The sequence below is a fragment of the Saccharopolyspora elongata genome, assembly GCF_004348985.1.
GTDB classification, from domain to species: domain Bacteria; phylum Actinomycetota; class Actinomycetes; order Mycobacteriales; family Pseudonocardiaceae; genus Saccharopolyspora; species Saccharopolyspora elongata.
In genome coordinates this window covers 1-57671 of the sequence record NZ_SMKW01000048.1, presented here as the reverse complement: position 1 = coordinate 57671, position 57671 = coordinate 1, and the positions used below count along the sequence as shown (strand labels likewise).

Here is a 57671-nt window from a genome sequence, read left to right as displayed (position 1 = left end):
TTCCGTGCGCACCGACGGCGCGGTCTGGTCCGAGCCGACTAGTTCCGTGGCGCGTCGTTCGATGGCGGCGAACTCGCTTCTCGCGTTCGCGACCCGCGTGCGGACCATGTCGTCCAGCGATCGACCGAAGAGCCGGTCGCCCTGGGCCCTGATGTCGGGCGACGTACTGAGCAACTCGTCGTTGGTCATGTCCGCCACGGCACGGCCGAGGTCAAGCAACGCCGCGATGGTCGGCACTCGGCTGCGAACACTCACATCGACAGCCGCGGCCACGCAGGTGTTCAGGAAGTACTGCGCCTCATGGCCGGCGGCCGCGAAGAGTGACTCGGTGAGCGCCGCCGGGTTCTTCAGCAGCGCGGTGAACAGCGGCCCGGCGAGCACAGCCGCCCTGCTCTCAGTGCCGAGATTCACGAGTCCGAGCATGGCCAAACGCACCGGCAACGCCGCGCCCGCCGGGATCGCCAGACCGTACAACGGCGAAGAGGACAGCGTAAATGGATCACCGCCAGCAGCGACGATGCTGCGCATCTCGTCGAGCAATTGGGTGAGCCGGGCCGGCGAGATCGGCTGGATCACCCGACGATCCGCCTCGACGCCAAACCTGAGACTTTTCGAGCCCCTCGTCGGAACCAGGCTCACGGCCAGCAACGCCTCGGTGGCGAACGTGCGCACTCGCTGCTTGATGGCCTGGTCATAGCGCCCGGCAAGCACGTCGTTCAACGCCACGAACTGCGTGCGCGTAGCCGATGGAATCGCCCGGTGTTCAAGCGTGCCACCATCGGCCAGCGCGGCATACTGCGCCACCTTCGCCCGCACCGCTGACTCAGGCAGCTCCAGCTCGGGCAGCCCATGCGCGACCTGGTCGTAGCTGGCGAACGACCGATCCGCCACAGACGGTTGCGGCGCCTCGGACAGGCCAGCACCTGCCGACTCGATCCGATAGGCATCTACTGTGGACGATTTGAGATCGCGCGGGTCGATGCGCCCAGGCCATGCACCGGAGGTGTCCGCATCAGCGGGAGAGGTGGGACTGTCCGGACCGGACACCATCGAGAAAGCAGACCGCGAGCCGGGATCAGCGGTCGTGATCAAACCATCCTCCGACAACCGTGCATTGTCCTCCACCCGTGGCTCGGCCCGCTGGAATAAACCCCGAACACGGTTCCAGAAATTCGTGATCCACATCAGTTCACCGGCACCGCCGAGCCGGTTCATCAACACCGGATCGGTCGGCCTGGCCCTGCCCTGGCCGGGAAAACCTGCACCCACCCGAACCGAACCGCGCACGACCGGCACGGCGTCCACATCAGACGGTGCTACCGACTTGGCGCCGGCCACATCCGCCAACGGACCAGGAACACCCGACGTCTGCTCGACAGCGGCGGGCTCGGCAGACTGCTCGCCGACGGCCAGCGGCCAGGCCGCACCGACCTGCTCGCCACGGTCGTTCGCCAACGACACCGCAGCGACCTCACGGGTGTTCAGGGTCTCGGGCTCCCGCGAATCCCGCGGCGTGACTGAACTCTCCGGCTCCTCCGCGATCGTGGGTAGCGTCTGCCGCGTTCCGCCAGTGTCCTGCGGCACGGCGGCGTGATCGAAGGGAGCGGCTTCGGACTTCTTGACGTCGAAGTCGACCCTCCGGCCGGCCAGCGCCTCGTCGCCCTCCAGGCGGCCACGTTCGGTCCACTCCGATGCGAAGTGCCGCTTTGAGCTGATGACGACGTCGTACCGCGGAATCGCGCCGTAGCGGCGCCACGTGAGGTTCCTGGACCTGGCGATGTGTTCCAGCTGGGTGGCGTTGGACATGCCCTCGGAGCGGGAGTGGCTGCGCCCGCTTCCGAGTTCGGGGCCTCCGTACGTGGCGGCGGTGCTGCCAAACACCGCAAAGCCCATCCCGGCGTTGCCGCTTCTGTCGTGGGTGTCGGCGTTGCTTTCGGAGTGGGCCTCGCCGTGCTTGGTCCTGTGCTCCGCCTCTACCCACTCGTACTTGAAGCCCGGGTCGACCAGCCGCGGACGCAACTGGATCCGCCAGGACTCCGCCAAGGCCTTGTCCTGGATCCGGAATTCGGTGCTGTAGCCCTCCTCGGCGAGGAACTGCTTCTCGTTGCCGAGGTTCGGGACCACCATCGACGGCGAGAACAGCGCGTCGAGCTTGGACCGATGCGGGGTGCCGGGGCCGAACCAACGGCGGATGAGGTCGGCATGGCCCGAGGATTTGGCCATGCGCTCCACCACCTTCTCGGCGAGCTGGTCGTCCTCGAGCGCCTTGGCGAGCTGGAACGACGACGCACGGCGCGCTTCCTCGGTGATGTCGCTCTGCACTCCGCCGGTCTCGGTGCCCTGGCGGTCGTGCAGCAGGAATTCCGGCGCGGACAGGTCCACGGTGCCCCGCACAGTCTTCAGCTCGTCGCGCGACAGCTCGACTTTCCGCCGCTTCTCGTGCTTGTAGCTGGACGGGCCGGCCCTGCCCTCGGTGATGGTCGAGAGCAGCAGCGGCGGTGCCTTGAACTTGTGGACCGTGAACTCCACCTCTACCGGCGCCCGCACTGCCGCCTGATCGTCGGTCCCCACGCGGTCCTGCCGGAAGCCGTCGACCCCGGTGGACTGGTCGCTGCCGCTCTCGGCGGACCTCCCCAGCGGCGCGCCCGGCAGCAGCGTAGTGCTGTCCGGCAGAGCCGTGAGCTCGCCCGGCGTCTCCACGCTCAGGCCGAAGCCCAGGCCCCCGCTGACACCGCGGGAACTGCTCTCGCCGAGCCCTCGCATGCCCTTGACCTCCGAGTAACCGGAAGTCTTCCCGTCTCCCTGGAAAATGCGCTCGGCGCCGCCCGTCACCGGCTTGGCGCGTGCGGTGAACGTGTAGTAGTTCGTGCCGAACCACTGGGAGCGGAACAGGGTCCGCTCCCACTTGCCGTTGAGCAGCTGGCGAACGCCCGCCTCCTCGTCGAGCTGTCGCAGCGCCTGCGTCGCGTCGAACAGTGGTGCCGGCGTGCCCGAATCGGGATCCCACTTGGGGAACAACTCTGGGGCGGCGTGCGCGAACGCCCGGATCGCCCGCTCCGACAGCTTCTCCGGGCCCGGCGTCCGGCCCTGGTCCACGGTGAACTTGGTGACCGTGACGCCCTTGTCGATCCCCTGCCCCAGATCGCGCAGCAACGGCAGGTCATCGGGCAACGACACGCCCAGCGGCGTTTCCCCGCCCGGGACGCCCGCCACGGATTCGGGCTTGACGTAGAGCAGCCCGCCCGGGATGACCACATCCACGGTCTCGGTGCTCGCACCGGTGGGGAAGGGGCTGATCGGGTCCCACTTGCGGTTGGGCTGGCCGAACAGCTCCTGCCAGGCATCCGCCCGCACCTTGAGCACCAGGTCGCCGGTGAACAGCTCCAAACGCGTCTTGCGGGCGGAACTCGTCTTCGTCGTGCCGGTCAGGGACTCCTCGTGGCCCCCGGAGGCGCGCACCCCGAAACCGGCCGTCGCGTCACCGACACCCCAGATGAACTGGGCCGATGCCTCGGCGGCGACGCCCTTGCTGTGCTCGTGCGAGACCGACAGCTCGGACCTGGTGACGTTCTCCCACTGCGCGCCGCCCGCCACCGGCCCGAGCGACCGCTCGTTGTGCACCTGTAGCTCGACGCCACCACGCTGCATCCGGTCGAACAACAGCCCTCGACGGCCGCCCTCGTCGCGCACCTGCGTGCCGTGGAACATCCCCGCCAGCCGGGTCTGCCACCAACCCCGGTCGAGGTCCATCACGTGCTGCGGGCCGTGGTCGCGCGCTTCCCGCTGCTGAGGCTGCGCGGCCTCGCTCTCCCGGCCCGTGGCCTCCCGCCACTTCGCCTGGACCTTGTCACCGGCGCGGTGGTAGAAGTCGACGACCGCCGCGCTCGCCGTGTCCCACGATTCGGCCAGCCGCAACCGCGCCCGCTCGTACTTACCGTCCTTCGCCGCCCGCGCCGCCGCGATCTGCGTGTCCCGGAACGCCTGGTTGGCCCTGTTGTAGAGGTCGTCGACCAACACGACCGCCGCATCGCGCATGTCGACCCGGGTGGCTTCCGTGCGCTTACCCACCTGGTCTGCAGCGGTGCGGACCCGATCGGCGTCCAGCAGGAACCGGGCGACCCGGTAGTCCACCTCCGCCGGAACCGTGAAGTGCGTCTGCTCGCTGCCTTCCAGCGTGCTCCGCAGGCCCCAGGCCCGCTGCCGTTGCCGGGTTTCGTGGACGCTCATGCGGAGGTCGACCGCACGGGAGACCCGGTCGGCCTTGCCGGTGTACTTCACCCGCAGTTCCGATTCCGCGCTGCTGCCGTGTCCGCCGCCGACTCCCCGGTCTCCCTTGCCTCCCGCGCCGACGACCCCGCCCAGGTAGGTGGAAGCACCGTAGGCGTCGGGGCGGACCGTCGTGCGGGCCCAGACGCTGAAGAACGCGCCCCAGCCGAACGAGCCCTTCACCTTGGTCTGCCAGCCCGCGCCCCGCGAACGGGTCGCGCTGAAGTTCGCATCCTCTGCCAGCCTGCGACGGCCGGTGACCTCGCCGACATCGCCCGTGACATCGAACGTGAACTTCCGGCCCTGAACGGTGACCTCGACGCGGTGCGGGCGGGCGCTCTCGCCGGTGATGCCGTCGAACTTGGCCAGCAGCTTGTGCGGCCCAAGCCCGCCCAGCTGCTTCGACACGCCCGCCCACTGCGCATCGCTGAGCTCCACCCCGTCCGCGGCCAAGCGTTGCTTTATGTGCTGCATGGCAGCCGCACGGAGCCGACCGCCGTCGCGCAACGTGACCGGATCCTTGAACATGCCGTCGCCGTCGAGAACAGCGCGGACCCGCTCACGCTCCATCAAGCCGGAGAGGCCGGTGTCCCTCGGTCCACTCGAAACCGGTGCCCCGGCACGCGGGTTCAGCGCGTGGTTGAGCACACCCTCGAACTCGGCCACGTCATCCGCGCGGACCCACACATACACAGAACCCGGACTGTCGTCGACCGCCGTCGGCGCAGGCGCACCCCTCCCACCCGGGCGCGCCGTGAACTGCCCACCGAGGGACAGGTCGATGCGGTACCGCTGCATGCCGTCCCGCTCGATGGACTTGTCCTTGGACTTGCCGCCCGCCCTGCCCGTGTAGGACTCCTGGCGCGTGGACGACACCGACATCTGCGCCAGCGGTCCGATCCGCAACGGGCTCCGGTGCCCATCCACCTCGACCTTGCCCAGCTGCGGAAGAATACGTAGCCGCAGCCCGCCCTCGCCGGTGGAGCGCACGCTCTTGGCCAGCTGGCCGTCCTTCATACGCCGCCAGATCTCGCCGCTGCCGACGTCCTTGCGGAGCCCGCCGATCCGCTCGAAGCCCACCAGCTTCGGCTCGATCTGCACGTTGACCTCGGGATGCTTCGACCAGTCCCGGGATGGCCGCGACAGCGCCTTCGGATAGACCTCGCGGTGGGTGATGTCCACGCCATGGACCAGGCCCTCGGCCGTTTCCTCCACCAGCAGCGCGGAATCGAGGCTCGCGGAAACGTTGTTGTTCAGCGTGGCATCCCGGCGCACCCAGTCCGGCAGCCCGGCCATGACGTTGCGGTGCAGACCGCCGATGTTGGCATAGGTATCGATGTGCGCGATCAACTGCTGCAATTCCGGCGGCATCGCGGCTGCATGCCGCGGCGCGGCATTCAGCGCCGGCTCCCCCGCGCCCCGGGAGATGATCGGGGCAAAGTCTGTTGTAGACGGTGAATTCTCCAGCATCGAGTCCGGATACACCAGCCGAACCGTCGGGTCGAAGCGGTCGTCGCCCGGCGACTGTCCGTCGATCTCCCAGTGCAAGTTGAAGTTCACGTCGAAGATCCGGCGGAATGCTCCCAGCTTCGCCGTGCGTTCTCGCACCGTCCACTGCTTCCCCGACGTCGTGCGCGAGCGGTCCCCGCCCCAGCTGACAAACGGCAGTATCCGCAGGTTCACCGTCGTCGACACCGCATCGACCGCCGCGTCGAAAAAGCCCACCACAGGCGTGGACTTCAGCCGGCGGGAAATGGTGCTGCTGGCGCTCAGCTTCGGGGCCGTCTCCTGCTTGCTCCGCTGCACCGGGAGGCCTTGGAAGGTGTCCGCGGACAGGTTCGCCGGCCGGATCGCGTACCGGTCCAGTCGCAGGAACACGTCCTTGGGCCTGTTATCGATCGTGATCCGGAACGTCCTGCCCCCGGAAAGCGTCTGCAGCAGGCCAGCCTCACCACGCAGGCTCGCGTAGTCGGTCAGCTGCTGCCGCAGCTCGCCCCGCTGCCCATCGTTCAGCGGCATCTTGTCGACGATGTTGCTGACAAGGCTTTCATCGACGCCGACGTCGGCGCCCGCCCACACACCTTCACTGGGCAACAGGCGGGACGCCTGCGAGATCACCCCGCCCCGCAACAACTCCGATGGAAGCAGAACGCGGCCGGTCTCGGCCAAGTCCTCGGCAACCGTCGCGGGGTCGCGAGTCTGGTCTTCACGACCCTCGGCTTCCGTCGAGTGCCTCGGCGATCCTGCGTTGTCCGACCAGACTCCGGAGTTCTGCGCCGTGTCGCCTTGGGTGGGCTCGGCGGGCTCAAGCCGAATCTCCACCTCAGTCGGTCCTTCGGAGCGCACGTAGTGCGGTGGCGGCGACGTCTCGGGGTCAAGGCCGAATGCGCCCCTGCCGAACCGCTGGTGGTCTCGAGTCGACGACTGGGCCAGCCTGATCAGGTCGGCGATTTCGTCGGCCATGGCGGCGAAGTCGCTGCCCGCCCGGCGGGAGCCGACGTCGCCGAGCACTCGGTACCGCACTTTCGGCGACTCACCGGACTCGTGCGCCGACAGCGTCTCCCGCACGAACTTGTACAGCTTGTTGCGTTCCGTCAGCGGAAGCCGGTCGGCGGCGGTGGGGAACACCACCCGCACGGCAGGTTCGGCTCCCGACAGGCCCGGGTCCTGTCGCGCATGCGCCAGTTCCCGCTCGTAGACCCGCTTCGCCTGCCACCACTTCGACGCCGCTACGTGCTCGGCCTCGGTGGCGTTGCGGAAGGCGAACTCCTCCTCCATCCGCGAACCGCCCAGGTCGGCGTCCCGGTCGCCCAGGCCGAACGGGTCGGCGGCGCGTCGGCGGCCACGAGCGGCAGACCATTCCGCGTCCCGCGCGGCGAAGTCCCTAGCCGCGTCGACCAGCGGCTCGGGCAACCGGTCGGACCGGTCCGAGCGGCGGACCACATATCCGTCTCCCGGCCCGAAGTCCACATCCGTCACGACAGTGCCCTTCAGGCTGACCCGGGAGGTCGGCTCGATGACGAACCGGAACCCGGCGCCGTGAGACCACGTGCTGGTGACCCCGTCCGTGTTGGACTTCTTGCCTGCCTCCGGCAGTTCGGGCCCGCCGGACTCGTTGCCGGCGTGGTGCTCCTGCTCGGCCTCCTGGGAGCCGAGCGGCTCCATCGGCAGTACCCAGTCGCCCGCTGAGCCGAACGGCTGCCGGTTCGGGTAGTGGGCGTGTTCCGGGTTCTGCGGGACACCCCCGGCCATGTAGGGCAGCGCGGCCAGGGTGTTGCCACTGCCCGAGGTGACCTCGGTCACCTTACTGCCGGCCGTTGTCTTCGACCCGCCCATCCGAATTCGTGTGCTCACGCCCTCGAGTTCGCCGTGGCCGGTGAGCTTGGAGTGCGCGGTCACCTTCAGCCCGAGGCCCGGCGGCAACTCCAGCGTCGCCCCCTCCGAGCCGGGCGCGTTCGACATAGCGGCCACCCTGCTCCGGGTGAGCTCGGCGCGAAGCATCCGGCTGGTGTGCGGATCGACCGTGCCGCCCGCGTCCCTGATGCCCTGCTCCACCTGGCGGACCAAATCCGCGACGTCGCCCCTGAAGTCGATCACCCGAAACTTGGCCGGGTCGTCCGGCAGCGTCTTCGTGGTCTCCGAGGCACGCCACTTCGCGAGCGCCTGCTCAGCCGCCTCCTCTGTGGACCGCTTGGTGGCGTGCCCCTCGCCGGTACCCCCCCGGGTGCCGACGACCGTGGTGTCCTCGATCGGGGTGATCGTGATGACCTCGCGGGTGTCCGGCGCCGCCGCGATGCGCTCGCCGTGTCGCTCGATGCGCACGTCGAAAAGCATCTCGGTGCGGTGCTGGGCGAGCGCGCCCTGCACCGTCTCGGTGTGCACGTGCTCGGCCGTCCGCTTGCCCGTGGTCTCCCGGGTCTGCTTGAGCCACTCGAAGATGTGCCCCAGCCCGAAGCCGAAGTTGCCGTAGGGTGCGCCGTGCTTGCCGGGCGTCGTCTCGGCGTGCGCGGCGCCGGAGTCGTTCTGGAACATGGCGGCCGGCGCGAGGAGGGTGAACGCCTCGGCCATCACCCTGGAGAACTTGCTGGCGGTGCTGGCGGTCCGCGTGGTCCTGGAGACCTTCGCCATCTCGGCGTGCTTGATGCCCTCCGGCTTCGGGCCGCCCAGTTTCTCCGCGCTGACCCGCAGTTCGTAGGTCTCGCCGGTCAACCGGTCCTGCAACCGCAGCGGGGTACTGGTGCCGCCACCCTCCAGGTCGCCCAGCGATGCCTGGAACTGCGACAGGTAGCGCTCTGCCTCGCGGTAGTTGTCGTGCGTGCTGTGCTCGGTCCCCAACGGCGAGGGTGGTAGCAGCCGGTTAGCCCGCTCCTCGCCGAGGCGCTGCACCAGCTGTTCCCGCAGCTGCGCGACGCGGTTGGTGAGGTCGATCGGCTCGATGACGGCGTCGGCCCACTTCGGGGCGCCGATGTCGTGCCCCTCCGGCACCGGGCTGAGCGCATCGGCATCGTGCGCGAATTCCGCCTCGGACACAGCAGGCGGTACTTCTCCGCCGGCCTCGCCCGCGCGCCGCGCGTCCTCTTCCGCTTGCCTACTCCGGATCTCGTCCAGCTGCTCGGGTGTGACCAAGACCTTCGCCGCGCGCGGCAGTTCGAAGCGCTCGGCGGCCCGGTTGACCTCCTCCGGCTTGAACACGTTCCAGCGGTCCAGCTTGCCCCGGCTCCACGTCTCCCCCGCCACCGTGGCCTCCACCGAGGCGGAGATCAAATACATCTTGCGGGGCTCGGGGGCCAACGAGACGGTGTTGGAAACGGCGGTGCTGTGCCCCTTCTTGTGCCCCCAGCTGCTCACCCAGAGGCTCAACTCGTGCAGGAGCAGCCCCAACCCGTGGGTGACCGTGCCCGGGGTGTGAATCTCGTTGGCGCTGGTCGGCAGGTACGCCGGTTCGATAGCGTTGGCCCAGGTCCAGGTCGCGCCCTTCTCCGTACTGGTAGTGCTGCCGCCGATGATCGACTGCTCCGGCTGCTGCCAGACGGTCTGGAGAATCTCCGGGTTGCGCAGCATGTAGGACACCGCGCCCTCGGCGTGCGCGTCGGCCCGCCTGCGTTGCCAGAAGAGCCCACTCATCCGGGTCGGGCGGTTGAACGCACGCGGGTCACCGGACAGCGCTTCCTGCGAGATCGCGCGGTCGATCAGCCCGGAATTCTTCCCGTCCTCGAACTTCCAGATCGGATCGCCGGATGCCCGCACCAGCACCCGCCGCATCGCCTCCCGCACGTGCTCCAGCCCGTGGAACGACACGACTTGCGCCCAGTCGAGCTTGCGGGACGCGCCGCGGTGGAGCTCATCGCCGCGGTTGATCGAGACGTCTGCCAGCTCGGTGCGGTTGACCGGCTGCACGTCCGGGCGCAGCTCTCCGTGCGAGGCGGGCAGTTCGAGGATCACGTCCACGGTGACGGTTCCCGGCTCGCGCCCCTCGGCGGCAGCCGCGGAGTCCACGATGTCCAGCGAAGACCGCCCCGGCGCGTGCTTGCCGGGCTTGCCGGCGCTGATGCCGCGGACCAGCTCGTTATGCCGGTTCCAGTGGTGCCCGGACACGGTGAGCTTGATCGTCGCCCGGTACCGCCGCATCGGCTCGGGCCGGACATTGCCATCGGCGTCCAGTTTCGATCCGCGCACGCCGCCGCCGGAGAGCTTGGTGTCGTGCCCCATCCCGGACGACTGTGACCGGTTGTAGGTGAACTTGCTGGAGGCGGTCAGCAAGCCCGTGCCGTGCAGGGCCGCGTACACGCGGGCGACGAACCCGCCGCCGAGCGTCCAGTTCCGCCCTTTGACGGACGTGCCGCCCTCCGACTCGGAGATCTTCTCACCCGTGACGGGGCTCTCCGCCGGTCCGAGGTTGACCAGCCCGCCCTCCAGGCTCGCCGTCACCTCGAACGAGGCATGGTAGTTGTGGCCCCGCCCGGGTTCCGGTTCGACGTCCAGCACCAGCGGCCGGTCGGTGAGCATGTCCGGCGCGCGGCGGGCCAGCTCCGCGGGAGAAATCCCGCCGCGGATCTCCTCGCCCCGGGCCAGCTTCCGCTCGTCCTTAGCGGAAATGCCCTTGTCCAGGGACGGATCGTCGAACTCGGTGACGAACCTGGCGTCCCGCCACTTCCACCGCTTGTGGCCGGGCAGCTCCGCCACCGAGTCTTCCATGATCTTCGCCAGCCGCCCGCTCGCCTCGCTGAGCTGCATCGCCGCGCGGACCGCAGTGTCCTCCACCGCCCCTCGGGCGGGTGCGCCGTCCGCCGCCGCCGCGGCGTCGATGCCGTGCCGCGAAGCCTCGGCCGCCTCCGCCAGGTGGTAGCCGTGCACCGCTGCGCGGAAAATGATCGGTGGATGCCCCGGCTTGCGGATCTCCAGGTCACCAACGGTGTGGAAGCGCGTCGCCCGGCCAGTGTGGGTTCGGGTCGTCTCTGTCCCGGTGCCACGCTCGTAGTCCTGTTCGTGGCTGGTCCCGTACCCACCACCCGCGGAAAGGCCGCCACCGGCCGCGAGCATGCCGACGTCGAAACCGGGCCCGCCGGCGAGCGAACCATCCCCGCTGACGCTCGTCGAGTTGGAGTCGCTTGCGGTGGCCGTGTCCGAAGTGGTCTTCTCGAACGTCGCGCCGTCGATGGTCTGGTCGTAGGCGACCTGCCGGACGACGACGCGCATCTGCAGCCGCTGGCCCCTGCTGCGCACGATCCGCTTGATCGGGTTGCCACCCGGCAGCAACGCGTCCGAGGACACCCAGCCCAGGCCCGCTGCGGCCTGGTCCGGGGTCACCGTCATCTCCGGCAGATGCCGCTTGATGTTGCCTGGGCTGACGAACTTCCGGATGGTGGCCTGGGCGTACTCGCTCAGCTTGCCGACGTAGGTGGCGACCTGGTCGAAGATGGTGTTCCGCCGGATACCGCCCGGCCGCTTGCTCCACGGCAGCACGCGGCGGCTGGGTACCGGCAGCGGCTTGTTCTTGTACCGGCCCTGCACGTCGGTCCGGACGTCGGCGTGCTCCGGTGCCCAGTGGGGCAACTGCGCGGGCACCGGCACCCGGCGTCCCGCCCCTGCCATGCCGACGGGCACACCAAGTTCGACCGTGACCGGAGTCTGGTCGCCAAAGGCCCGGCCGACTCGCGCCTCCGGCAAAGTCGGGTTCCCCTCGCTGTCAAGCCGCGAGATGAAGAAGGTGGCCGGCGCGCGTACCGCGCGCATTCCCCGGTAGCCGGCCTCGCTGTCGGTGCTGTCCGGAAGCGCGACCCGGTTCTGCTCGCTGTGCACGTGCTTCCGACCGCTGCTGCGAGACGTCGCAGCGGCGGTCGGCGCATTGACTCCGCCCATCAGGAACAGACCCGGAACCGCCGGGACGAAGAAGAACCACCGCGACATCGGGGTACGACTGCTGGACGTGGCGGCACCGTCGCCGCTCGCGTACGCGGTCGCCCCGGAGGGCGCCGAGATGTCCGCCTCGATGGGGGTGGACTTCGCCCAGTTCAGCTCGGCTCTGACCAGGAGGGGTTTCCCGCCCACGTTCAGCTCCCGGCCGTCGCCGAGAAACGACTCGAACTCGTTCGCCACAGCATGCCGCAGGTCGTGAATGTCCTTAGCGGATGGTGTCTTGGTCAGCAGGCTCTGGGCGGCGGAAACAATCCGGTCGGCGCCCTGGGTGACGGTGAGCTGCCTCCCGGCACCGAGCCCGCGGTTGCCGAGCAAGTAGCCCGGCAGAGCCCGCCACCGGCGCCGGGCGAGAGCCTCGTTCCCGGCCTGGCCAGGGGTTTCGGGGTGCTCGGTCACCTCCGTGCCGGCGCCGTTGTCCAGGGACTCACCGTCGAGGTCCCCGTCCCGTTCGGCTCCGTCACCGTCATGCACCGCCGCGATAGACCCGCTCCGCTCGGCGGTTTCCTCCGGGGTGGTATCCGGCCGCGACGCGCCGAACCGTTCATCAGGGGTTCGCTCGGCGGGCCCTTCGGTGACCGGCTCGCCGGACCGGGTAGCGGCGCCCCCCATCTCCATCGAGTCGGTCAGCGCCGCCGACCTGTCAACTTCGGACTTCGCTGGGGCCTGCAGATCGCCCTCGCCAGGTGTCGCGGGGTTGTCCCCAGTGCGCAGCTCCGCCGGTTTCACGACCTCCGCGATCACTTCCCGGTGCCCATCGGGGGCCACGGTGAGCAGCTCACGCACGGGCTCGGGCTTGTGCACCTCGTGGTACTCGCCGTCCCGCCAGACGGTGTCGGTCAGCGTGCGGACCAGCCCGGCCAGCTCAGGACGCGAGACAAGGAACCGGATCGCGGCCGTCAGCACGACGTCAGGGTCAGCGTGCCGTGCGAGCGCCGGGGCAATTGCTGTGAGGTGCAGGTCCCCGTCATGGTTGTGGAGGTCGCGCACCAGCGTCTGCACGACCTTCCGGGTGAGTTCAGCGGTCGCAGCCGGATCACTGATCAGCCCCGCTCCGCTGGTCGGTTCGCCCAGCCACGTGGCCGCGGACATCGGGGCCACCGCGGGCACCATCGGCAGGTCGCCCCAATTCCGGTATCCGAGTGCGGTCAGCAACTCGGCCAACATGTCCGGTCCCGTCCGCCACATCAGCGAGTTGCGGCGAGCACGCATCATCGGCCAGTCGAACTGCTCCTTGGGAACGTCTTTGAGCCGGGTGAGCAGCTTCTCCTGCGGCAGGGCGAACTTGTTGCCCATGAGCTGCAGCAAGACATCCGCCACGGGGTGATTGCGCGGCATCGCGTACGCCGAATTGCCGAGCTTGCGCATGCTCGTTGTCAACATCGCCCACGCTTCCCGCGTGTGGACGACCTCCTGCGCGAGTGACGTGCTGCGGACGAAGTTGTCCCCATCCGTGTAAGTACCGCCGAACGCGCGAAGGATCTCAATCCGGGCGATGCCGCTGGCACCCGCCCATCCCGGCCCGGACAACTTCAGCAGCTGGCTCCGGAAGTACGGGGACAGCCGCATGGGGGATTCGGCGTGGAAGATCTCATTGATGTCGACCAGGCGCACTTGGTTCTTGCGGGCCCACTCGATCATCTCGCGCACCCCGGCGTGGGGATCCGGAGAACCGTCGGTGGGCGCGGCGGAGGCCCGGGCGGCGCGGAACTCCGTGCGCGGGATGTTGGTCCACAGCACTGAAGTGCCAGCGTGCTTCGACGCGGCCTCGCCGAAGTTCTCCCAGACTTCCGCTGATTTCCCCGAGGACACGACCGGGCTGCCGAACCAGATCGTGTGCAGCAGCGAGGGCATTTCCAGGTCGGCGTCCAGCGGCTTGACATCGCCCGGCGCCCACTCCGAGCGCGTCTCCTCGGGGCGGTGGACGTTGATCACCGGAGTGGATGCGAGATCATCGGGCTTGATCACAGCAGGAACGTCGTGGGTGAGGTCGACCGCGTCGAACAGCGCGTCCAACTTGTCGGTTCCCAGCTGGGCGAGATCCACTTCGGCCAGCAGATCCGGCCGGACCGATGGGCCCAGCAGGCCGAAGTAATCCTCGCCGAGCAACGGGGCCGGCTCGGACCGCTCCGAGCGCACGGACTCCTCGACGTCCCGCAGCACCCGGTCCGCTGCGGCGTTGACCTCGTTCTTCCGCGTCGTCGGGTCGGCCGTTAGCAGCTCGGTACTTCGCCCGGCTTGGTCCTCCGCCAGGAGTTCCTCGCCGTCCGGCCAGCGCGTGTCGTCGTCAACGGGCCCTTCGAGGACCGACCTGTCGCTGTCCGACGAATACGACTCGGGATCGGTCGTCGCCAACTGGCCGGACGCGGGCACCTCCACCCGCTGCACGGTGCCGGACCGGCGGGCGTCGTCGAAGTCCGGCCCCAGGCGGTTCTCGGCGTCCCACAACGCCATTTCGAATTCCCGCAGGGCCACTTCGAAGGCCGGCATGTGCGACATGACCCGAGCGGCGTCGTGAATGTCCCGCAGCGCCCGAAGAACGTTCCCCATCTCGCCGAGCCGGGAACGGAGGCCTTCCGTTCCTTCGGGCAACACCACTTGCCCGATCTTGTCGATCTCCTCCATCGAGGACATGGCGGAGTTGGAGAACAACCGCCAGGCCCTGTCCGTCAGGCTCTCGTCCAGTCTGGTGACATTGTCGTAAACGTTGGAAAGGTCCTGCCACACGCTGTTGAGCCGGTCAGTGATTTCGACAGCGTGCGCCGCCGGCGAGTTGGTCGGCCGTACGGGCACCAGGGAACCGTTGCGCTGCGCGGCCCTCCTGTACTCCTCGGCTATGGCGTGGAACGCCCTCCCGTTCAACGGCAGGTCAGTCGGGCGGTAAGGAGCGCCGCGGACCTCGAACAGGATCAACCTGTTCACCTCGTCCACACCCATCGCGCCCATGCCGTAGTCGACGTCCAGGTTGCCGCTGTGCAGCGGGTAACCCGAGGGAGGCGACAGCAGGTCCTTCTTGAACGCTCCCTCGTTCCGGCCTTTCACGATCGAACCCAGCCAGTCGACAATCCGCGGCCCGGCCGATTTCGTATTCTCCTCCTCGGTGTCGTACGGCTTTGCGAAGACCAGATCCGATGCCCGGCGGCCCAGTGCCGCCATGAAATCCGGAACATCCTGATCCGGCTCCGCAAGGAGCAGCCTGCGCACCTGCTCCCGGTCGGCGTCGGTGAGCAACTTCTCGTAGATGGACACGAAGTCGCTTCGGCTGTTCAACCGGAATCTGAATTTTACATCGCCGTTACCGAACGTTTCCGCTCCGGCACGTTCGAGGTACATGGCAAGCAGCTCCACGAACCCACGGGAATCCTCCGACAGTGAGTCAGGGGATTTCTGCTCGTAGAGCCGCCGGATCCGGTCCGCGGACTGATGAATCGTCGTCGCTTGTCTGGTCGTCAAGAGTTCGTCGATGACCTCGTGGAGGTCTTTCAGACCGATGCCGTAGGTCGCCTGCATACGGGCTTGGAACCGGATGTCCTCGACGATGACGGGTGTGTCCCTGCGGAGATGCGCCTCTCGCGCAGATCCACTCGCCACCTGCGATAGTGAGAACGGCTGGCCGGCCAACGCGAGTTCTCGCATCGCGCCGATCACGCCCGCGATATCCCGGATCGCATCCTCGATCTCGCGCATGCTCGACATGGGGGACAACACGAACTCGAGATCGGAACGATCGGAACCCGCGACATCGTCGGTTTCCAGTCGCCACCCGACACCCTCGAGCAGAACCTCACCCCGGGAAGAGAACGGGACCCTTACACCCGGCAGCTCCAGTTCGAACCCCACCTCGGCGATTACAGACGGAGAGAGTGGGGGCTCGGAGGAGGCGAGCGCCGAAGCGTCCTGCGGTGCAACGGCCCGCTCTTCGGGCCGATTCGGCTCGGAATCGGCCGCCGCCGCCCGGTCGGACGCGGGCATGTCCACCCGCTCGGACGGACGCGAATCCGCCTGCGCGACTTCGCGGAGGTTCTCGGAGTCCGCGTCGGCAGCCGAGTTGTCTCGCGGCTCCAGCTGCTGCACAGCCTCCTGATAACCGTCCTCGCCGAGCACCATGCGCAGGACCGTGTCCAGCGTGTCCCCGGCGTTCGCCAGGAACGCCGCCCGCACCTCTTGGACCGCCGCAGGGTCCCCGCGCAGTGCCGCCAGCTCGTTCAGCACCGCGTCCTTGTTGACCGAATCCCGCGACAACAAGTGATCCAGCGTCCGCGCCCAGCGCTCCGGGCCCGGCACCGCCACGTCCGGGCGCAGCCCCTGCGAGATCGCAATCTCCTCGATCCGCCACAGGTGGCGTGGCAGGAACGTCCGCTGGTGGGTGCCCATCAGCCCGTCATCGTCGATGTAGGAGTTCTGCGGGCGATGCGGCCGGCCTGTCGTGGTGTCGGTGGGCATCGGCGGGTCGGCCCGGTTGAACACCAGCCGGTCGTCGGCCTTCGGGCGCGCCTGGATGTTGCGGGCCTGGTGTTGGCGCAGCGTCTGGAGGAAGTCGGGTTCCAACCCGAGGTGGCGACCAACCGCGTCGGCGAGGTTGAACGCGCCAGTCCGGGTATCCCAGGCCCTCGGCCCGCCGGGCGCCTTCTCCATGAGATCGACGCGGAAATGCGAGTCCGACGAGATGTCGGTGAATTGCAGGTTGACGAAGAACCCCGAATCCGGGTGCATCCGCTCGGGATCGAACAACTCCGAGGCCGTGCTGGTCGCGCGTTCCTTCAGCTCATCAATCTCCCGCTCGGCCTCCGCGAGCCGCTGTTGCGACTCGACCGCCTTCGTCCGCAACGCCTGCGCCTCGTCCTGCAGCCTCGCATCATGCGGTTCGCGCCCAGCTTCCGCCTCCGCTTCGACGGCCCACCGCTCGTGGGTGCGCGCTTCTTCTCGCAGTGGGGCCAGGCGCGAATCGGTGTTCAGGTGCATCCTGACCGTGTACTCCGGCAGCCACACACCGTCCGCGGCCTGCCGCCGGCCCAGCTGGTAGGTACCCAACTGGCGGTACTCGTCGGGAAGGCCGAGCCAGTGTCCAAGCTCGTGGGCAAACTCGAAGTCGTCGGCGGTGTACGGGTTCCAGCTGAGCTGGTCTGAACGCGCACCCGGATCTGTGTGGAGATGGATCGATTGATGCGCCTGCGTCGGGTCATCGACGAACTCGAGCCGAATGTGGAACTGGTCGCCGGAACGCGGCATCCGGTAGCCCTGGTTGAACACCTCGTCCACCGCACCGGCGGCACGCCGCTTGACATCGTCGACCAGCTGCCGCCGCTGATCCAGCTCCACGCTAGCCGCGTTGGCCTTCTCCCGCTGCTCATCGGCCCGGCGCCGAGCAGCATCGACGTCGGCATGTGCGCGGGCCAGCGCGTCGGCGTTATCAGGCGACGAATCCAGTTGCAGTTGGAGACGCCGGACCGCGACGGTGGCATCGGCGACGGCGGCATCGGCGTCGGTCTCCTCGGCGAGCCGCAGCTCACGCTCCGCGCTCTCCCGCCACGGCGCCAGGAATTCCTCCTCCTCCAGGTGCGCCTTGAACGTGAACTCCTGAACCCCGCGCCCGTCGACCTCGAAACGCCGCCAGTCGTAGTTGCCCAAGACGGCGCGGCCCACGACCTCTCTGGGGTGGCTGGACATCTTGGCACCGCTGATCGCGAAGTCCGCCGAGCCATCCGGGATCGCGTTCCGCAGGTGCTCCCAGTCGGTGGACTTCAGCGGGTTGGTCAGCGGGGTGAACCAGGACGCCCGCCGCATCGGGGTACGCCGCCAGCCAAGGCCCTCGGAACTCGGTGGCCGCAGCCCCATCTTGCGCAGACCGGCCTCGTCGGTGTGCACGAAGACCTTGTCCCTGGCGTGCAGCGGCTCGTCCCAGCCCGCAGGCGCTCCCGCCCGGTGACGGGGCTCGATCGTCCAGTTCACCATGGCGCTCACCAGGTAGGTCTCGCCGCTGGACTTCTGCTCCGGTTTGGTGTCCTTGAACTTCGGCTTCGCGGTCGAAGTCTGCTGCCAGGAGTATTCCGGTGCACCGATCGTGGCCTGCGCGATCTGCCGGAACCGGGCACTGGGCTTGAAGACCGGCCCGTCCTTGTGCTTCTCCTTGATGCTGGATGTCGTGGAGCCCTTGGTCGTCAGGCCTGCCGAGTCCGCCGTCGGTGTGACGTGCACATCGTCCAGGTAGGCATGGAAGACGAGGGACTCCAGCGGGTTCCGCGTGAGGTCGGCGGCGTGGCTGTCGTGGTCGAGGCCTTCGAGGGGGTAGCCGCCTTCACGCATGGCCTCCTGCAGGTGTGCCGATAGCGCGCTCGAGGTGGTGCCGGTCAGGATGGCGTGCCGGGTCCATGTCGCGCCCAGCGGCACCGGCGGCGCGGTGTCTGCGGTCTGCTCTGCCTGCTCGGCCGGAGGGGCGAGGAACCGCTGAAGGGCCTTCTGCACCTCGTCCGAGTTCGCCTCCGCGTGGCTCATCTCGGGCAGCGTGTCGATCCACTGCGGCTGGTGCTCAGTGGGCGCGAGCTCTCCGATGGGTACGCGGGAACGCACCACGCCAGGCAACGACGGCAGCGGGATCGTCGTGCTGGTGCTCGCCGGGGTCGCCAGATCAGCGAGGCCCAGGGTCAGGGCTTGCGGGGCGCGATTGGCGTGCGCGGTCTTGGTCACCGTGAGTGCGAGGTCCAAGTCATGCTCGAAGATGACGAAGTCGCTCTCGAACGAGTAAGTCCGGGTGCTTTCCGCACTGGCGGACTCGACGAGCTTGGCAGCCGACTTCTTGGTGACTGCGCCCTGCTCGATGAACGCCACCGATTGCCGCGAACCATCCCCCGACTGCTCTACGCCGAACATCGGCTGGATACGGCGCTGTTGACCGCTCTTCGTGGTGACGGCGTCCTCGGAGGTCGTCTTGATCTCGTGCTTCTCGCTCCACCCGGACTCGACCCCGTCGAACCGGCCGGGGCCTTGTCGGCCCGTCAGGGTCAGCGTGACGTCGATCGTGCCGAGCGGCCCCGACATCGTGGTAGACCACCGCTTGCCTGGTCCGCGTAAGTCCTTCAACAGCGCCTGCAAGCCGCGCGGGGCGATGTCGCGGACGCTCTGCCTCCACAGGTCCCGGCTGGCGCGTAGCTCAGCCGTTCCGAGCGCGAACTCGGTCAGGTAATCGGTGAACTGCTGGCCGGCGGTGCGCGGCACGACCTCCTGCGGGACGTTGCCGAGGAGCTCCTTGATGCCGTTGACCAGGTATCCGGTGACTTCCGGCCGGACAGTCGCCGTGGCGTGCCCGCCGTCGACGAACGCGGTCGGCTCCCAGCCCGAACCGTCGCCCGTGGCCGGGGTCGTCCTCGCGTCCGGCCCCAGCCCGAGCCGGGCGATCTCGCCGGCCGGCACCCAGAGCTGGACCGAGCCCTCCTTGTGGGCTTCGAGGTGCCGCGTGTTCCCGGCGGTATCACCCAACGGGTTCGCGCCGTGTTCGGCCTCGCTGCCGCTGTACAGCGTGCTGCTGTCGTAGGTGACCAGATAGGCGAGGCCCTTGTAAGTCGTCGTCGTGGTGTGCTCGAACTCCTGGCTGAACGACCGCCCCTTCGATGCCGACGGCGTGGCCGAGTGGCTGCCCATCAGGATACTTTTTGCGCCGATGTCGTTGCTCTGCCCGCCGTACCGGACGCGCTGGGTCCAGCCGCCGCCGCTGAACTCGGTGGTGCCGTGCCCGGTGGCGCCGCTGACCGTGCTGATGAAGTTCAGCTCGACGTTCTGCGGTGGCCCGTTCAGGCGCGCGTTGCTCAGCACCGTGTGCTGCTTGATGTCGGCGAGCCGCTCCTCAGCGGACAGGAACTTGGCCTTGGCGTAGCGGTGCACCACGCCCTCGTAGGTGCCGGTGATGATGCTGTCGAAGTGGGTGGCGACCGCTTCCGGACCAGCGAAGGAATGCACCTGGTGCGCGGCGATGACGTTGTTGTCGCCGAAGTCGCCGAGCAGCCGCCTGGTGAGCTCGTGGCCGCTGGCAGCGGGCAGGTCCAGGCCGTGCACCACGTAGTAGTCGGGCAGCGCGGCCGACGTCCAGCCCTCCGGCCGACGCGGTGTGTCGTGCTCGACCTCGTGCAGAACGGAAGCGTCGCCCCCGTCGGCGGCGTTGGCGCCCGCACCGTTGGCGTCCGCGGCCCGGTCGCCGGTGGGGAGTGCCCCACCGACGAAGGTGGTCGCCAGGCCGCCTCGGACCCTCCGCTGCCCGAGCACGCCATCGTTGTCCAGCACGGTGATCAGGTAGTCGACCTGCTTCGGGTGCGCGCCGACGTCGGAGGACTTCCAGCCCTGCCCGCGCCCGACTCCACCCGAGATGTCCAACGTGGACTCCGCGGTGTTGTACTTGTCCGCGCGTTGGATGTTGAGAGCCAACTGCCCCCACGCTTCGACGCGCCCGCGTAGGCCGGCACCGCCTCCGAGGGTGAGGCCAGTCTTGACCGAGCTGCTGTGCTCCACCTTCGTGCTACCGGTCAGCTCGCCCTTCAGCCCGGCGCCCGGCACAAGCCCGACCTCGGCCTCGGCCTCGGCCAGATCGGAGTCGAAGGTGCCGTACCCTCCGCGCGGTGAAAGGCCACGCGGAACGGCCTGGATCACCACGCCGATGAGCTCGTCCGGGCGGGACGTGTCGGCGTAGGTGGCCTTGGTGAACACCAACGACAGACCCGGCCCGTTGAGATCTGGGGAATGGCTGCTGAATCCGCGGTCCGACACGAAGTCGTTCAGCATCACCTCGTTGTCGGCCATGTGCGCTTCGGCGGTCCCGCCCTCGGGCTGCAGCACCCCCGCAGGCAGCATCTCGCGCAGTGCCGCGTTGACCGCGGCAACGTTGGCGAATCGGGTTTCGGCGGTGCCGAGGACCTTCTGCGGCGGGAACGGCTCCCCATCGAACTGCGTCGGCGAGGTCGCGTCCGAGTCCGTGCGTGCCGGGGCGAGCGCGCGCCACTTGGTGGCGCCGTCCGCCATGTCGTGCGAGGTGTCCCACACCCGGCCGTCGTCGAACTTGACCCGCAGGTCGTAGGTCAGGTCCGCGCTGACACCGCGCAATTCACCCTGGTGCTCCCACTGGAGATCGGTGCGCAGGTCGTCGCCGAGTGTCTCGCTGTGCTCTTCCTGCGAGGTCAGCTTGCCCTGCGCCGAGATGCGCACGTCGAGGCTGTTGGCGCCGTCGTCGTAGACGCTCTTGACAAGACGCAACCGGCCGCCGATACCAACCGGCTGTTCCACTGTGGCCTGCATCTTGCGGCCGCCCTTGCGGCCGAACTTGGTGTTGAACTTCGTGTCACCCGCCAGGACTTCCTCGTCGGTGAGTAAGGCGTGCGACTGCCCCTGGCGGACCTTGAGCTCGAAGGTCGCGGTGCGGGTCTGCCCGGTCGCGTCCCGGATCTCCAGCTTCTCGGTAATGGTGCCGCCGGACAGCAGTTCCGGCCCGCGTTGGCTGAGATTGGCGCTGCCGACCATGCTCCGCAGGGTGTTGCGCAACGACGAGCCGATCTCGTCGGCCTTGCCAGCCCAGTCATCGTGCCGGTGCACGAGAGCCTTGGCGCTGTTGAACAACGCCGGGCTGCCGCACAGGTAGACCGACTCGCCGGGCCACACGGACGCATGCTCGGTGTCCAGCCAGGCTTCGGCCCCGGTAGCCTGCCCGCTGCCGAGCTCCGCGGTGTCCACGCGCCGCAGGCCGTGCAGAACATTCGGCGTGCTCACGGTCGCCGCACCGGCGCGCTGCCCGCTGAGTTGAACGGGTTCCTGGCCGCTGCGGCGCACGGTGACGGCGTGCGTCAGGTCGTGCGAACTCGTGGTGCGGGCGCCCAGCGGCTTGAACGACGAGCCGTGCCGGAGTTCCGAGCTGCCGGTGGCCTTCCAAGACGATTGCGGGGTGAGCCCCTTGAGGCTGGTCGCGATCTGCACAGAGGCCCCGGGCACGGGGATGCTGGCGCGGTAGCCGTACCCGTGGTCCCAGCCTCCTGGGGAAGACACCTCGTGCTTGACCTCGCCGTAGCCGCCCGAAGCGTTCTCGATCTTGTTCTCTTTGGACTTCTTGCCGCCCTTCCCCGGCTTTCCAGGCTTGCCGGGCTTTTGAGCCGCCGTCTCCGGCGCCCCTCCGGAAACCGTGTCGTCGGTGAGCCGCGCATGCACAGTGATCTCCACTGCTTCCGCGCCGAGGCCCACGCTCACGGTCAGCCCCTCGCCGTTGAGGACGGTGAAATCGGCCTGCAACGCCGCGTCGGACAGCCCGTGCAACACCTGCTCGATCCGTTGCTCGGTCACCCCGGCCCGTTCCAGCACCTCCTGCGCGGTCTGCCGAATCCCCTGGCCGTCGATGTTCTCCGCCCGGACGGCGTTGTGCGGCAGCAATACCCGGACCTGGTGCGTCCGCTCGGTAACCGGCCCGGCGTCCGGCGCATCTCCTCGCGGACGCGGGGCCCGTGGCAACGTCGAACCGTCACGCAACGACGGAGTGATCACGCTGTCCGCGGGCGGGCGTGCGTCCGCAGTCGCCGACGCTTCCGGCGCGGGCGCACCCGTGACCGGATCGAACGCAGCCACCGGGTTCGGTTCCATCGGCACTTCACCGATGAACAGCGACAGCACCTGACCGTACCGGGCGGGCGTGCGGATGCCCGACATAGCAACTCGGGTGCCGTCCTCCGTCACGGTCAGGTGCCGCCCCATGACGGTGCCGTGGACGTCCAGCTGGCCAGGCACGTCGGAGTATTCCTCGACGAGGCCGATCATGTGGCCGTACTCGTGCGCGAACTGCACGGCGAACTGCCCGAACTGCCAATGGTTCTGGTTGATCACCGAATTCGGGTCAAAACTCATCTCGACGGTGTGGTGCAGCACCGTCTCCGGTGTCTTGCGCATGATCCGGAAGCGCAGCAAGTCACCGTTGTACGCGCGCAGGTTCGGCCTGTTGAAGTAGTAGTCGACGGCCAGCTGCGCGTCCTGCATCACCCAATGTCGGAGATCGTCCCTGTCCCGCTGGCTGAATTCGATGTCGATGTGCACCGTGATCTCGGTGACGGGCTCGACGCCGTCCTCGATGACCTCCCAGGCCCGCCGGACCTCGAACGCAGACCGCACGGCCTCCGGACGACCCGGCACCACGCGAATGCGACCACGCTGGTGCGGCACGGCATTCGCGAGGTTCTCCCTCGGATAGCCGTGCGGCGACGGGAAGACGAACGGCAGCGACACACCCGGGAGATCGTTCATGACCGGAACTTCAGGCAGCCCGCCCCCGATACCGGCGGTCCAGTCGATGGCAGGGAGGGCGCCTGCCGAGCTGTAGGCCCGGACGAACTCGTCGAGGACGGCCGCATCCACCCCCTGGGCCAGGCTCGTCGGGGCGGAGTATCCCGATGCGGCTGCCGTCGCGGTCCAGGCTATGGCCTCCTGAGTGACCCGCTGCCAGTCGACCTCCGTCGCGGGTTCTGTCGGGGTGCCCGCCACCTCGGGCACCGGGATGGGCACGTTGAGCGTGTTCCGGATCTCGGCTTCGCGACCGGGGAGCAGGCCCGTCAGGAGCGGAATGGCGAACGGGTTGCGGTCGAGTACACCTCGCGCACCGAGTGGCTCGCGCTGCACGATGCCGGCAAGCGACGAGAGCACGGCGTCGGCGTCGACCTCCCCATCGAGCCTCGCGCGCACGACCACGTCCGCCAGCGCGCGGTCCGCCCGCCGGCCAGCGGCGATCAACGTCTGATGTGCGAGTTCGTCCAGCCCCGTCCGCGAGAAGAACTCATCGGTGGAGGCGAACGTGCCCGCGAAGCTTCTGATGAAGTCGGCGTGGGTGTAGACCCACGGCTCGGTGATCGCCACGACCGCGTAGTCCGACGGCATGCTCCCCATCCATGCTTCCGGCTCCGCAAGCCGCATCTCGGAGAACATCCGGCTGATGTACGCGGCCGTGCCCTCGAAGTTGCGGGTCGTGGTGACGTCGAGGTTCATGTGGGAGAGCCAGCCCTCGACACTCATGACGAAATCGGTCGGGAGCGACGGATCGAACACCGCCCACCACGGGCCGTCCCTGCCCTCGACCCGGATGGCCGGTGCGACGTGGTAGTCCCAGCGCACGGGCAGCGGCAGGTCTTCACTGGCGCCCTGCGCGGTCTCAGACATAACCTCGAGCTTGGGGTTCGTCCGCACCACGAAGATCTTGTGCGGTTGCGCCCCGAGCTGCTGCAACGCGACCGCCATCAGATGCGCCCGCATGTAACAACCATCCTCAGGATGATCGAACGGCACCCGCAACCGCCCCGCCTCAGGATGATCGAAGGTCAGCTCCTGCATCCGCAGATACCACTCACGCGCCTGGTTCGACGAGACCGGCAGCGCGATCGAGTGGCTCAACAGGTAGTCGACATAAGGCGATTCGTCCGTCCGCATCGCCCGCAGATCGGCCGCGAGCTCCCCGCCGAACATCTCCTGATACGCCTTCGACGTCGCCCACACCACCTGCGGGTCACGGTTCATCCCCCCGACCAGCGTCATCGCACCGTCGAAATCACCACCACGAACCCGGCCCCCGATCGCCTGCGCCAACTGCCGCACCGACGGCAGGTCAGCACGCCGAACCGGCGGCCGCACCGCTGTCGAACCCACGGTGACCTCCGCCGACGGGTCAACCATGAACGTCGACATCCGCCCCGTGATCTGCAGCGCATGCTCAAAATCAGCCTGCCGCAGCCGGCCCTCCTCCACCGCCGCAACCAGCGGCGCGGCGATCTCCGTCGCCAACCGATCCGCACCAGCCACACCCATCGCCCGGTGCAACTGCCCGAACAAGACCTCCGTATCCACAACAGACTTCGCTAACGCATCTTTAATAAAGTCGACAGCCCGATCCGCCCCTGGACCACCGAACGTCCAGGACACATCGACTTGCGGCGCCGCAACTCCGGTTGCGTCGACCTTGTTGTCCGCCGCTTCGTCAGCATTGGACTGATCTTCAGAGTTCAAGATGAAGGCGAGGTCGCCGGGTCGAACGGTCCGCTCCGAATTCGAGCCCGCCTGCGGGCCTCGCTGCTGGTTCGCAGCCGGCCCCTGCCGCTGCATGGCGCTGGTCTCCGATGCGGGCTGCTGAGCCGTGCCTGCCGCTGGACCGGTCTGCGCAGGAGGCTGCGCATCAACCGACGGCAACGCAGCCGCCGAGCCATACCCGGCGTCCCATCCCACAACACCATGAGGGGCGGCAACCGGGGGCGGGGCCTTCGGCAAGGAGGAACCGTCCCGCAACGGCGGAGTGACCGTGGTGTCCGCAGGTGTCCGCCCGTCCGGGCCGGGCTTCGCGGTACCGGGCACCGACGTCCCCGCACCCGAACCAGACGGCGCAGTTCCCGGCACGGGCGTCCCTGCGGCCAGCGCAGGTGCCGCAGTACCGGGTACCGGCGCGCGCACGTCCGAACCGGGCACAGTCGCACCGAGAACCGGCATTCCCTCGGTCGGCCCAGGCGTCCCCGTAGTCGGCTCCGACGCCCCAACGCTCGAACCGGGCTTCCCGGTGCCCGGCACCGGCGCTTCCGAATCTGAACCCACCGCGGCCCCCGGCGCGGGCGTGTTCACAGCGGGGACCTGCACGCCGGCGGTTGGCACGGATGATTTCGTGCTCGGCGTGGGCGTTTCCGCGACAGGCGCTCGTCCCTCTGCCGAAGCCGGAGCATCCGCGGCAAGCGGCCCGTCGAGCGCGGGAGGCACGCCGACACCAGGCGACGTGCCAGGCGTGGGAACCCCGGCGACCGGATTGGCGACACCTACCGCAAAAGCACCCGCATCCAACTTCGGCGAATCCGGGCCGGGAGCACCTGTGACCGGATTTCCCGCACCCGGCGCAACCGGGTTCGTCCCAGGCGGCGGGGTGCTCGCTGCCGTACCAGAAGTTCCGTTCGAGCCGCGCGGCCCATCACCGGGCACCGCACCCGGCGACACGACCGGGCTCGCGCCGGCTCCCGGTTCGCCCACGAAGTCCTCACCACGAACGTCGCTGCGGGCAGGCGTGGAGTCGGCATCGCTGCCATAACCCGAGTCCACATCACCGAAACCGCTTCCGGTATCACCGGATTCGCTGCCGGTGTCACCGAACTCGCTGCCATAACCCGAATCCGAACCACTGACACCGGACCCGGGCTTGTCCCCCACCGGCACAACCGGAACCTCCGGCGCCTCGATAGTAGGGATGCCGGGACCATCCACAACGCCCACACCATCGACCAACTCACCAAGCTTCCCACCAGCATCAGCAGCGCCCTTGTCGACCATCCCGGTGAACGCACCACCCACCGCACCGGTCCACAAATCATCCACACTGCCACCCAGAACCCCCGCCGCACCCGCACCGACCACCGTCTCCGCAGCCGCCTCGGTAAACCCGTGAAACAACATCGAATCTGCCACCCGCGGCCGCCACTTCCCCACACCCATGAACATGGCGCCCATCAAGCCACCCGCCGCAGCCCCCGCAACGAACTCGATCAGCGAATTCTGCCCGTCCCACCCGTGACGGTTCCCCTCAACGAACTGGATGATCTGCGCCAACGCGCCCTGCACGACCTCCTCGACACCCTCCTGAACCGCCTCCACCAGCAGCCGCACCACCCAATGCAGCTTCTCCAGGATGCGACCGACCGCGACACGAGCAGCGGTAATAAACGCCGGAACCAACGGCACCGTGAACGGATCCGCCAACGCCCACACGATCGACACCGCGAAAAACGCGATCTCGATCATCATCGAATAAACGCCCAACTCCACGTTCAACGCAAGATCGAGCAAACCCGCCGACTGCCGCCTCGCCAAACCCACCAACTGCGGCACCACAGCAGCCAACTCATCAACACGATTACGAAACGCACGCCCAGCACCACCACCGACACTCCGCTCCGCCACCACCGCCAACGACCCCAGAGACCCCCCCAACTCCCCCAACGTCACACCACTATCACGCCAGCTCTCCGCCAACGCACGCGCCGCCGCCACATCAACCCGCGGAGCCTTCTGCCCCACCACCAAAACCCACAACCAGTCAAACGCCGGATCAAACTCGATATCCACCACTCAACCCCCCATCCCACACTCGACCCGACCGCAACCACACACCGGTGCGATCACAGACACAGACGCAGGACACAGACCGAGAACACTCCAGTGGCACACACCGACCAAAACCCCGACCCTACGGCCTTTTACCCGGGACGTGGCGCCCGGACGGACCCGCCGGCAACTCCTCACCCGTGACACTACGCATAGGTGTCAGCGGCTGATAACCCTCGCGTGTGGGACCGGGAACGCCGGCCGGGTCCGGTGATTCGTTCAGGCCCAGCGCGTTCTTCCCGAGATACTCCGCATTGTCCTCAGTCGCGACACAAAAAGCCGCGAACTGACGAAGACTCTCACACATCTGATCCACAGCCCCCGCCAGACCAGACACACCATCCACGAAAACCTGAGTGGCCCCGGTGTAGGACGGCTCGAACTCTTTCCAAGGTTCGTCCTCCTCACCGTTGACCAGCGGCGCATAGCCGATCAGCCGCTCCAGGTCACGAACGAACGAGCGGAAGTTGTCACCAGCACCGCGGAATTGCCCGGCACTGCGCAACATGCCCTCTGGGTCCACGCTGATGTGCCGGGAGCCCGGCTCGAAGTTCTCCGGGCGGTGGCTCCTGGGCGGAGAGCTGTCGTCACCGCTGCCGCTGTCGCGGTCGCTGTCGTCACCGGGCTCAGGCTTCGTGGTCATCTGCATCAGTCCCTGATGTTCATCACGTCACGGGTTACCTCGTGCAACTCCGGCTCCGGCTTCAGCAACGACTGGATATCAACGTCACCGGAGAACAGTTTCAGAGCGTCCACCCCAGGCGGCAACGACGGCGCCATCACCTCAGCCGCTTCGCCCCTAGCCTGCTGCTGGGCATCAGCGATAGCCTTCAGCACCACGCCTGCCAGATCGGCAGGCGCCATACGCTTATAAGCACCGGTCGGGAACTCGACGTTCTTCACCACACCGCCATGCCCCACCGTCACCGCCACAGTCCGCCTCGGCGCCGTCACCGTGCAAGAAATCTCCCGCAAACGCCGCTGAGTTTCCTTCACCTCGGCGAATTGCCTACGATACTGCACCAACAACTGCTCAAGCTCCTCAGCATGCGAACCCGACACCCCGCACCCTCCCTCACCGAGTGAAATTCTGCCGACAGCTCCCGGCCGGACACATCGACAGCAGTAAAACCAGGTGCGGTTGCGTCGCTCAACACGATCGGCCCAATACAGTCCCCACGTACAACCAAAACTGCCCGGCCACACCCAAGGTTTGCACGCGACCCACTGAGACGCCTATGACGTCGAGGTCTACCGACCACCAAGACGCCACCACCACCTTGCACCGACCTGGACACGCGCGGCGGGATCACCGCTGGCGCGATCCGACACGAATGAGCAGACGACGCAGACGAAGCTCGACCCTGCCGCGAAATTACGCGACGTCATCGAAATCACCGTGACGCCGCGCGCGACCTAGCCTGCCCGGGTCCCCGGCTGCTGATGCACTCCGAGACCGGGCCGCCCGTGGAACTCGCCGCCACCTACGACAACAGCCGCCAAGTCGCCCTCAAGGCGATCGCCGACATCAACGAGGCAAGCGTGTGCGCCGGCCAAATCCGGACGGTCGACTCGCGCGGCGACGCGCTGGAAGTGCTCGGCATGTGCAATGGGGCGCCTGGTGGCTCCACCCCCGGCGCCACGACAACATCGAACCGCCATCGAGCAACTCTCCGACACGGCTCTCAGCGCGTCTATTCTGGGCGCTTGCCAGTCCGCTCACGGCGGCGAGGGACGCATCCTCGCCGCCCGATCACCGAGTAGGAAGTCCTTGGAAGAGTTCGAATTCGGCAACGCTCCCTGAGACGAGACACGTATCCTGGAACACTGGATTTCGTCGCAGCCAAGGAAGATGCGGTCCTCCTCGGCCCTTCGGTGCCGGCGAGACCGACCTGTCCATCGGACTGGGCATCCGCGCCTTCCTGGCAGGACACCGCGTCTCCTTCGCCACCGCCGCCGGTTGGTTCGCCGCCTCGCCGAGGCCAACCACGCCGGCCGACTCCAACAGAAGCTGGTCAAAAGTCGTGAGTCAGAGCCTCAGGGTTGTCCGGTTTCTCGGGGCGGCTGGCGGCGTAGGGCCGAGCAAGCTCGCGCAAAAGAGGCCGTGATCTCTGTGGCAGGTAGCTCGATCCGCGGAGGGCAGAAAGGTCATCGAGCGCTGACCTGGGACTACACCATCGGCAACCACCGATCCCTTGGCCGTTCGCTTACCTGGTGCGACCTCCTGTCACCCGGAGCGGTTCATTCCGGTTCTGGAGTTCCCACCGGAGGTCCGCGAGATCATCTGTTTCACGAATGCGATCGAGTCGTTGAACTACCAGCTCCGCGAGATCACCAAGAACACCCGGGCACTTCCCGTCCGACAATGCGGTGATCAAGCTGTTGTGGCTGCCGAGGTCGCCAAGACCACCTATGTCGGCGCTACTCCGTTCTGGTTCTGGCACACATTCGATGACGCTGGGGCCGGGCACGTTCACCGAACATGGCGTGCTTGATCAGCTTCGACCTGTTCACGTTGCCCTCGGTAGGACCATTGCTGTGCAGCAGGGACAGTCAAGCGACGACGACGTCCCAGTCGCAGTACAGGGTGGTGGCGAAGGAGCAGTTCTTGCGAACGCCACTGTTTTCTGCTTGGTCGGCCCAGACTTCGAGTTCGTTGTCGCGGTGTTGGCGCAACAGCCGCGCGAATTCGGCCACGGCCCGGGCTGTGGCCGCGACTTGCTCCAAGCGGCTCACGACCGCGTCAGCTTGCCCACCGCTACCGCGAGCTCGAGGGCTTGATCGCGGTTCAGACGCGGGTCACAAGCCGTCTCGTACCGCTGGCCCAGACTTTCCATGGTCACCGGGAGACTCCCGCCGACGCATTCGGTGACGGCCTCACCGGAGAGCTCCAGGTGCAGGCCTCCTGGATGAGTCCCAAGGGCCCGGTGGACTTCGAAAAAGCCCACGACCTCGTCGAGCACGTCATCGAAACGACGGGTTTTGTACCCGCTCGGAGAAGAGAACGTGTTTCCGTGCATGGGATCGCACACCCAGGTCACCGCGGGCGCGCTCGCTGTGACCTCTTCCACAAACGGCGGGAGAACATCGCGGATCTTACCAGCGCTCATTCGAGTGATCAGCGTGATTCGTCCCGGTTGACGGTCCGGGTCCAGCCTTTCGATCAGCGCCAACACGTCGGCTGGGGCGGCAGTCGGGCCGAGTTTCACACCGATCGGATTGCAAACCCCAGCGGCGAACTCGACATGCGCACCGTCGAGTCTCCTCGTCCGCTCCCCGATCCAAAGCATGTGGCCCGACGAGCCGAACCGTCGACCAGTCAGGAAGTCAGTGCGGCTGAGTCCCATTTCGTACGGAAGCAGCAGCGCCTCGTGGCTGGTGAAGAACTCCTCGCCCGCGAAATCCCGAAGCCACATCAGGGTGTCAGACGCGGCCCGGTACGCCTGAAGGAGTCTACGGGGGTCCGGTGTGCGTTCCTGGGCCGAGAAGGCCATCCCGTTCACGGCGTCGCCTCGGTAGCTCGGCAGGACCGTCCCGCCCCTGGTTTCCGTTGCAGAGGAGCGCGGCTTCCCGTACTGACCCGCGATGCGGCCGACGGTCACCACCGGCAGTCTCATGCTGGCGCCGGGCACCTCCGCCATCTGGCGGAGCACCGCGTACCTTCCCTCCGAAGGTTGCTGGGACCGCCTCAGCGAAGGTTTCCGCGCAGTCCCCGCCTTGGATGAGGAATGCCTCGCCAGCGGCCACCGAGGCGAGCTTGGCCAGCAGCCGATCGCACTCACGGGGCGAGACGAGTGGCGGCTGCCCAGCGAGCTCATCCACCACGTCCCGTAGTGCACACGGGTCCGGCCATTCTGGTTGTTGCGCTGCCGGCGAATCGAGCACGGCGTGCGATCTCATCATCTTCCTCCCTTGTCCGGCAATTGAGTTGCGTGTTGTCCCCGGCAGATCCGCAGCAGTGCGGCCGCGAGCGCGCTACCGGCCTCGCCGAACGGCGCGCAGTAGTTTTTCGTGATCGCGGCTTCCCTGATGGGTTCGACCCGCTGCCCGCCCGCGTCGATGCGAGTGCGCTGCACTTGTTGGGACATCACCTTGCGAGTGTGGATCAAACCGATGATTCTCTGGTCGATTTCGTCAATGCGCTGGCGAACCACCGACACGTCAGCTTTGTCATTGGCAGGTTCCTCGATCACGATGGCTGGGGACGTTTTCACATTTCCTCCATGGCTCATAGCAGTGCTTTGTTATGCCTTGATGTGTCTATTGGATAGTCCAGTGTGGATTGCGGCTAACTTTGGTCGCGACTCCGAATGAGATCGAGCGGATTCGTCCTCGGCTGATGGAGTCCGGCTAGCACCGCCGCATCACCCTCCCCGGCCTCACCCAAGCCTTCTGCGCCCTGCTCCGCCTCGACCACGAGCTATTAACAAAGCACTACTTACTGAGCTTCGTGTTTTAGAGTGACAGTCCGGTGTGTTGAAGGAATGAGTAGGGCAGGTGCTCGGTTGCGCGGACGCGGTCGATGCCGTGTTGGGCGCAGGTGATGGCTTCGTCGATGGTGTCGGGGCAGAGGTTGGCCAGTTCGACGCCTTTGACGCTGGACCAGAGGGCTTCCACGGGGTTGAGGTCGGGCGCATAGGCGGGCAGTCGTTCGACGGTCAGCCAGTCGGCTTGTGTGGCCAGGAAGGCGGTCATGGCTTTGCTGCGGTGAGCGGGAAGCCCGTCCCAGATCAGCGTTACTAGTTGCGGTGCAAGGAAAGTACGCAGTTCGTCCAGTACCTCGATGAGTGTTTCGGTGTTGTAGGAGTCGTATTGGACGTGGAAGGCCACCTCGGGTGTGCGGCGGTCGTCGGGGTTGGGTGGGTAGCACAGTGCGGCGGCCATCGAGGCGCGTTTCCAGTTGAACCGGTGCTCCAGCACGGGTGTTTGCCCGATGGGTGCCCAGCTGCGGCGCACGGTCGGTGTCAGTGACAGTCCGGACTCGTCGAAGAAGACGATCCACGCTCCGCGTTCGACGGCGTTTTTTTGATCCTGGGCCAGTCGTTTCCGACCCAGGTCTCGATCGCGTCCTCGTCGCGCTCCACGGCACGACGGGCCGGGCGCTGCGCGCTCCAACCGAGCCGGTCCCGCAGGATGTACCAGACATGCCCGGGATGGTGCTGCACTCCGGTGATGCGCTCGATCACCGTAGCGATCCGCCGCAGAGTCCAGAGATCCTGGTCGAACCCGTTCGACCGCGCGCCGGCCAGCAGTGCGTCGCGAACATGCCGCAACTGCTGCTCGTCGAGCTTCGGTGCCCGCCCCGGCGGGCCTACGCTGACCAGCTCCTCGCGGCCACCACGCTGCCATTTCTCGTGCCACCGGTGGACATTCTGTCGCGAGGTTTCCAGCAACCGCGCGACCTCGGCCTGCGAGTAGCCCTGTTCGAACAACTCGGCCGCGGCCAGCCGCACCGACTCCATCGCGGCCCGATCCCGACGAACCGGCACACCCTGCTTGATCACCGACACAGTCAGTCATGATCACACACGACCGTCACCCTAGATCACGAACGTCAGTAGTCACACTGACGCGTTCGGCCGCGACACGTGGCGCCGGCACCGGCCACTGGCCTGACGGATGGCCGGGCTTCACGCTGATGCGGGCAATCCGCTCGAACGCCTTCGCGTATGCCTCCTCGACCTTGGCCAAGTCTTCGGCACGGAAAGCTGTCGAGAGATTGATGAGGCCGCGCGGGGTGGTGTAGACGCCCTGGTTGAGCAATGCCAGGTGCAGGGCGGACAGCAGGTCGGTGTTCGTTTCCCGCACATGGGCGGCCGACGTCGGAGGCGTGTCGGTGAAGTGCACGTTGAGGATGGAACCCGCGCGGGTTACCACGATCGGCATGCCGGCTTGCGCGGCACTGCTGGTGATGCTTGCGGCCAAGGTCGTCGCCGCCCGCTCCAGTCGATCGATCGCCCCTGCATTCAGGTGTGCCAACGTGATCGCGCCTGCCGCTGCCGCAGCCGGGTGGCCGTTGAAGGTCCCCGAGTGCGCGAGACGGTCGGGGGTGCCGGGAGCGGTCAACAGCAGCAGATCCCGCTCTCCTCCGACAGCGCCGATGGGCAAGCCGCCGCCGATGATCTTGCCGAGGAGCGTGAGATCTGGTGTCAGGCCAAGCTTCGCCTGTTCCCCTCCCACGTCGTTGCGGAGTGACTGCACCTCATCCAGGACGAACAACGCTCCGCGCGCGTGCGCCAGGTCTTGGACTCCGCGAAGGAAGCCCGGCGCGGACGGGATCACACCACCTGCTCCGAGGAACGGCTCGGCGAACACCGCAGCGATCTCGTTCGTCATTGCCCGGTCGACCGCGTCGAGGTCGTTGTACGGCGCCGTCACCACCTGGGGATGGCCTTGCATCAGCTCAGGAGCGCTGCCGTGGTAGCTCCCGTCGAAGACGAGTACCTTGTGTCGACCGGTCGCTCTTGCCGCCAGCCTCTCGGCTAGCAGTGCTGCCTCAGTTCCCGAGTTCGTGAACCGAACCAGCTCCACCGTGTCGATTCGGTTGGTCAGCATTTCCGCGAGGCGCAACTGCGACTCGTGCGGACCGGCGAAAAATCGCGCCTCCCCTCAGAACCGCTACGGCGGCCTCAGTCGCGGGGCCGTACGCACTCCCGTGGACGAGAGAGGTGTAGTTGTTGACGAGATCGACGTAGTGGTTGCCGTCGAGATCGGTCAAGTGCGCCCCTTGCCCCTTTCTGATCAAGGTCGGATACGGGGAGTACGTGGTGACGGTCCTGGTCTCACCGCCCGGTAGTACCAGCCTTCCACGCTGCCACGCAGCCGCGGACAACGATGTCCGGGCACGGTAGTCATCCAGCAGGCTTGCGTATGAGGCCTTGTAATCAATAGTTGATCCAACGGTGCTCGCCATGGCGGCGTCCGCTCCTCACGTCATTAGAGTTCCTAACAGAATGATCACGTGTGGTGTCTGGAGTTCCTTGATCGTTAATCATGATCATGTGAGGAAGGGTGAGCAGCCGCCGTGGATCGTGTCGGACGAGCTGTGGGAGCGAATCGAGCCGTTGTTGCCGGGCTGGGAGAACGCGCTGCCTCGGCTGGGTCGCAAGCGGCTGCCGGACCGACTGGTCTTGCAGGGCATCCTGTTCGTGTTGCATACCGGGATCCAGTGGGAGTTTCTGCCCCAGGAGCTGGGATTCGGGTCCGGGATGACCTGCTGGCGGCGCCTGGCGGAGTGGAACGAGGCCGGGGTGTGGCAGCGGCTGCACGAGGAGCTTTTGGCCGAGCTGAACGCGGCCGGGAAGCTGGACTGGTCGCGGGCGGTGATCGACAGCTCGCATGTGCGGGCGGCACGGCGTGGCCCAAAAGCGGCCCCAGCCCGGTCGACCGCGCCCGGCCAGGCTCCAAACACCACCTGATCACCGAGGGCGGCGGCATTCCGACGGCATTCAGCCTGACCGGCGGCAACGTCAATGACGTCACCCAACTCCTCCCACTGGTCGAGGCGATCCCACCCGTGCGAGGCAGGCGCGGGCGCCCCCGCCGCCGGCCCGACGCCCTGTATGCCGACCGCGCCTACGACTCCGACAAGCACCGCGACGAGTTGCGCGACATGGGGATCGACCCGAAGATCGCCAGGCGGGGAACCGGCCACGGCTCCGGACTCGGCGTGATCAGGTGGGTCGTCGAGCGCACGATCGCCTGGTACCACGGCATGCGACGCCTGCGCATCCGCTGGGAACGCCGCGCCGACATCCACGAGGCGTTCCTCGGCCTGGCCACCTGCATCATCTGCTTTCGACACATCAAAACCCTTTGTTAGGAACTCTAAGTAACGAAACCACGTCAGTACCGGTGTCCTGACTTCCCCACACCACACGTACGGCGTCGACCTCAGAACCAGTTTGCCGTGGTCGAGTTCCATCACTCGGCGCTGCTCCAGCCCCACCCAGTCGGGAAACGAGCTGACTTCGACGTGATGTACGATTACTTTATCCTCGATGCGGTACGTGCCGCTGTACCCGAGGCAACCGTCTACAGTCGACGTTTTCTGTTTAATCGTGGCATACCGGGGAAAGGGAACTCGCAGCGCGGCCTGCTCAGCGCGCATCAGGATCACTGACATGTGCCCGTCGCCGGTGTAGACGAGCTTGCCGACGGGAGCGTGCCCAAAAGGCTCGTCAACGATCTCCCCAGCCGAGTCCAACTCCTGATAGGACTCCAACCGCCACGTCCCCACCAGCTCACTGACCGCGGTCACCGGTCGACCTGGCCTGATCGAGCCCAGTCAGGCGACAGGACTTCTTCGACGACGGATTCGACGTAGTCGGTGATCGATATGTCCTGGTCGAGGAACGGCACGATCTTGCGAACCTGTTCGTAGAGCGGTCGGGTTGAGGACGACAGGCCCTCAGCACCTCGGATGTCGATCGCCTGACAAGCACAGATCAGCTCGAATGCGACGACGTACATCGCGTTGCGGAGCACCTCAGTGGCCCGCCGCGCCGCGACGAAGCCGAATGACACGATGCCCTGGAAGTCGCCGGTGCTGGTGAGCGACTGGATCGAGACCGGCATCGCGAGCGAGCGGTTCTCCGCGGTGAGCGACGCGGTCATGAACTGACCGCCCATGAGCCCCAGCCGCAGTCCCGGATCCACGCTGCACAGGAACGAAGGCAGCCCGTTGCTGTTGCTCTTGTCGAGGAACCGGTCGACCCGGCGGTTAGCCGGGTTGGTCAAGGTCGTCATCGCGATCGTCAAGTGGTCCATCGCCATCGCGACGTACTGTCCGTGGAAGTGTCCGTTGTGGAACACGTCGTCCTCGCTGGGAATGATCAACGGGTTGTCGTTGGACGAGTTGAGCTCGTTCTCCACGGTGCTCGTCACGGAGCGCAGAGTTTCCAGCACTGGACCCAAGATCTGCGGTGTGCACCGGATGGAGTAGGCGTCCTCGATCGGTTGGGAACCCGCTTTCGCCGCATCGCCCATCTCGCCCGCCAGGGTCCGCGCGGTCTGCTCCTCAACGACGGCCAGCGCGGAGTCCGCATGCAACGACCAAATACGCTCGGCGATCTCCTGTTGCCCAATATGGGGCTTGAGTCGATGCACGCGCGGGTCGAACGGTTTGGTCATTCCCGCGAGACCCTCGATGGACAGCGCGGACACTGTCAGGTAGGTGTCCAGCAGGTACCTGGCACGTTCGACCGCTATGGCACCCATGCCGACCATGCCCGAAGTCCCGTTGATCAGCGCCAAGCCTTCCTTGTAGGACAAGTGCATAGGCTCGATGCCCACTTGGGCGAGGACATCCGCACCCGCCATGACCTTGCCGTGCAACCGTGCCTTGCCCTGGCCGATGCACACCAGCGCTATCGCCGCCAGCGGCCCGAGGTCACCGCTGGTACCCAACGAGCCTTTCTCAGGGATGCAGGGAATGACGCCCGCGTTGTAGATCTCGACGAGTTTGTCGAAGTTCTCGATCGAGATCGCCGAGTGCCCTCTACAGCGACACGATCCGCGACAGCATGATCGAGCGGGTGGTGTGGGCATCCACATAGGACCCGACATTGGTCGCCACCGCATTGATCAGGTTCTCTTGCAACGTGGTGGCCAACGTGGTGGGGACCAGCCAGTCGACGAACCCTCCCATGCTGGTGTTCACTCCGTAGATGACCCGCTCCTCGTCAACGAACCGCACCAGCGTGGAGCGTGCGACCTCGACGCGGTCGCGGATGGTGCTGTCGACGGATACCTCAACACCATCTCCGGCAGCTTCGACGATACTCCCCAGGGAAACTCGATCGTCGCCGGCAAACATGACATGCATTTCGTTGAGACCTTTCAGCCGATCGTTCAAACGGCGCGTCAGCGGCATTACCTGCACACAAGAGCAACGGAACTTCGGTCTTGCTCGCATCATTACGGCGGACGATCCGCACACCTTTGACGATCGACAATGGGGGAATATCGGACATTAATGATCTTCCGGCTATAGGGCGTGTCGTTATGCTTGATTCGTGTCGCGCTGTGCGATGAGCGTGAGGTGTCGAGGTCTTCGAAGCCGGCGGGCAAGCAGGCCCGCGTGCGCAGACCAGCTACCTCTTTCTCGACCATACCGGCCTCCAAATACAAACCATAGATCACCCAGATATTCCGGGAGATCATCAGCCGGGACAAGAACCGCAACCTCTCGTTTACCGAACAGTTTCGCGCGGCTGCGGAATAGCAAGTCCGGTAGTCCGCTAACCGACACCGGTAGGCTATGACGCTCAGCACACAATGGATAGCGGGATGGACCTTCGTGCAGAGTGGACTGCCCTCGAAGGACACTCCACGGTGCTGCCCACGCCTCCCATCAACGTTCGCCCCCAAGCGGCCGGCCAGCTGTCGTTCATCCTCGGCGCCGCAGCGGCCGTGCTGGGGCGCGAGGTCGTGTCCCTCCGCACGCCGACGCCGATGGGTGGTGGCGGATCGTTGCTCGAGGCCGTACGGGAGGAGATCGGCGCGTTGCTGGCGCCGGGTTACCTGGGGATGAACAAGTCGACGGCGCCGGTGTAGGCGGTGTAGTACAGCTCGGCTCGCCCTTGTGGTCGATCGCGCACATAGCTTTCACGCTGAACCGCGTGCGAAAGCCCAAGCCCGGCGGGTGGTTCGCGGCGTTTCGCACGGAGCGTCCGGACACGACACTCGCGCCAGAGCGCCAACTCGCCGAAAAGTCCTCATCAGACAGGGGCGCGACCGGTATCAGGCACGTTCGGTGCCGAATCCACCGAGAGCAGCCGCTCCAGGGCAGAATCGGTTTCCCCTGTGCACCTATGTTCACCAACCCTGTTGACGGGCGTCGTATCGCCCGGTGGGCTTGTGTGCTGGTCAAGCCACATCCTCATCGAGGAGCGAAAATGTCAAATCCGGCTGCAGGCGTCGACAGTGCCTCATTCGAGAAGCTGTACAGCGGCGATACCCCGAAAGCCCCGAAGATGCCGTGGGACCTCGGCGCACCGCAACCCCTGGTCGTCGAGCTGGCCGAGGCAGGCGAGTTCACCGGCGACGTACTTGACATCGGTTGCGGGCTCGGCGACAACTCCGTGTTCCTCGCGTCGCGCGGGCTGCGCGTCACCGGGCTCGATTGCGCGCCGTCAGCGGTCGAGCAGGCACGGGCCAGAGCAGCCGCGAAAGGCGTCGATGTCACGTTCGACCTTGCCGACGCGCTCGAACTCGAAGGGTACGAGGCATGCTTCGACACGGTGCTGGACTGCGCTCTCTACCACGTCTTGACAGAGCACGAGCGTCATCAGTACGCCGCCGCGCTCACGAAGGCGACCCGGCCGGACGCGCGGCTGCACCTGCTCGCCTTCTCAACCGCGCTGCGGGGCATCTACCCCGACCGGCACCTGGTCAGCGAGGCCAGCCTGCGGGAGACGCTCGGAGCGCACTGGACGATCGAGCAGCTCGAAGCCGCTAACTACACGACCGCTTGCACCTTGGAGGAGCTTCAAGTGAGCGCGCGGGCGGTCCTGGGCGATGCGGCCAACATCGACGGGCTCACCGCGTTCCCGACCGACGGCGAGGGCCGCGTGCTGCTACCGATCTGGCAACTGAAAGCGGTTCGCACGGCGGCGTGACCGCCGGACCGGCCGCCGGGCACCGAAATCGGCAAGTGGCGACGGTCCGGGCGGGCCGGTGTATACCCGGCCCGCCCGGACCGTGTGTCGTGCTGCCGCGTAAAGCGGTGATACCTGGTCGACGCGGCCGCCGGCGGACGGCACCCGAACGTCTTCACCGTCACCGTGATGCCCACGCCGCTGCGGCAGTTGCGCACCACCATCTCCCCCAACGCGCACCGAGTGGCTGATCAGGCTGCCTATGTGCATGGCGCCGTGGGCGTGCATGCCTTCCGTGACGAGGTTGCGAGCCCGCCCGGCCAGGTCGTCGTCTCGCGGCCCGAGCCAGCCGCCGATGTTGGCGCAGCTTTTTCTTGGCCGCCATGCACCCGCCGTCTGTCAGCGACCATGTCTGAGCCGGGATGTGTGATCAAGTGGTTGCCCCAGCCCAGTTCGCGCTGCTGAACGAACCAGGTGTTCTCGACGGCACGCGCGCCGCCGAGAAGGATGGGAATGCCGCGGTTGCGCCAACTCCCGAACGCCGACCAGGTGCAATGGAGCCGCGACGGGCCCTGAGGTCAGGTACCCGCGGCATCGCGCCTCCAACGCCGCGGGCAGCCTACTCCGCCGATCAGCCGACCGACGCGAGTCCTTCGTCCAGGGCCAACGACGGCAGCGCGGACATGGTGATGGCGTGCAAGTCGGCCTCCGCCAGCGTGCGCGAGGCCGCGGTGGTGGCGAGCCGCTGCGCGAGCCGGTGGGTGTCCCATGCCGTGTGCCCGCCGTCGGAGAGCAGGCCGCGCAACGCGTCCGCCACGTTCTCCGGCACCTTGTGGCCGCAGCGCGTGAGCTGCCGCACCGCGAGCGCAGTCAACTGGTCCACGTCGTACTCTGCGAAGTCCCACCGCTCGGCGAAGCACTCGCCAAAGGCGGTGGAGGACTCGGAGAGCCGGGTTAACGACACAGCCTCGCCGGATAGCAGCACGACCGGGCCTGCCGGGTTGCGCCGCACCGCCTCGCCGAGCGCGTCGATCGTCTCGGTCCGCCGCTCGCCCGAGTCGGTCGCCCAGTCGCCGTCCGCATCGAGCAGCAGCACGCCGCCGCTCGCCTCGTCGAACGCCGTCGACACCAGGCTCACCGCCTGCCCCGGCCAGCGCGGACACAGATCGCGGCCGATCGACAGCCGCGTCACGTGACCGCTGCTGATCAGCCTGAGCTCGGTGAGACTCTGCGCGTAGAGCGACGCGACCGCACGCCGTCCCATGCCCGGCCGGCCGGACAGCACGACGTTCGCCTGTCTGCCCAGCCCTTTGTTGCGTGCCTTGAGCCCACACAGCCGCACGAGGGTGCGCCCGGCGGCCTCGCGCACGCTCTCCAGTCCGCACAGCCCCGCGAACCGCTGCCAGCCCAGCGTCGCCTGCACCGCGGCGGAGGGGTCGGTGCTTGCGTCGGGGAGGGCCGCGCGGGGCGCGTCCTCGCCGAGCGCCACGAGCTCGCTCGCCAGGTCCTGGGCAGTGAGCCTGCTCAGCTCGGTGTCTTTGGACGGCGGCTGCATCGCGAGACGTGATGCCTGGTTGCTGACCATCGCCTCGAACAACTTGCGGGCCACGCGGCCGTTTCCGAAGGTGTCGTTCTTCGGGACGCGCTCGAAATAGTCGGTCAGCGCGTCGACCGCATCGTCGGTCAGCTCGTAGTAGTGCTTGCGGCAGAGGTTGGTCGTGATCGTGACCAGCTCCTCGACGCTGTAGTTGGGGAACTCGACGGTCTTCGAGAACCGGGATGCCAGACCGGGGTTGGAGGCCAGGAACTGCTCCATCAGCTCGGAGTAGCCCGCGACGATCACCACGATCTCGTCACGGTGGTCCTCCATCATCTTCATGAGCGTGTCGATGGCCTCCTGGCCGAAGTCGGGACCGTTGCCACCGGACTGGCTCGACAGGGTGTACGCCTCGTCGATGAACAGCACGCCGCCCATGGCCTTGTTCACGACCTCGGCGGTCTTGATGGCCGTGGCACCGATGTACTGGGCGACCAGGTCTGCCCGCGCGACCTCGACCATGTGACCACGGGCGAGAATGCCGAGCTCCGCCAGCACCGATCCGTAGAGCCGGGCGACCGTTGTCTTACCGGTGCCAGGAGGACCCGCGAACACCAAGTGCCTGCTCATCGGTGGCATCGGCAGACCCATCTGCTGGCGACGCTGGGTCATCTTGATCAGGTTGATCAGGCCGAGCACCTCGTGCTTCACACCGTCGAGACCGATCAGCGAGTCCAGCTCGGCGAGTGGCCCCTCCAGCTCGGCGCCCATCGCGCCACCGAGCGTCGGATGCTGGTCCTCGCCTGCAGGGGCGAAACCGCCGTCCCAGTGCTCCTCGCCCAAGGCGGGCCCGGGCTGGGAAGCGCCGTCAGCCGGCCGCGAAGACCGCTGCTGCGCCTGCGGCTCGTCGGTGACGATGCTCGCCACCGACAGCCGTTCGTGCTCGACCGCCTTGCGCACCGGGCTACCGCCGCTGCCGGTGACCGTGCACTCCGCGACGGTGACAGCCTCCTCGGTGTCAAGGAGGACGCCGTCGCCCGCGCTCCCGGTCACCTCGCAGCCGCGAACATCGCCGCGCGACCCGCTGAGCAGGTGCACGCCGTGCCGCTTCGCCGAACGCACCCGGCAGCGGATCACATGCACGTTGCTGCCCGTGCCCGCGCTGATGCCGTCCTCCCGCGCATCGACAACTTCGCTGTCCCGAATGGTGAGACTGGCCTCCTCGGCGCGCAAGCCGCCGCCCCGCAGCAGGGTGGACGCGAACTCACCGCGTGCCCCGCTCTCCAGCCTCACCAGGTGTGCCGCCGGGCCGGTGACGCGCAAGTCGGTCAGCTCCCCCCTGGAGTTCTCCGAGAGCGACAGGCCGACGGCATCGGAAACCTCGATCACCGCGTCGCCGAGCGTCAGCCGAGACCTGCCCTTCACCAGGACGGCAGGACCGGACTCGGGCACCGCCCGCAGCCCCTTCACCCCCACCGAGGACTCGGCGTCGACCAACACCGCCCCGCGCGACGTGCCCTCGACCAGCAACGCCCCGAACACCGGATGGGACGCCGCGTCCACCAGGACGCCGATCGGACTGCCGGTGACCCTGCAGTCGTCGAACCGCGGCGACGAGCCGCCGGTGACGTAGACCGCGTTGCTGCCCGCCGAGGCGAACCGGCAGCCACGCAGCCGAGGCGAGGCCCCGCCAGCGATGTGCGCCGACTGCATACGCGCTCCGGTGAATTCAGAATCGGCGAGCACGACCTCGCTGGTGCTGCGCACGTACAGGTCGAGGCTCGCGCTCTGGCTGACTGTGACGTCGCGGACCTCCGCGCTCGCCTCCTGTTCGACCACGAGCGCAGGCTTCTCCGCCTCGACGATCTGGCAGTCCTCGATCACCACGCGGCCGCGGCCGTTGACGCAGATGCCGTTGCCCCCGGGCTTGCGCACAGTTACCCGGCGCAGCTCAAGGGAACCCTGCTCGGTCACCACGATGCCCGAGGACATCGCGTCGACGACCTCGGTGTTCTCCGCCATGCTCGGCATCGAGGACGTCACGACGATGCCGACGCCGCCACTGCTGGTGACGGCGCAGCCGCGCAGCACCGCGCAGCCCTGGCCGTGGGCGAGCACGGCCGCCCAGGACGCGCCCGACACTTGGCAGTCATCCAGTGCGACCTCGCCCTTGCGGATGTCCAGCGCCACGGCGCTCGTGTCCGCACCCGTCAGCACGAGGCCGGACAACTGTGCGGCGCCTGCAGCGATCATGGCGACGCTGCCCGTGCGGGCGACCAACTCGACCGTGCCCGGCCCCTCCTCGGCGGTGACGGTCACCATCCGGTTGACCACGAGGTTCTCCTCGTAGCGTCCGGGCAGCACGCTGATCGTCGCACCGTCCCTGGCTTCCCTGAGCGCAGCGCTGATCGTCGGGTATGAGCCGGGCCGGTCAGCGGCGACCACGAGCAACTGGCGGTTCATCGTTCCTCCTCCGGCGCGGATGTCGTGCGGACGAGGCCCGGCAGCAGGCTGAACCGCGGCGCCGCGGCGTCAGCGACGCGCACCTCGCCCTTGGCCTCGGCCCACTTGTCGAGGCAGCGGCGTAGCGAGTTGAGCGCCAGCTCGTCGAGCGACGCCCGGTTGTCGTCCACCCGGCCGGCCGAATCGATCTCATTGGCGGCCAGCTCGCGCAACAGCACCTGGCCGCGCACGCCCTCCTCCGGCTCAGTGAGGTCGAGGACCTTGAAGCTGGTGCCGGGCACGAAGAGCACTCGGTCCGCGGTCGGGTTCAGCTCGGGTTCGAGCAGCTTCGTGCGGCGCGCCGTCATGGACCACACCAGCACGTCCACATCGTTGGTCTGCCGCTGCTTCGCGCAGGGCGCGCTCAGCGCGTTGATGAAACCCCACTCGGTGAAGAACTTGCGGCTCCGGTACAGCTCCCACTCCTGCGGGGTCGGCGACGTGGCGAACACCGTGGCGCCGCGGTGGGAGGGCAGCCTGCTCAGACCGGAGACGACGCAGCGCGCGAACGGCACATGGGGACCGACCGCGCCCATCCGCAGCTGCAGGTCGAGGCCGTCTCCTTCACCGGACAGGTAGAGCCGGATCGCCACGGCGTCACTCAGCACACCGCCGGAGGACCGCTCGAGCGCGCCCTGGAAACCGGGGTGCTCGGACAGCACGCGACTGACCGAGTTGGACTCCGCGGCGTACTCGCGACTGAGGGTGCGGCGCAGCCAGGCGCGTTCCTCGTCCAGGCCGCGCTTGGGCACCAAGGCGGCGGCCGCGGTCGACGGCGTGGGCTGCACGATCGTGACGAACGCAGCGGTTTGCTGCCGCGCGTCGGATTGGGCCGGGGGCTGCACGGCCGGTGTCCCGGTCACTGCCGGGGCGTCGGCGGCCGCGATGCCAGTCGGCGGCATTGACGCACTCGCCACCTCGGAAGGCGGCGGCCCGGTTTGCGGTGCAGGCAGCGCGGCCACTTCGGTGATCTGGACCGGCGACACCCGCGGCCGCTCCGCGCCAGGGGCGTCGACCACGGGCAGGTCGGCAACCGGGGCTTGCACGGCGGACGAGTCACCCGGCACTGGGGGCGGGTCGGCCGACGGCGCCGGGACGGCAGGCGGCGCGTCGTGGGTGGCCGCCTCGGCCATCGACGCGGACTGCATCGACGTCGCGTCCATTGGAGGCGCCATCGGGGAGAGCGCCTCCGGCGTGACGCTCGCCAGTCGCGTCGTCACCGTGTCCACCGACAGCGGCGCGTCGGACTCAAGCGGCGCCTTACCCTGCCGCGCGTCGGTCTCCTGGCCGGGTTCGCGTGCCGGCCGCTCCCCCGGATCGGCGGTGCTCTGCTGTGCGGGGCCCGCGGTGACGGCCGCGGCGGTAGGCGACGCCTCGATCGCGCCCAGTGCCTGGCCGACGATCTCGATGCGCTGCTGCACCACCGACTCGGCCCGGACGAGACCGCTCAGGTGGCGGGTCGCGGGAACGAGGCAGCCGAGCACGTCTTCGGCAAGCTCGCGCAGCCGCCCGGAGGCATCGCCATGGCCGTCCTCGAACAACACCAGGTGTCGCTCGGCGTCCGGTTCGACCGAGCGGATCGCCGGTGCGTGCGGCAGCTCGTAGGGCGGGCGCAACCACAGACCGGACTGCACAACCTCCAGCACGACATCCGGCGCGTACTGGTAGACGGCCGGCGCGATCTCCTTCACGCCGAACACGGGGGCGCAGTAGCTTCTGAGCGCTGGCGGCATCGCGAGCCCCTCCGCCACGGCCGGGGTGTAGGTCATCTCCTCCGCGAACGCCCGCCAGCCGACCGTGCCGTCCGTTCGCAGTGTGTAGACCTCCGGTTCGGTGCGCGAGCCGACCGGAATACCGGTGTAGCAGGTGATCTGCTCGCCCAGTGTGTCGGCGATGTTCTGGTAGTAGGACGTGTTGCCGGGCACCGTGAGAGGGCCGAACTTCGCCAGGCGCAGCTGCGCTCGCAGCTCGTCGGGCAGCCAGCTCCAGAAGCGGGTGATGTCCTGGATGGTGATCGGCGGCGCTCCAGGGCATCCGAGCACGACAACGCACACGTCGGGTTGGCACGGCAAGGTCTCGACCAGCCGCTTGCGGTGGGCTCTAAGCACGCTCTCCGGGCCTCGCGGGCGCAGCCATACGCCACCGGGCAGTGGTTCGGCGACGCTGCCCGCGCTGGTGGGCATGATCTCGATCAGACATGCTGCCGTCTCCCAGGCAGGGCGGGGGAACCGCTTGCCGTCCGGTTTCGGCGGCTTGCCCGGCTGGAAGCGCACCCAGCCGGTGCCCCAGCCCGCGTCGACGAACAGTGAGCCGCCGACGCTCCGCATGATGGAGCCGTCGGGGGCGATGACGGGACAGTTCAGGCGCTCGGACAGCCACTGCCCGGCGAGCGCGGTGGTCTCCCGGGACCGCCGACCGCCGATGACCAGCCGCACGCCGCGCCGTTTGCGGGGCAGCAGCTTCGCCGTCGACTCCCACACCGCGAACGAGCTGTCCATCGGCAAGTCGACCACCACGAGCTCGTGGTCGGGATCCGCGGCGAGGCCCAGCGCCAGATCCCGGATCTCGTCGCGCAGCACGTGGCGCGGACGCACGACGTGCGCATTGCCGATCACGTGGCCGATCATGCTCCGATCAGCGGCGTCGTCACGGCGCTTGGTCAGCGGGCTCATTCAGCCACGTCCTTTCTCGAAAACGCCCACCGCAGCCCGGCTCAGCGCCGGGCCACTCGGGATCTGCGCCAGCACCTCGGCCGACACCGGGCGAGGCTGCACGCCGCCGAAACCGAGTGCCGAGATGGTCTGGTCATCAGTGAGTTGGTACTTGAACCCGCGGTCGGTGATCAGGAACCGGTCCGGCTTGGCTCCCGCACCAGGGGGCGCTGGAACGGAGGCGGCGAGCATCCCCATTCCTGGTTTCAGGTATGCGCCGACTTGGGCGTTCATCCCGATCCAGGCGTCATCGCGCTCCGCCAGGACCGGCACGCTGATGATGTTCGTGTTGTTGGTCTCCTGCCGGAGGCAGAACGCTTTCTCGCCCGTCGGCACGGACGTCGCGGTCAGCAGGTCGGGGATCCGCTGCATGAGCGAGGTGTCCGCGGAGCGTGGCGCACCGGCGACCGCCGAAGCGCCGATGTCGACCGCAGGCTCCCCGCTGGAGGTCTCGAGCAGCGCTGCCTCGGTGCCCGAGATAGGGGCCAGTCCGTCGGTGCGCAGCACCGTGTAGTTATGCGTGCCGTTGCCCGCCAACTGACGAAACACCGTCCCAACCGGCTGCTTCAACCCTGCGATCTCGATGCTCTTCCTGCCCGCGTCAGGAATCACGGCCGGCGCCAACTCGGGCCCGTCCGGCAGCGCGGCCAGCCACGCGGGAGGCGCCGTCGGCGGCGCCGCGGTGCCGAGACCAAGCGCGACGGCGACCGCGGGGCCCGCGAGCTTCAGCTTGCGATGCGACCAAACCAAGTACTGTTCACCGGAGGTCGAGCCGACCCACATGTACTCGTGTTCACCGATCGGGGTGCTCTTGGCGTCGGGGTTGAGGTTCATGCTCATCAGACCCGCGCCCTGCACGTCGACGCCGCCGGTGCGCGGCAGGCAGAGCAGCCACGGGGTGTTGACCAGCGCACCCGCCGCAGGAACTGGGTCGGGCGCGTTCTGGATACCGATCGGGGCGCCGCGCTCCAGCTCGCTCAGCGACGCGCGCGAAATGGTCTCGACCTTCGCGCCCGCGCCCTGCAGCAGCAGCGCCGAAGCGTGATTGATGACCGGAACCAGCAGGCCGCGCTGGTAGACGAATCGTGCGCCGCTCTCCTTTTCCACCAGGATGACGTTCGGCTTCTGCCACGCCATGTTGCCGCCGGGGTTGATCAACCCGTAAACCCAGAACCCCACTCCCACCAGCAGGCCGAGCACCAACCCGAACACCAGGCCCATCAGCGCGCGGCGCGCCGGGGTCTCGCTGTAGTTGGTGTCACCCAGCAGCAATGCGGCGCTCATCCTGCCGACAAGCGTCTGGTACGCGTGGACATGGTCTTTCTTGGTCTGCATCTGGCATCACCCGGCCAGGCCACGAGCCCAGGCGAAGACACCGAGCGCGTGCAACACGAACGGCACCAGCGCAAGACAGCCGAGGTTCTCCAGCACATCGGCCATGTGTGGCCAGATCGGCAGCACCCGGCGGTGAGCGGGCCGCAGCGCCGCCGCCACCAGCAGCAACGCGCCGAGCAACAGCACCAGCGTGCCGACCGCGCGCCAAACGTCGCTCAACCCGGCGAGCAGGCTGATCACCAAGAGCAGCACGCCCCAGGCGCCGACCAGCGCGAGGGACGTCCGCTGGCCGATGTTCAGAAACTCCCGTGACCGCAGCAGTATCACTGCCGCCAACAGGCCGGCGAGCGTGTAGTTGAGCCATTCGGGCCGCTGGACCAAATACCAGAAGGCGGGCACGAAGACGACCGAAGAGCCGATGGTGAGCACGCTGAGGTAGCGGTCGGCGTTGCCGGTCTGCTCGACCACCTGCGCTGCGGGCATCGGCTCGATGTCGATCTTCATTTCGTCGGCGGTGCGTGGCAGCTGCGGGCCGCGCAGCCGGGCGGCGCGCGTCGCCAGCTTTGGCCCGAACAACAACAGCAGGAAGAAAATGACCATCACGACAGTGGATGTCTGCAGTGCGGTCAGCTCCAAGCCGAGGTGCAGCCACATCGCGATCACGGCGCCGAAGCCGGTGAACGCTGTGCACCCGAAAGGCACTACCGGCAGATCCCGTGCGAGCAGGCGCTGCACCACGAGCAGCGCGCCCGACGTGACCCCCATCGACAGGCCACCGATCAGGACGGCGACCGGGGCCGTCCCCAGCGTGCCCGCCACACCCGCCGCGCCGATCGCGCCGGCGAGCCCGGCGAACACGCAGCCGGCGACACCGACGATCGCGGCGAGACCGCGGTCCGCGAGCGTCCGCGCGACCAGCACTGAGGCGACGCAGAGGACCAGGGCCAGCACACCGGCGGTGACCAAGGCGACGAGCGCGCTCGAGTTGCCGAACAGCGACACTGCGATCGCGGCGAACGCGACACCGGTCAGACTGAGAAACAGCTGGCGGTTGACCGCCTCGTTCCACCGATTGCCCTGGCGGTTGACCGCAGTCGCCATGCCCTCGGCGACATCGTCGAAATCCAGCTCGGGCAACGGGCTCTCGGCGCGGGACAGGTGAAACTGCTCGCCGTCGAGCCAATCGAGCGTCTCCGGCGTGCCGCCCAGGTCGAACGGCGCGTCGCCGAGGCGCTGCAACACCCAGGAGCCGTACTCCTCCTGGTCGCGCGGCCGGTCCTGGTCGCGCACGACGTGGCGCACGAGTGTCGGCAGGAGCACCGCCACAGTGGTCGAAACGGGCACTGCGAGGTCGGCCCGCCCGCTGGGACCGAGCACCGTGATGCGGCACAGTTCGGGGGTCGCGGTCACATGTCCTCGTTCCTCGAGAACGCTCCGCGGATCATCGCGTCCTCGTTCTGCGAGCTTTCCACCGGTACGAAGCCGGTCTGGATCAACTTCACGCCGCGGCGGGTCACCAGCTGGGCGCGGCCGGGTGTCAGGGTGCGGGGAGCGGCCTCACCGAGGAACTTGCCCTCCTCCTTGGGGTAGGAGAACAGCAGTGCCGGAGTGCCGAGCTCCCACAGCCGTCGCATGACCGGGTCCATCATGCCCCGCAACGCGTTTGCACTGCTGCGCGCGAGGATCAGGTGAAATCCGATGTGGACGCCCTGCGCCAGCAACGGCAGCAGCGTGTCCAGTGGCGTGCCCATTCCCATGCCGTTGGAGAACAGTTCGTAGTCGTCGACGACGACGAACAGCTGCGGCCCTTCCCACCAGTCGCGGCGGCGCAGGCGCTCTGAGGAGATGTCCACGCCGGGGACCCGCTTGTGCAGCGACACCGCCGCCTTGGTAGCGAGATCGGTCAGCGCGTCCGCGCCGACCACCTGGCCGATGCGGTACTCCTCCGGCACCATGCCGTCGAGGTCGCGGCGGGAGTCGGCGACCAGTATCTTCGCCTCGCCCGGCCGGTACGCAGCGACGATCGATCGCAGCACCAGCCGCAGCGCGTTGGTCTTGCCGGTCTGCGCGTCACCCATCATGAACAGGTGCGGCACCACGTTGAAGTCGTGCCACACCGGCTTGAGGCGCTGCTCGTCCTGGCCGAGGCAGATCCGCAGGTCGCCCTCGGGACGCGGCAAGTCGACCACCGGGAGCTTGGTCGGCAGCAACCGGACGCCAGGAGCGCTACGGCCCGGCCAGAACGTGCGGATCTCCTCGACGATCGACTTGGTCGCGGCAGCCAGGTCCTCGGTCTCCGACGAGCCGTCGAGCCGGGGCAGCGCAGCCAGAAAGTGGAAGCCAGAGCTGGTGAGACCGCGGCCCGGCTGATTCGGCACGGTGGCCGCCTTGCGGCTCTGCACCTCAGACTCCATTGTGTCGCCGAGCCGCAGCTCGAACCGGGTGCCGAGAACGTCCCGAAGCCACGGCCGGATCTCCGACCAGCGCGTCGACGACACCACGAGGTGGATGCCGAAGGAGAGGCCACGAGCGGCGATTTCGGTCAACTTCGTCTCGAGGTCGCCGAAGTCCTGGCGGAGGGTGAACCAGCCGTCGATGATCAGGAACACCTCACCGTGCGGGTCCTCGATCCTGCCCTCACGTCGCGCGACGCGGTAATCGGCCATGGACTCGAAGCCGTGCTCGGCGAATGCCGCCTCGCGCATCTCCAGGACCTGCACGACTTCTTCCAGCGTACGCACAACGCGGTCGCGCTCCATGCGGGTCGCGACAGAGCCCACGTGCGGCAGACCGCTGACGGACATGATGCCACCGCCGCCGAAATCCAGGCCGTAGAACTGAACCTCTTCCGGGGTGTGGGTCAGCGCGAGGCCGAGCATCAGAGTGCGCAACAGCGTCGACTTCCCAGTCATCGGGGCGCCGACGACACCGACATGGCCCTCCGCGCCAGACAGGTCGGCGATCAGCAGCTCGCGCATCTGCTCGTACGGCAGGTCGACGAGGCCGACGGGGACGCGCATGCGGCCACGCGCGACCGGGTCATCGACGATCATTCCGAGCTGAGGGTTCGGCAGGACGCTCGGCAGGAGCGAGTCGAGGCTTGGCGACGCCGCGAGCGGCGGCAGCCACACCTGGCGGGCGGCGGGTCCGGCTCCCTCGAGCCGTCCGATGAGGACCTCGGCGAGGCTCGGCGCGTCGTCGTTGGCGGATCCCTTGGACTTCTCCTCTTCTTCTTGCGGTTTTTCCTCCGCTTCCATGGCCTCGATCTGGCGCATCTCATGCATCCGGGGGTTCGGCTGGGTGTAGAAGGGGACGGCCTCGCCCGCCGCGATGTCTTCCTCGCTGATCGGCCCGTCCACGGGAGCGGTCGTCAGGCAGGGGCCGGAGACATAGGCGCCCTTGAAGCGGACCAGCGTCGAGGTGTCGATCTTGAGGTAACCGTTTCCGGGCCCGGAAGGCAGCTCGTAGGCATCTGCGACACCGATGACGCTGCGGGACTCCATCGAGGAGAACGTCCGCAGCGCGATGCGGTAGGACAGGTGGCCCTCGACCCGGTGGATCCGGCCCTCGTCGAGACGCTGCGACGCGAGCAGCAGGTGCACGCCCAGGCTTCGGCCGAGGCGGCCGATGCTGACGAACAGCTCCATGAACTGCGGCTTGGCGCTGAGCAGCTCGGAGAACTCGTCGACGATGACGAGCAGCGTCGGCAGCGGCCGGAGCTGGCCGCCGGTGGTGCGGGCCTTCTCGTACTCGAACAGCGAGGAGTAGCCGCTCTCTCGCAGGATCTCCTGACGTCGCGTCATCTCACCGTTGAGCGCGTCCTGCATGCGGTCGACCAGCGGCAGCTCATCGGCCAAGTTCGTGATCACCGCCGAGGTGTGCGGCAGCTTGTCCATGCCCAGGAAAGTCGCGCCACCCTTGAAGTCCACCAGGACGAAGTTGAGAATCTCCGAGGAGTGGGTGGCGGCGAGGCTGCACACCAGCGTGCGCAGCAGCTCGCTCTTGCCGGAACCGGTGGCGCCGATCAGCATGCCGTGCGGGCCCATACCGCCCTGTGCCGACTCCTTGAGGTCGAGCTCGACGACCTCGCCGTCCTCGGTGACGCCGATCGGCACCTGGAACCTGGTGCGCTGCGGGGCCTTGTGCCGCCACTGAGCATTGATGTCGAACGTGTGCACGTCGCGGATGCCCAGGAGCGTGGTCAGCTCGAAGTCGCTGTCAAAGGGGCGGTCGACGACGTCAACGGTTCCGCTGGTGCGCTTCGGCGCGAGCACCCGGGCCAGCGCATCCGCCTGCGGCACGCCGAGCGTGTCGCATTTGGCCGTTCCGGTCTCGTCCCCGACCGGATAGGTCACGTCACCGTCACGGCAGGTAAGCCGAAGCACCTTCGCACCACCGGGTAGAGCACCGGTGGCGTCGAGGAGAACGGTGTTGCGCAGACCTGGCCCGAACAGCGGCGAGTGCTCCGGGATGGTCGCGAGGTGGGCGACGACGACGATGAACGGCTCCGCCACACCGGGCAGCACGCCCTTGTCGTGATCACCGCGGTCGGTGACCTCGGAGCCGAGCAGCTCGATCAGCTCATCGTGGTCGCAGGTCAGCATCCGCAGCGGCCCGGCCCCGTCACGGGCCGTCGGATGCGCGGTATGCGGCAGCCACTTGACCCAGTCCCAGTCAGCCTGGTTCTGCGGTGCGGTGAGCACCGCGATCCGCAGCTCGTCCGGAGCGTGGAAGGTGACGAGCTGCCCGATCACCGCGCGCACCAGCCCGGCCGCGGCGTCCGGGTCGCCTTCGAATTCGACGCTGGTGAAGCTGCGCAGTCCCACCGAGATCGGGATGCCGGTCACCGTCCGGTAGGTCTCGCTGAACCGGCGCAGCGAGATCGCCGACAACGGCTCCAAGTCCTCGATCGGCTTGGTGGCCGGCGGCGTGAACTCCATCGCCGCCTGCTGGACGCCAAGCCCGATGCGCACTCGCGCGAAGTCGTCATGGCCGCCACGCCGCTCCCACAACCGGGGCCCGCTCGCCAGTGACCACAGCCACGTGGGGTCCGGGTGGTTCCAAGCGACGGCCACGCGCTGCTCGTCGCTGGTCTGCCTGGCACGCCGACGCAACTGCGAGATGTAACGCAGGTAATCCCGGCGCTCGGAGTTGAGCTTGCGCTTGCGGTCACCGGCGTTGCGCATCAGCTGGCTGATCGCCATGGTGACCATGCCGATCGCCATGGCACCGGACATGATGAAGATCAACGGTGAGCCGCCGCCAGACCCGATCGACGAGAAGACGAGGATCATGGCAATGGGACCCAACGCCATGGGCACGAACATCAGCACGGAGCTGTAGTCCCGCGTCGCCGGCTCCGGCATCACCGGAGGCTCCTCCAGCGCCTCCTCTCCCTCCGGCATCTCGGGGCCGGCGAGGCGAGGACCGCGCTTGACGGTGACCGTACTCACTCGATCACCCCCGGCCGCTTCGGCTCGGCCGTCGCCGCCCATGCCTTGTCGTCCTGCTTGAGCAGGTCAGCCGACGTGCGCTCCTTCTCCTCTTCCTCCTGGGTCTCTTCGGCCGCCTGCTGCACTTCCTCCAGCGCCCGCCTGGCCTGGGCCTCGTGGTCCTCCACATCCTCGGCACCGCCACACATGGGCTCGTCAGCCTGGAACTGGGCCGCCCGCGGCAGGAACTCCGCACCGTCGACGAACCGAGGCGCGGCCGCGACGTTGATGTCCGCCACCGGACGAGCGGCCGTGTGGTTGGAGGTGTGTTCCCAAGGCGTGATCTCGCGGAGTGCGAAGTCCGGGGTGTGCGGATCTCGCCCGTCCTCTTCCCGCGGCTGACCAGGCGGCCACGCGGCCCACGGCAGACCGCTGCCGCTGCCCGCTGCGACATCCCACGCGCCGAAATCCTCATCCTCGTCGGCGGGCCGCACCACCGCGACCCGCTCCTCCAGCGGAGCGACGACCTGCTGCTCGGCTGCGAGGAACACACCCCCGGCCGCGCCCTCCCGGTCGTCATCGCTGTCGACCGGTGCAGGCGGCTGCGTTCTTTCCCACGCCGCCGTCTCGGCCTCGGGCCGCACGCTGGTAGCTTCCGGTCGCACGGGACCGATGCCCGCGGCGGGCGGCGCAGGAGGAATTGGCGGCATCGCCGCCACAGCGGGGATGCCCGCGCCGTCGGCGTGCTCGACCGCCCATGCTTTCGGTTCCGAGGAAGGTCCATCCACTCCGGACAGATCGTTCAGACCGGGAGCGGGCACACCTTCCCATGCCGCACGCTCACCGCCGAGGAGACCCGGCGCGTCCGCGCGTTCCGCGACACCGTTGCCCGCACCGGCGGGTGGGGACATCGGCGGCACCATCGGCACGCCGGGCAGCGCCGGAGCGGTCAGGCCAAGCTCTGCGTCCCAGTCTTGCGGCTTGCCCTCCGGCACGTCCGCGAAACCTTCCGGCTCACCAAGACCAGGAACGTCAACGCCCTCCCACGGCTCCACCTCACCACCAAGCAAGCCCGACGCATCAGAACGCTCCGGCTGCCCGCCGCCCGCACCAGCCGGCGGAGACATCGGCGGCATCATCGGCATCCCCGGCACACCAGGCGAAGCTGTGCCGGTCGGCGACGAAGCCGACCAGTCTTGCGGCTTGCCTTCCGGCACGTCCGCGAAGCCTTCCGGCTCACCAAGACCGGGAACATCAACGCCCTCCCACGGCTCCACCTCACCACCAAGCAAGCCCGACGCATCAGAACGCTCCGGCTGCCCGCCGCCCGCACCGGCCGCCGGGGACATCGGCGGCATCATCGGCATGCCTCCGGGCATGCCGATGCCGCGCTGGTCGGGGGTTCCGATCGACTGCGTGCCCTCGCCCGCGGCCCAGTCGCCGGCGTCCGGCATCTCTGACATCGGCGGCGGCGCGGATGGCGTGAACGGCTCCATGCCCGGCTTTTCAAGCTCGGGCATACCCACGCCGGCCCCGTTTCCGGGCTTCTGCGACGACGGCGGTTTGATGCCGGAACCGCCGCCCAGCGACGGCGGCGAGAACGGCGGCACGAACGGCGGAATGGCGGGGCCGTTTCCGGGAGTACCGGGCGGCGGTTCGAACGCGGTCGGGTCAAACGCGGTCGGGTTGAGGGCACCGGGACCGTCGGGGCCGCCGACCGTGCCCGGGTCAAACTTGGTCGGGTCAAACGCGGTCGGGTTGAAAGCACCGGGGCCGTCGGGGCCGACCGTGCCCGGGTCAAACTTGGTCGGGTCAAACGCGGTCGCGTTGAAAGCACCGGGACCGTCGGGGCCGCCGACCGTGCCCGGGTCAAACTTGGTCGGGTCAAACGCGGTCGGGTTGAAAGCACCGGGACCGTCGGGGCCGCCGACCGTGCCCGGGTCGAACTCAGGCTGATCAAACTTTGGCGGATCAAACACGGGCGGAGTGAACTTAGGCAGCGGCACGGATACCGAGGGGAAGGGGTCCGGGGGCACCCCACCTGGACCGCCGGGCACGTCGTTGGGCGGGCCCGGGGTGGGCACGGACATCAGCGCGGTGTCGAACTTGGCCTCTTCGTACTTGGCTGCGAGGATCTTCAACACCCTGCGCATGTCCTGGGTCATCATCTCGACGATCTCAGGGAACTCGCTGACCCTAATCAGACCGTTGTCCATGAACACGTCCGCGCCCGTGTCGTTAGCGAGTTGAATCGCCTGTGTGGCATAGTGCGAGTCGATGTCGTTCACCATCTGCCGGGCCCAGTTGAGGTAGTCGCCCGCGGCCCACAACTGCTCCGGCACCGGGTTGATCACGGCCGGGCCACCGTTGATCTGCAGCGCGTGGTTCATGAAAGCCTTGGAGAACTGCTCCATCAGGCTGAGGAACGCCGTCGCAGCCCCGCCCTGCCACGGACCGCCATCACCCGCGAGAGCTCTCGCCTGGTCGAGGACGCTGCCGCCGACCGCGTAAAGGATCTCTTGCGCCGCACGGAAGCTCAGCGCGGCCTGCCACAGCGTCGTGGGGTTGGACGGCCCGTCGGTGGTGTCGATCTGCAGGTCATCGCCGACCGCAGCCGATCCCTTGATCGCAGCCTTGATCTCCTTCCACCCCCAGGTGTCGTAGTCCTCCGGTTTCACCGCCGATCCATCACCGGTCGCGATGACAGCACCGTCTTCGACCCTGAAGCCCGGCGGCGAACCAGCGGTGGGAGCTTCGTCACTCATATCTCGGAGCTTTCGTGTTGGGCGGGGACCGAGGCCCGACGGAGTTGATGCGGCGGCGGATCGAGGCGGAGACTGAGGTCAGCCGAGGCTGGTAGCGCCGCCGATGGCGGACGTCAGGTAGCCCTTGGCATTCTCGATGTGCTCACCAAGGTCCTGGCCGGTGGCGGCGTTGAGCTCTTCGGCGGTCGCGTACGCGGACGCGAGCCCGTCCAGTTCGTCGGCAGTGATGGTGATCGCCTGAATGGCCTTGCTGATGAAGTCCAGGGTGTTCGGCTGGATGGCCTCGCTTTTGTTGCTGCCGACCACCCTCTCCATCAGGTCGAAGGCGTGCCAGAAGCCGCCGGGGGCGAGCTTCACCTGCTCGATCTGCGTCTTGGCCGCGTTCAACGGGTCGAGCATCATCCGCAGGTTGTTCGCGAAAGTTCGCAGGGCTTCGGTGCTGACGCGGACACCGTTGGTCGAGCCCTCGCTGCTCAAGGACCGCATCGGCCATTCGAACTTGCCAGCGAAGTAGCCGTCCGAAGGGCCGCCCCACTTCGGAGCTGGCACCGCTGCGGGCTCCGAGAAGTAAGGCACGATCCAGGTACCGGACGAAGACTCGAATGCCATTTGAGTCGCTCCTTAGGTCAAACGTGGTTGCCAATGCACGAGTGGTGCCGCCGGCCCGCATGGCGTCCCGGTGGCACCATCGGGCTCACTTGACGCCGTAGCCGCCCCACGCGTTCATGCCGGTGTGCTCGACCTTGAGGTAGCCGCCCGTAATCTGGTCGAGGGCTACCTCTGCGGAGTTCAGGCTCTGTGGCATGCGCTGCGCGGCAGCGTCCCACTGGGCCTTCGCAACCATGTACTGGTCCTTGGCGCCGCCCTGCCAGTCCTGCAGGGTGGAGACGATCTGCTGGTGCATGTTCTCCAGCTCGGTCTGCAGGCGCCGGGTGACAGTGGCCATCTGGTCGCGAACCGAGTCGGCCATGCCGCGGTCAAAGGTATAAGTAGGCAAAGCAAAAGTCCTTTCAATCGCTCAGCTGAGGGGGCACGTCGCGCCAGGTCACAGACCCTGCAGTCCCGGACCGGTCGGGATGCCGGCGGCGACCTCGGCGTTGGCCTGCTCGCCGACCGTGATGGCCTGGCGGTTGCCGTTCATGATCTCGATCATTTCGCCGAGCTTGTTGACGATGAACTGGCAGTCGTCCATCCACGCCCTCATCGAGGAATCGAACGCCATGGACGCGTCACCGGTCCACGTCGACTTCAGCGCGGCTAGGCCGTCACCGACGCTCTGCACACCACCTTTGGCCACACTCTGGGTGTTGGCGAGGTGGCCCGCAGCCTGCTGCATTCCCGGGGTTGTAGTCGACACTCCGGCCATGGATATCTCCCTTGTAAACGAACTACTCGCGTCATCCTGCAAACGAATCTTGCGCAGGTAGAATCCCTTCGGAGGCAGTTCACCACAAACAACACTTCCGCACGACGCATTGGACGGTTATTTGCCCGTCCACACACCCGTCACAGCACTCGCACACGTGTCCGGCCAAGAGCGTCGCGCCTGCCACACTCCAGACGCCGATACCGCGAAAAGACATCTCGGTACCGCAGCTAGAGCCCGCTCTTGCTGCGGTACCCATACCGGTTAAACCTCACTGATCGGCTAGGGCAACCGAGCGTGTCCGACTGCGCTGGCCGACGGCGGCTGGGGAGGCCAAGACGTAGAAGCGTGACACCGGCACGAAGCGCCGGCAGCCATTTGGATCGGCAGGCCTGCATCAACATCGCCACGGTAGCGGCGAACTCGGCGTTTCGCGTTCGCCGCTACCGCTCGGCAGTCCAGATCGGTATCACCACCACCGCAGAGCGGCCGAAACCCTTGATGCGCACACACAACACACCCGCCCGTCGCCTGGCAGACCAGGCAACACGACTGCCCGCACTTCACCCAAGACCGGCGAATAACTCCAGACAACGACTGGCCCAACGCAACCCGTATGGAGCTCCGGCAGAAGTTCGGATCCCCGCAGTCATGCGCGTTCCAGATCTTCCTTACCCACGACCGCCAAACAGCGGCAACGTGAGCGCTAGGACCTCCGGACACGCCGCCCTGACTTCGGCGATCTCCACAGGGTTGTCCTCCCAGCTCACCGCCTGGGCGGCGATGTGCTCGGGGCGTAGCGGCATGTCTGTGCGCGTTGCGAAAACCTCGGCCACCGTGTCGGGGTCGTTCTTGCTCGCCAGGCAGAGCAGAATGCCCTTGGCTCGTAGGTCGACGGCCCACTGCTGCAGTCGGATATTCGCTGGAGTGAGAGTGATGCCGTCAGAGCCATCCTCACCGGCCGTGCCTTGCCACAGGGTGTTGTCGCAGTCCAGGACGAGAATCTTGAACGGTGTCGTCACTAGGTTATGCACGGAGCGGGCAAGCCCGGTCGCCAGTGCGGCATAGCCCTACCACCCGAGGACGAGCGGGGAGGGATGTTGGTCTATCACCGGGAGTCAAGCACGTCACCTTCCTTTTCCTCACCATGACGAACCAGACTCCCGAAAGGCAGATCACTCACCCGAGCACGTCCTACTTGGAAGGTTTCTTGCAGTCGACAAAGATGGTGCTTGCTGTCGTATTTGCCGCCTTCGGCAGGCTACCTGTCGACACGTGCCGCGCTACCCAGCGTTCCACGGCTCAGGCCCAGTTCAAAGGTAGGCTGATCGTCGAATACCCAGAGGCGCACACCGACTCCCCCTCTGAGACGGTACGCCCCCTCCCAGTTGCCCACAGGTTTCAAGCATCGCTCCGTCGTACGGCGAGGCGCAGCGTTGCGAGAGTCCCAGTGCGGTCGGCTGCGAAAGATAGCAGGAGGCCTTTTGAGCAGACTTACTGGCCTCCATCCGGACCGCGTCCAAATTCATCGAATCAACCGGGCCCGCGACGGACATCCCGGCCACAATCCGCCTATCCGCCCCGAAGATCGGAACCGCAACCTCAGCTTCGTCAC

Annotated in this window: 22 protein-coding genes and 4 pseudogenes (1 of these 26 running past the window's edge); 4 read left to right on the top strand and 22 right to left on the bottom strand. The window is 67.5% G+C overall.

Annotated features, from left to right (window positions below; translation table 11 throughout):
- The 3 genes from E1288_RS29740 to E1288_RS29730 all read right to left on the bottom strand — a co-directional run.
- Window positions 1–26772 carry the 5' portion of a scabin-related ADP-ribosyltransferase gene (locus E1288_RS29740; RefSeq protein WP_207954627.1) on the bottom strand. The gene continues 8286 nt to the left of window position 1, outside the view, so only the first 26772 of its 35058 coding nucleotides appear in the window; its start codon is at window positions 26770–26772; the stop codon falls past the left edge of the window.
- A gap of 118 nt (window positions 26773–26890) precedes the next feature.
- On the bottom strand, window positions 26891–27451 hold the full coding sequence (locus E1288_RS29735) for a WXG100 family type VII secretion target (RefSeq protein ID WP_132490858.1): 561 nt from the start codon (window positions 27449–27451) through the stop codon (window positions 26891–26893).
- Window positions 27452–27456: 5 nt separating this feature from the next.
- Window positions 27457–27870, bottom strand: a complete 414-nt coding sequence (locus E1288_RS29730; protein WP_165968313.1) for a YbaB/EbfC family nucleoid-associated protein — start codon at window positions 27868–27870, stop codon at window positions 27457–27459.
- A 1172-nt stretch (window positions 27871–29042) separates the two neighbouring features.
- Here E1288_RS29730 and E1288_RS29720 point away from each other — a divergent pair.
- Window positions 29043–29199: pseudogene (locus tag E1288_RS29720) on the top strand (transposase); the annotation flags it as partial.
- Between the two features lie 162 nt (window positions 29200–29361).
- Here E1288_RS29720 and E1288_RS47230 read toward each other — a convergent pair.
- The 7 genes and pseudogenes from E1288_RS47230 to E1288_RS29695 form a co-directional block, all read right to left on the bottom strand.
- Entirely contained in the window at window positions 29362–29544 is a 183-nt protein-coding gene (locus E1288_RS47230) for a hypothetical protein (protein ID WP_165968309.1), read from the bottom strand.
- Window positions 29541–30449 carry a 3-deoxy-7-phosphoheptulonate synthase gene (locus tag E1288_RS49050; protein WP_268951891.1) on the bottom strand — a complete coding sequence of 303 codons (909 nt, stop codon included), beginning with the start codon at window positions 30447–30449 and terminating at the stop codon, window positions 29541–29543. Before E1288_RS49050 ends, E1288_RS47230 begins: the two co-directional genes overlap by 4 nt.
- Window positions 30450–30543: 94 nt before the next feature.
- Window positions 30544–30708 (bottom strand): annotated as a pseudogene (locus E1288_RS49910) (3-deoxy-7-phosphoheptulonate synthase); the annotation flags it as partial.
- Window positions 30708–31022, bottom strand: coding sequence for a chorismate mutase (locus E1288_RS29710; protein WP_165968312.1), 315 nt, complete (start codon window positions 31020–31022; stop codon window positions 30708–30710). The pseudogene E1288_RS49910 and the gene E1288_RS29710, both read right to left, overlap by 1 nt.
- A 241-nt stretch (window positions 31023–31263) precedes the next feature.
- The gene (locus E1288_RS29705; RefSeq protein WP_235883882.1) at window positions 31264–31782 is read right to left on the bottom strand and encodes a transposase; all 519 of its coding nucleotides are present in this window, start codon (window positions 31780–31782) and stop codon (window positions 31264–31266) included.
- A complete protein-coding gene (locus E1288_RS29700; RefSeq protein ID WP_132490849.1) occupies window positions 31773–32318 on the bottom strand; it encodes a winged helix-turn-helix domain-containing protein in 546 nt (181 codons plus the stop codon). The genes E1288_RS29705 and E1288_RS29700 overlap by 10 nt, the downstream gene beginning before the upstream one ends.
- Before the next feature lie 25 nt (window positions 32319–32343).
- Window positions 32344–33378 (bottom strand): aminotransferase class III-fold pyridoxal phosphate-dependent enzyme, encoded by a 1035-nt coding sequence (locus E1288_RS29695; protein WP_165968311.1) that lies wholly within the window; start codon window positions 33376–33378, stop codon window positions 32344–32346.
- 458 nt (window positions 33379–33836) lie between these two features.
- Here E1288_RS29695 and E1288_RS29685 point away from each other — a divergent pair.
- A protein-coding gene (locus tag E1288_RS29685) for an IS5 family transposase (protein WP_165968314.1) occupies window positions 33837–34630 on the top strand; the annotation gives its coding sequence in 2 pieces (ribosomal slippage) (window positions 33837–34170 and window positions 34170–34630; 795 coding nt in all).
- Between the two features lie 72 nt (window positions 34631–34702).
- On the opposite strand, the pseudogene E1288_RS50480 reads toward E1288_RS29685, so the two are convergent.
- Window positions 34703–35047, bottom strand: a pseudogene (locus tag E1288_RS50480) (lipocalin-like domain-containing protein); the annotation flags it as partial.
- 17 nt (window positions 35048–35064) lie between these two features.
- Window positions 35065–36625: pseudogene (locus E1288_RS29675) on the bottom strand (phenylalanine aminomutase (D-beta-phenylalanine forming)).
- A gap of 473 nt (window positions 36626–37098) precedes the next feature.
- Here E1288_RS29675 and E1288_RS29670 point away from each other — a divergent pair.
- Window positions 37099–37365 carry a hypothetical protein gene (locus E1288_RS29670; RefSeq protein ID WP_132490838.1) on the top strand — a complete coding sequence of 89 codons (267 nt, stop codon included), beginning with the start codon at window positions 37099–37101 and terminating at the stop codon, window positions 37363–37365.
- Window positions 37366–37622: 257 nt separating this feature from the next.
- Complete coding sequence (locus E1288_RS29665; protein ID WP_235883879.1) at window positions 37623–38429, top strand: class I SAM-dependent methyltransferase; 807 nt, start codon at window positions 37623–37625, stop codon at window positions 38427–38429.
- Window positions 38430–39039: 610 nt separating this feature from the next.
- Here E1288_RS29665 and E1288_RS29660 read toward each other — a convergent pair.
- The 10 genes from E1288_RS29660 to E1288_RS29615 form a co-directional block, all read right to left on the bottom strand.
- The gene (locus tag E1288_RS29660; RefSeq protein ID WP_132490835.1) at window positions 39040–42408 is read right to left on the bottom strand and encodes a right-handed parallel beta-helix repeat-containing protein; all 3369 of its coding nucleotides are present in this window, start codon (window positions 42406–42408) and stop codon (window positions 39040–39042) included.
- Window positions 42405–45119 carry a hypothetical protein gene (locus E1288_RS29655; RefSeq protein ID WP_132490832.1) on the bottom strand — a complete coding sequence of 905 codons (2715 nt, stop codon included), beginning with the start codon at window positions 45117–45119 and terminating at the stop codon, window positions 42405–42407. The genes E1288_RS29660 and E1288_RS29655 overlap by 4 nt, the downstream gene beginning before the upstream one ends.
- Window positions 45120–46493 carry a type VII secretion protein EccB gene (gene eccB, locus E1288_RS29650; protein ID WP_132490829.1) on the bottom strand — a complete coding sequence of 458 codons (1374 nt, stop codon included), beginning with the start codon at window positions 46491–46493 and terminating at the stop codon, window positions 45120–45122.
- A gap of 6 nt (window positions 46494–46499) precedes the next feature.
- Window positions 46500–47903 carry a type VII secretion integral membrane protein EccD gene (eccD, locus tag E1288_RS29645; protein WP_132490826.1) on the bottom strand — a complete coding sequence of 468 codons (1404 nt, stop codon included), beginning with the start codon at window positions 47901–47903 and terminating at the stop codon, window positions 46500–46502.
- Entirely contained in the window at window positions 47900–51946 is a 4047-nt protein-coding gene (eccCa, locus tag E1288_RS29640; protein ID WP_235883878.1) for a type VII secretion protein EccCa, read from the bottom strand. Before eccCa ends, eccD begins: the two co-directional genes overlap by 4 nt.
- Window positions 51943–54339: a hypothetical protein gene (locus E1288_RS29635; protein ID WP_207954624.1), complete on the bottom strand. Its 2397-nt coding sequence runs from the start codon at window positions 54337–54339 to the stop codon at window positions 51943–51945. The genes eccCa and E1288_RS29635 overlap by 4 nt, the downstream gene beginning before the upstream one ends.
- 429 nt (window positions 54340–54768) lie before the next feature.
- Window positions 54769–55167 (bottom strand): hypothetical protein, encoded by a 399-nt coding sequence (locus E1288_RS29630; RefSeq protein ID WP_132490817.1) that lies wholly within the window; start codon window positions 55165–55167, stop codon window positions 54769–54771.
- Window positions 55168–55384: 217 nt separating this feature from the next.
- Window positions 55385–55660, bottom strand: a complete 276-nt coding sequence (locus tag E1288_RS29625) for a WXG100 family type VII secretion target (protein WP_132490814.1) — start codon at window positions 55658–55660, stop codon at window positions 55385–55387.
- Between the two features lie 75 nt (window positions 55661–55735).
- Complete coding sequence (locus tag E1288_RS29620) at window positions 55736–56056, bottom strand: WXG100 family type VII secretion target (RefSeq protein WP_132490811.1); 321 nt, start codon at window positions 56054–56056, stop codon at window positions 55736–55738.
- A 671-nt stretch (window positions 56057–56727) separates the two neighbouring features.
- Window positions 56728–57078 (bottom strand): HAD-IIIC family phosphatase, encoded by a 351-nt coding sequence (locus E1288_RS29615; protein WP_165968310.1) that lies wholly within the window; start codon window positions 57076–57078, stop codon window positions 56728–56730.
- Window positions 57079–57671: the final 593 nt, after the last annotated feature.

Excerpts from the sequence above, each read along its gene's own strand:
- E1288_RS29735 (WP_132490858.1), bottom strand. The coding sequence starts at position 27,451 with ATGACCACGAAGCCTGAGCCCGGTGACGACAGCGACCGCGACAGCGGC.
- E1288_RS49050 (WP_268951891.1), bottom strand. The coding sequence starts at position 30,449 with ATGGCGGAGGTGCCCGGCGCCAGCATGAGACTGCCGGTGGTGACCGTC.
- E1288_RS29670 (WP_132490838.1), top strand. The coding sequence starts at position 37,099 with ATGGACCTTCGTGCAGAGTGGACTGCCCTCGAAGGACACTCCACGGTG.
- E1288_RS29665 (WP_235883879.1), top strand. The coding sequence starts at position 37,623 with ATGTTCACCAACCCTGTTGACGGGCGTCGTATCGCCCGGTGGGCTTGT.
- E1288_RS29660 (WP_132490835.1), bottom strand. The coding sequence starts at position 42,408 with ATGAACCGCCAGTTGCTCGTGGTCGCCGCTGACCGGCCCGGCTCATAC.
- E1288_RS29655 (WP_132490832.1), bottom strand. The coding sequence starts at position 45,119 with ATGAGCCCGCTGACCAAGCGCCGTGACGACGCCGCTGATCGGAGCATG.
- eccB (WP_132490829.1), bottom strand. The coding sequence starts at position 46,493 with ATGCAGACCAAGAAAGACCATGTCCACGCGTACCAGACGCTTGTCGGC.
- E1288_RS29635 (WP_207954624.1), bottom strand. The coding sequence starts at position 54,339 with ATGGAGCAGTTCTCCAAGGCTTTCATGAACCACGCGCTGCAGATCAAC.
- E1288_RS29625 (WP_132490814.1), bottom strand. The coding sequence starts at position 55,660 with ATGGCCGACTCGGTTCGCGACCAGATGGCCACTGTCACCCGGCGCCTG.
- E1288_RS29620 (WP_132490811.1), bottom strand. The coding sequence starts at position 56,056 with ATGGCCGGAGTGTCGACTACAACCCCGGGAATGCAGCAGGCTGCGGGC.